The organism is Aquirufa sp., from assembly GCF_044342065.1.
Classification (GTDB): Bacteria; Bacteroidota; Bacteroidia; order Cytophagales; family Spirosomataceae; genus Aquirufa.
Window position 1 is genome coordinate 115,343 of the sequence record NZ_JBIIQN010000001.1, and the last position, 57,090, is coordinate 172,432.

58 protein-coding genes (1 of these 58 running past the window's edge) are annotated in these 57,090 nt (G+C 41.2%); 29 read left to right on the forward strand and 29 right to left on the reverse strand.

Annotation, left to right across the window (positions count from 1 at the left end; genetic code table 11):
- Positions 1–80: 80 nt before the first annotated feature.
- The 5 genes from ACIQZ2_RS00475 to accD are packed head-to-tail and all read left to right on the forward strand — an operon-like array spanning position 81 to position 5,400.
- The gene (locus ACIQZ2_RS00475; RefSeq protein ID WP_395766864.1) at positions 81–449 is read left to right on the forward strand and encodes a response regulator; all 369 of its coding nucleotides are present in this window, start codon (positions 81–83) and stop codon (positions 447–449) included.
- Between the two features lie 13 nt (positions 450–462).
- A complete protein-coding gene (locus ACIQZ2_RS00480) occupies positions 463–1,224 on the forward strand; it encodes an MBL fold metallo-hydrolase (RefSeq protein ID WP_395766964.1) in 762 nt (253 codons plus the stop codon).
- A 3-nt stretch (positions 1,225–1,227) separates the two neighbouring features.
- On the forward strand, positions 1,228–1,878 hold the full coding sequence (locus tag ACIQZ2_RS00485) for an HAD family hydrolase (RefSeq protein WP_395766865.1): 651 nt from the start codon (positions 1,228–1,230) through the stop codon (positions 1,876–1,878).
- Between the two features lie 16 nt (positions 1,879–1,894).
- Positions 1,895–4,504 (forward strand): T9SS type A sorting domain-containing protein, encoded by a 2,610-nt coding sequence (locus tag ACIQZ2_RS00490; protein ID WP_395766866.1) that lies wholly within the window; start codon positions 1,895–1,897, stop codon positions 4,502–4,504.
- Between the two features lie 50 nt (positions 4,505–4,554).
- The gene (gene accD, locus ACIQZ2_RS00495; RefSeq protein ID WP_395766867.1) at positions 4,555–5,400 is read left to right on the forward strand and encodes an acetyl-CoA carboxylase, carboxyltransferase subunit beta; all 846 of its coding nucleotides are present in this window, start codon (positions 4,555–4,557) and stop codon (positions 5,398–5,400) included.
- 117 nt (positions 5,401–5,517) lie between these two features.
- Here accD and ACIQZ2_RS00500 read toward each other — a convergent pair whose 3' ends face one another.
- Together ACIQZ2_RS00500 and ACIQZ2_RS00505 are read right to left on the reverse strand one after the other, a co-directional pair.
- Positions 5,518–6,339, reverse strand: a complete 822-nt coding sequence (locus ACIQZ2_RS00500; RefSeq protein WP_395766868.1) for a zinc ribbon domain-containing protein — start codon at positions 6,337–6,339, stop codon at positions 5,518–5,520.
- A 39-nt stretch (positions 6,340–6,378) separates the two neighbouring features.
- The gene (locus ACIQZ2_RS00505; protein WP_395766869.1) at positions 6,379–7,473 is read right to left on the reverse strand and encodes a Nif3-like dinuclear metal center hexameric protein; all 1,095 of its coding nucleotides are present in this window, start codon (positions 7,471–7,473) and stop codon (positions 6,379–6,381) included.
- A gap of 75 nt (positions 7,474–7,548) precedes the next feature.
- On the opposite strand from ACIQZ2_RS00505, the gene ACIQZ2_RS00510 reads away from it, so the two are divergent.
- On the forward strand, positions 7,549–7,989 hold the full coding sequence (locus ACIQZ2_RS00510; RefSeq protein WP_395766870.1) for an NUDIX domain-containing protein: 441 nt from the start codon (positions 7,549–7,551) through the stop codon (positions 7,987–7,989).
- Here the strand turns inward: ACIQZ2_RS00510 and ACIQZ2_RS00515 are convergent.
- Positions 7,964–9,352 (reverse strand): sodium:solute symporter family protein, encoded by a 1,389-nt coding sequence (locus ACIQZ2_RS00515; RefSeq protein ID WP_395766871.1) that lies wholly within the window; start codon positions 9,350–9,352, stop codon positions 7,964–7,966. The genes ACIQZ2_RS00510 and ACIQZ2_RS00515 overlap by 26 nt on opposite strands.
- Positions 9,353–9,398: 46 nt before the next feature.
- Between ACIQZ2_RS00515 and ACIQZ2_RS00520 the strand changes: the two genes are divergently transcribed.
- Entirely contained in the window at positions 9,399–10,652 is a 1,254-nt protein-coding gene (locus tag ACIQZ2_RS00520) for a D-alanyl-D-alanine carboxypeptidase (protein WP_395766872.1), read from the forward strand.
- On the opposite strand, the gene ACIQZ2_RS00525 is transcribed toward ACIQZ2_RS00520, so the two are convergent.
- The gene (locus ACIQZ2_RS00525) at positions 10,635–11,951 is read right to left on the reverse strand and encodes an APC family permease (RefSeq protein ID WP_395766873.1); all 1,317 of its coding nucleotides are present in this window, start codon (positions 11,949–11,951) and stop codon (positions 10,635–10,637) included. The genes ACIQZ2_RS00520 and ACIQZ2_RS00525 overlap by 18 nt on opposite strands.
- A 55-nt stretch (positions 11,952–12,006) precedes the next feature.
- Here ACIQZ2_RS00525 and ACIQZ2_RS00530 point away from each other — a divergent pair, with 55 nt between their 5' ends.
- Complete coding sequence (locus ACIQZ2_RS00530; protein WP_395766874.1) at positions 12,007–13,266, forward strand: aspartyl protease family protein; 1,260 nt, start codon at positions 12,007–12,009, stop codon at positions 13,264–13,266.
- Here ACIQZ2_RS00530 and ACIQZ2_RS00535 read toward each other — a convergent pair.
- Positions 13,258–14,370, reverse strand: coding sequence for an endonuclease/exonuclease/phosphatase family protein (locus ACIQZ2_RS00535; RefSeq protein WP_395766875.1), 1,113 nt, complete (start codon positions 14,368–14,370; stop codon positions 13,258–13,260). The genes ACIQZ2_RS00530 and ACIQZ2_RS00535 overlap by 9 nt on opposite strands.
- Before the next feature lie 136 nt (positions 14,371–14,506).
- On the opposite strand from ACIQZ2_RS00535, the gene rpmB reads away from it, so the two are divergent.
- Positions 14,507–14,746 (forward strand): 50S ribosomal protein L28, encoded by a 240-nt coding sequence (rpmB, locus tag ACIQZ2_RS00540; RefSeq protein WP_395766876.1) that lies wholly within the window; start codon positions 14,507–14,509, stop codon positions 14,744–14,746.
- Positions 14,747–14,809: 63 nt separating this feature from the next.
- Positions 14,810–15,883 (forward strand): ThiF family adenylyltransferase, encoded by a 1,074-nt coding sequence (locus tag ACIQZ2_RS00545; RefSeq protein WP_395766877.1) that lies wholly within the window; start codon positions 14,810–14,812, stop codon positions 15,881–15,883.
- Here the strand turns inward: ACIQZ2_RS00545 and rimO are convergent.
- Entirely contained in the window at positions 15,880–17,202 is a 1,323-nt protein-coding gene (gene rimO, locus ACIQZ2_RS00550; RefSeq protein WP_395766878.1) for a 30S ribosomal protein S12 methylthiotransferase RimO, read from the reverse strand. The genes ACIQZ2_RS00545 and rimO overlap by 4 nt on opposite strands.
- A gap of 124 nt (positions 17,203–17,326) precedes the next feature.
- Here rimO and ACIQZ2_RS00555 point away from each other — a divergent pair, with 124 nt between their 5' ends.
- Positions 17,327–18,034, forward strand: a complete 708-nt coding sequence (locus tag ACIQZ2_RS00555; protein ID WP_395766879.1) for a DUF1080 domain-containing protein — start codon at positions 17,327–17,329, stop codon at positions 18,032–18,034.
- A 21-nt stretch (positions 18,035–18,055) separates the two neighbouring features.
- On the opposite strand, the gene ACIQZ2_RS00560 is transcribed toward ACIQZ2_RS00555, so the two are convergent.
- Genes ACIQZ2_RS00560 through ACIQZ2_RS00570 form a run of 3 tightly spaced genes read right to left on the reverse strand, consistent with a single transcriptional unit; the run spans position 18,056 to position 21,350 of the window.
- The gene (locus ACIQZ2_RS00560) at positions 18,056–19,045 is read right to left on the reverse strand and encodes an SMP-30/gluconolactonase/LRE family protein (RefSeq protein WP_395766880.1); all 990 of its coding nucleotides are present in this window, start codon (positions 19,043–19,045) and stop codon (positions 18,056–18,058) included.
- 32 nt (positions 19,046–19,077) lie between these two features.
- On the reverse strand, positions 19,078–20,790 hold the full coding sequence (locus ACIQZ2_RS00565) for a GMC oxidoreductase (protein ID WP_395766881.1): 1,713 nt from the start codon (positions 20,788–20,790) through the stop codon (positions 19,078–19,080).
- Positions 20,787–21,350 carry a gluconate 2-dehydrogenase subunit 3 family protein gene (locus ACIQZ2_RS00570; RefSeq protein WP_395766882.1) on the reverse strand — a complete coding sequence of 188 codons (564 nt, stop codon included), beginning with the start codon at positions 21,348–21,350 and terminating at the stop codon, positions 20,787–20,789. The genes ACIQZ2_RS00565 and ACIQZ2_RS00570 overlap by 4 nt, the downstream gene beginning before the upstream one ends.
- Before the next feature lie 130 nt (positions 21,351–21,480).
- Between ACIQZ2_RS00570 and prmC the strand changes: the two genes are divergently transcribed.
- A complete protein-coding gene (gene prmC / locus ACIQZ2_RS00575) occupies positions 21,481–22,329 on the forward strand; it encodes a peptide chain release factor N(5)-glutamine methyltransferase (RefSeq protein WP_395766883.1) in 849 nt (282 codons plus the stop codon).
- Here the strand turns inward: prmC and ACIQZ2_RS00580 are convergent.
- Positions 22,304–24,364 carry a S9 family peptidase gene (locus ACIQZ2_RS00580; protein ID WP_395766884.1) on the reverse strand — a complete coding sequence of 687 codons (2,061 nt, stop codon included), beginning with the start codon at positions 24,362–24,364 and terminating at the stop codon, positions 22,304–22,306. The genes prmC and ACIQZ2_RS00580 overlap by 26 nt on opposite strands.
- Positions 24,365–24,500: 136 nt before the next feature.
- Here ACIQZ2_RS00580 and ACIQZ2_RS00585 point away from each other — a divergent pair, with 136 nt between their 5' ends.
- The 5 genes from ACIQZ2_RS00585 (at position 24,501) to ACIQZ2_RS00605 (ending at position 28,223) form a co-directional block, all read left to right on the forward strand.
- Positions 24,501–25,094: a LemA family protein gene (locus ACIQZ2_RS00585; protein ID WP_395766885.1), complete on the forward strand. Its 594-nt coding sequence runs from the start codon at positions 24,501–24,503 to the stop codon at positions 25,092–25,094.
- A gap of 1 nt (position 25,095) precedes the next feature.
- A complete protein-coding gene (locus ACIQZ2_RS00590) occupies positions 25,096–25,521 on the forward strand; it encodes a TPM domain-containing protein (protein WP_395766886.1) in 426 nt (141 codons plus the stop codon).
- Entirely contained in the window at positions 25,511–26,257 is a 747-nt protein-coding gene (locus ACIQZ2_RS00595; RefSeq protein ID WP_395766887.1) for a TPM domain-containing protein, read from the forward strand. Before ACIQZ2_RS00590 ends, ACIQZ2_RS00595 begins: the two co-directional genes overlap by 11 nt.
- Before the next feature lie 33 nt (positions 26,258–26,290).
- On the forward strand, positions 26,291–26,869 hold the full coding sequence (gene lpcA / locus ACIQZ2_RS00600) for a D-sedoheptulose 7-phosphate isomerase (RefSeq protein ID WP_395766888.1): 579 nt from the start codon (positions 26,291–26,293) through the stop codon (positions 26,867–26,869).
- 115 nt (positions 26,870–26,984) lie between these two features.
- Positions 26,985–28,223, forward strand: coding sequence for a DEAD/DEAH box helicase (locus tag ACIQZ2_RS00605; RefSeq protein WP_395766889.1), 1,239 nt, complete (start codon positions 26,985–26,987; stop codon positions 28,221–28,223).
- Positions 28,224–28,259: 36 nt separating this feature from the next.
- Here the strand turns inward: ACIQZ2_RS00605 and ftsA are convergent, their stop codons facing one another.
- The 17 genes from ftsA to ACIQZ2_RS00690 form a co-directional block, all read right to left on the reverse strand.
- Positions 28,260–29,576, reverse strand: coding sequence for a cell division protein FtsA (ftsA, locus tag ACIQZ2_RS00610; RefSeq protein WP_395766890.1), 1,317 nt, complete (start codon positions 29,574–29,576; stop codon positions 28,260–28,262).
- Between the two features lie 53 nt (positions 29,577–29,629).
- Positions 29,630–30,418 (reverse strand): cell division protein FtsQ/DivIB, encoded by a 789-nt coding sequence (locus ACIQZ2_RS00615; protein WP_395766891.1) that lies wholly within the window; start codon positions 30,416–30,418, stop codon positions 29,630–29,632.
- Between the two features lie 12 nt (positions 30,419–30,430).
- Positions 30,431–31,810, reverse strand: coding sequence for a UDP-N-acetylmuramate--L-alanine ligase (gene murC, locus ACIQZ2_RS00620; protein ID WP_395766892.1), 1,380 nt, complete (start codon positions 31,808–31,810; stop codon positions 30,431–30,433).
- Positions 31,801–32,907, reverse strand: a complete 1,107-nt coding sequence (murG, locus tag ACIQZ2_RS00625) for an undecaprenyldiphospho-muramoylpentapeptide beta-N-acetylglucosaminyltransferase (RefSeq protein WP_395766893.1) — start codon at positions 32,905–32,907, stop codon at positions 31,801–31,803. The genes murC and murG overlap by 10 nt, the downstream gene beginning before the upstream one ends.
- A gap of 6 nt (positions 32,908–32,913) precedes the next feature.
- Positions 32,914–34,083: an FtsW/RodA/SpoVE family cell cycle protein gene (locus tag ACIQZ2_RS00630; RefSeq protein WP_395766894.1), complete on the reverse strand. Its 1,170-nt coding sequence runs from the start codon at positions 34,081–34,083 to the stop codon at positions 32,914–32,916.
- The gene (murD, locus tag ACIQZ2_RS00635) at positions 34,073–35,404 is read right to left on the reverse strand and encodes a UDP-N-acetylmuramoyl-L-alanine--D-glutamate ligase (protein WP_395766895.1); all 1,332 of its coding nucleotides are present in this window, start codon (positions 35,402–35,404) and stop codon (positions 34,073–34,075) included. The genes ACIQZ2_RS00630 and murD overlap by 11 nt, the downstream gene beginning before the upstream one ends.
- A gap of 157 nt (positions 35,405–35,561) precedes the next feature.
- Positions 35,562–36,395, reverse strand: a complete 834-nt coding sequence (tsf, locus tag ACIQZ2_RS00640; protein WP_395766896.1) for a translation elongation factor Ts — start codon at positions 36,393–36,395, stop codon at positions 35,562–35,564.
- Positions 36,396–36,409: 14 nt separating this feature from the next.
- Positions 36,410–37,222 (reverse strand): 30S ribosomal protein S2, encoded by an 813-nt coding sequence (rpsB, locus tag ACIQZ2_RS00645; RefSeq protein ID WP_395766897.1) that lies wholly within the window; start codon positions 37,220–37,222, stop codon positions 36,410–36,412.
- Between the two features lie 78 nt (positions 37,223–37,300).
- Positions 37,301–37,690, reverse strand: coding sequence for a 30S ribosomal protein S9 (gene rpsI / locus ACIQZ2_RS00650; RefSeq protein ID WP_315577074.1), 390 nt, complete (start codon positions 37,688–37,690; stop codon positions 37,301–37,303).
- Between the two features lie 11 nt (positions 37,691–37,701).
- Positions 37,702–38,145 carry a 50S ribosomal protein L13 gene (gene rplM / locus ACIQZ2_RS00655; RefSeq protein ID WP_395766898.1) on the reverse strand — a complete coding sequence of 148 codons (444 nt, stop codon included), beginning with the start codon at positions 38,143–38,145 and terminating at the stop codon, positions 37,702–37,704.
- A gap of 218 nt (positions 38,146–38,363) precedes the next feature.
- Entirely contained in the window at positions 38,364–39,707 is a 1,344-nt protein-coding gene (gene accC / locus ACIQZ2_RS00660; protein ID WP_395766965.1) for an acetyl-CoA carboxylase biotin carboxylase subunit, read from the reverse strand.
- 59 nt (positions 39,708–39,766) lie between these two features.
- Positions 39,767–40,231 carry an acetyl-CoA carboxylase biotin carboxyl carrier protein gene (accB, locus tag ACIQZ2_RS00665; RefSeq protein WP_395766899.1) on the reverse strand — a complete coding sequence of 155 codons (465 nt, stop codon included), beginning with the start codon at positions 40,229–40,231 and terminating at the stop codon, positions 39,767–39,769.
- Positions 40,232–40,287: 56 nt separating this feature from the next.
- The gene (efp, locus tag ACIQZ2_RS00670; RefSeq protein ID WP_395766900.1) at positions 40,288–40,851 is read right to left on the reverse strand and encodes an elongation factor P; all 564 of its coding nucleotides are present in this window, start codon (positions 40,849–40,851) and stop codon (positions 40,288–40,290) included.
- A 13-nt stretch (positions 40,852–40,864) separates the two neighbouring features.
- The gene (locus ACIQZ2_RS00675) at positions 40,865–41,866 is read right to left on the reverse strand and encodes a beta-ketoacyl-ACP synthase III (protein ID WP_395766901.1); all 1,002 of its coding nucleotides are present in this window, start codon (positions 41,864–41,866) and stop codon (positions 40,865–40,867) included.
- Positions 41,867–41,873: 7 nt separating this feature from the next.
- Entirely contained in the window at positions 41,874–42,818 is a 945-nt protein-coding gene (gene plsX / locus ACIQZ2_RS00680; RefSeq protein ID WP_395766902.1) for a phosphate acyltransferase PlsX, read from the reverse strand.
- A gap of 127 nt (positions 42,819–42,945) precedes the next feature.
- Complete coding sequence (gene rpmF / locus ACIQZ2_RS00685; RefSeq protein WP_377976883.1) at positions 42,946–43,137, reverse strand: 50S ribosomal protein L32; 192 nt, start codon at positions 43,135–43,137, stop codon at positions 42,946–42,948.
- A gap of 18 nt (positions 43,138–43,155) precedes the next feature.
- A complete protein-coding gene (locus ACIQZ2_RS00690) occupies positions 43,156–43,698 on the reverse strand; it encodes a YceD family protein (RefSeq protein ID WP_395766903.1) in 543 nt (180 codons plus the stop codon).
- A 101-nt stretch (positions 43,699–43,799) separates the two neighbouring features.
- Between ACIQZ2_RS00690 and ACIQZ2_RS00695 the strand changes: the two genes are divergently transcribed.
- Together ACIQZ2_RS00695 and ACIQZ2_RS00700 are read left to right on the forward strand one after the other, a co-directional pair.
- Positions 43,800–44,414, forward strand: coding sequence for a phosphatase PAP2 family protein (locus tag ACIQZ2_RS00695; protein WP_395766904.1), 615 nt, complete (start codon positions 43,800–43,802; stop codon positions 44,412–44,414).
- A complete protein-coding gene (locus ACIQZ2_RS00700) occupies positions 44,395–46,038 on the forward strand; it encodes an ArnT family glycosyltransferase (protein ID WP_395766905.1) in 1,644 nt (547 codons plus the stop codon). The genes ACIQZ2_RS00695 and ACIQZ2_RS00700 overlap by 20 nt, the downstream gene beginning before the upstream one ends.
- Here the strand turns inward: ACIQZ2_RS00700 and ACIQZ2_RS00705 are convergent.
- Positions 46,035–46,448, reverse strand: coding sequence for a nucleoside-diphosphate kinase (locus ACIQZ2_RS00705; RefSeq protein ID WP_395766906.1), 414 nt, complete (start codon positions 46,446–46,448; stop codon positions 46,035–46,037). The two genes, ACIQZ2_RS00700 and ACIQZ2_RS00705, sit on opposite strands and share 4 nt — an antisense overlap.
- A 68-nt stretch (positions 46,449–46,516) precedes the next feature.
- Here ACIQZ2_RS00705 and ACIQZ2_RS00710 point away from each other — a divergent pair, with 68 nt between their 5' ends.
- The 10 genes from ACIQZ2_RS00710 (at position 46,517) to ACIQZ2_RS00755 (ending at position 56,840) form a co-directional block, all read left to right on the forward strand.
- Positions 46,517–47,545 (forward strand): bifunctional oligoribonuclease/PAP phosphatase NrnA, encoded by a 1,029-nt coding sequence (locus tag ACIQZ2_RS00710; protein ID WP_395766907.1) that lies wholly within the window; start codon positions 46,517–46,519, stop codon positions 47,543–47,545.
- 16 nt (positions 47,546–47,561) lie between these two features.
- On the forward strand, positions 47,562–48,431 hold the full coding sequence (locus tag ACIQZ2_RS00715) for an FKBP-type peptidyl-prolyl cis-trans isomerase (protein WP_395766908.1): 870 nt from the start codon (positions 47,562–47,564) through the stop codon (positions 48,429–48,431).
- 73 nt (positions 48,432–48,504) lie between these two features.
- Entirely contained in the window at positions 48,505–49,362 is an 858-nt protein-coding gene (locus ACIQZ2_RS00720) for an FKBP-type peptidyl-prolyl cis-trans isomerase (protein ID WP_395766909.1), read from the forward strand.
- 4 nt (positions 49,363–49,366) lie between these two features.
- Complete coding sequence (locus ACIQZ2_RS00725; protein WP_395766910.1) at positions 49,367–50,257, forward strand: FKBP-type peptidyl-prolyl cis-trans isomerase; 891 nt, start codon at positions 49,367–49,369, stop codon at positions 50,255–50,257.
- A gap of 7 nt (positions 50,258–50,264) precedes the next feature.
- Positions 50,265–50,864, forward strand: coding sequence for an RdgB/HAM1 family non-canonical purine NTP pyrophosphatase (rdgB, locus tag ACIQZ2_RS00730; protein WP_395766911.1), 600 nt, complete (start codon positions 50,265–50,267; stop codon positions 50,862–50,864).
- Between the two features lie 82 nt (positions 50,865–50,946).
- The gene (locus ACIQZ2_RS00735) at positions 50,947–53,427 is read left to right on the forward strand and encodes a DUF5686 family protein (RefSeq protein ID WP_395766912.1); all 2,481 of its coding nucleotides are present in this window, start codon (positions 50,947–50,949) and stop codon (positions 53,425–53,427) included.
- A 126-nt stretch (positions 53,428–53,553) separates the two neighbouring features.
- The gene (gene plsY, locus ACIQZ2_RS00740; RefSeq protein ID WP_395766913.1) at positions 53,554–54,192 is read left to right on the forward strand and encodes a glycerol-3-phosphate 1-O-acyltransferase PlsY; all 639 of its coding nucleotides are present in this window, start codon (positions 53,554–53,556) and stop codon (positions 54,190–54,192) included.
- Positions 54,193–54,252: 60 nt separating this feature from the next.
- A complete protein-coding gene (locus tag ACIQZ2_RS00745) occupies positions 54,253–55,623 on the forward strand; it encodes a dipeptidase (RefSeq protein ID WP_395766914.1) in 1,371 nt (456 codons plus the stop codon).
- 1 nt (position 55,624) lies between these two features.
- The gene (gene murQ / locus ACIQZ2_RS00750) at positions 55,625–56,449 is read left to right on the forward strand and encodes an N-acetylmuramic acid 6-phosphate etherase (RefSeq protein ID WP_395766915.1); all 825 of its coding nucleotides are present in this window, start codon (positions 55,625–55,627) and stop codon (positions 56,447–56,449) included.
- 67 nt (positions 56,450–56,516) lie between these two features.
- Positions 56,517–56,840: a c-type cytochrome gene (locus ACIQZ2_RS00755; protein WP_395766916.1), complete on the forward strand. Its 324-nt coding sequence runs from the start codon at positions 56,517–56,519 to the stop codon at positions 56,838–56,840.
- Between the two features lie 33 nt (positions 56,841–56,873).
- On the opposite strand, the gene ACIQZ2_RS00760 is transcribed toward ACIQZ2_RS00755, so the two are convergent.
- Positions 56,874–57,090, reverse strand: the 3' end of a protein-coding gene (locus ACIQZ2_RS00760; RefSeq protein ID WP_395766917.1) for a GNAT family N-acetyltransferase. Its footprint extends 272 nt past the window's final position; the window shows 217 of its 489 coding nt (coding positions 273–489); its start codon lies off the right edge, out of view — the gene reads right to left on this strand; it ends in the stop codon at positions 56,874–56,876.

A 57,090-nucleotide genomic window follows, 5' to 3' on the forward strand; every position in this document is an offset into this window, starting at 1 on the left:
TTTTTTATTGGTAAAGTTCATATGTTTACCTATTTTTACTTGTATGTGAGGTTTAATCTCTATAAATCAAATCGAAATTTATGAAAAAAGTATTAATCGCTGAGGACAGTTCTGTTATTCAAAATTTAGCGCGCAAGATTTTAGAATTTCAAAATTTTGAAATTCATGCGGTAAAAAATGGCCAACAAGTATTGGATGAATTAGCGAAGGCTGATTTTGATATTATTTTATTGGACATCAATATGCCTGTGATGGATGGTATGGATTGTGCAAAAGCGGTACGTGCATTGTCCGATACGAAAAAAGCATCTATCCCAATGATTGCCATTACAGGAAATGCTAGGAACTATACCATGGAAGATTTCAAAGCTGTGGGTTTTGATGATTTCTTAGCAAAGCCATTGAATTTTGATGCTTTGGTTTCTCAAGTGAAAGCCTTAACAGAATAAATGCATGTCCCCAATCCAGGTACGCTTTTTAGGGACTGGAACTTCACAGGGGATTCCCATGATCGCTTGTACCTGCGAGGTATGTTCATCTGAAGACGCGCGTGATCAGCGATTACGCGTATCGATACATGTGCAAGTGAATGGAAAAAGTTTCATCATTGATACAGGACCGGATTTTCGCCAACAAATTTTGCGTGCTGGGATTACGCGCGTAGATGCTGTGTTGTATACGCATGAGCACAAGGATCACACGGCAGGCCTTGATGATATTCGGGGCTTTAATTTTGTTCAGCAAGGGGCTATTCCATTGTATGCGCGAGCTCAGGTGATTGATCAATTGAAGCGGGAGTTTGCTTATGCTTTTGATGAAAATAAATATCCCGGTGTCCCCGAAATTGATGTATACGAAATTGATGGCAAGCCTTTTGTTGTCGAGGGTGTGGAGGTCATTCCCATTTTTGTCAAACATTATTTTTTGGATGTTTTAGGTTTTCGATTTGGTGATTTCACCTACATAACGGATGCCAATTTTATTGCCGATGAGGAGTTAGAGAAAATTAAAGGGACCAAAGTTCTCGTGATTAACGCATTGCGAAAGTCAACGCATATTTCGCATTTTAATCTGGATGAGGCACTTGCGGTCATTGAAAAGATAAAACCTGAGCAGGCCTACCTCACACACATTAGTCATATGATGGGACTACATGCTGCTGTCCAACAGGAATTACCCCCTCAAGTATTTTTGGCCTATGATGGCCTCAGCTTAAGTATATAATTCATGAAAGCGGTACTTTTTGATATGGATGGTGTTGTAGTAGATAACTTACCTTATCACGTGGACGCTTGGTTATTGTTTTGTGAACGACACCATATTCCACTAACCCGGGAGATTTTTTACAAAGAACTTAATGGTATGAACTCGAAAGATACTTTCGAGTGGTTTTATAAAAAAGAGATGTCACGCGATGAAGTTGAAATTCTCGAAGAAGAAAAGGAAATTTTATACCGTTCATTTTACAAAGCACACCTAAAGCCTGCAGTAGGATTGATGGACTTTTTGAAAACATTGCGAAAGCATGGGATAAAAACGGCATTAGCCACATCCGCAGGTCCAGGAAATATTGACTTTATCGTTGACGGTTTAGGAATCCGTGATCAATTTGATGCGATTATTGGTGGAGCGGAGGTTAGTAAAGGAAAGCCAGATCCCGAAATCTATTTAAAGGCCGCGGAATTAGTAGGTGTTTTGCCATCGGATTGTTGGGTCATTGAGGATTCATTACAAGGTATCGCTTCAGGCATAAATGCCGGAATGCGGGTAGTAGGAATTACAACTTCTCATACTGCCACAGAACTTGCACATACGGATTGGATTGCCAACGATTTTATTGATTTATTTGAAAATATTCAAGGAGTGAAGCCCTTATAACATTTATATTCGTGCTATGAAAAATTGTTTCTATTATATACTGTTAGTCTTACTAGGTTGCACGGGGAATCTATTTGGCCAAAAACTCAAGATGGAATTTCAACCTGGGCAAATCATTGAGGAATATACACCTGAGAAATCAGGTATTCATCGTGAACTTCCAGAAGGATATTCAAAACGGATGTTGGAAGAGATTCAAAATCGAAATTCCCGAACGCTTCAATCACAACAAGCAGTTCAAGCGGGTACTCGGGTCATTGTAACTTATGAGGATGTGCCGCCAGTTGATGTTAAAACGATTTTTGAGCGTGCAGCAAATCTATGGGCTAGTACGTTGAATTCAGATGTTACGATTAATATTTATGTTCGGTGGCGTTCGTTGGCAACGGGGGTTTTGGGTAGTGCTGGAGCATCGACCAACGTTCGAAATTTTGTAGGTTGCGATCGATTAAATACGTGGTATCCAGTAGCATTAGCTGAAAAGATGGCACATAAAAATTTGAATGGTAATAGTCCAGATATCGTTGCAACTTTCAATTCGGATTTTTTGGATTGGTACAAGGGGACGGAGGGGGTTCCTCAAGTAAATCAAATTGACCTTTACTCGGTTGTTTTGCATGAATTTGGACATGGATTGGGTTTTGTTGGACAAATGGGTTTGTCATCAAGCGATAATACCATTGCGGGCTATGGATTTCCAGGGATATTTGATCAGTATATTTTTAATGGGAGTGATGTGGCATTAACTGATACTTCAAAAATAGATAATCAATCAACAGCCTTGAAGGCAGAATTAACTTCTGGGGCTTTATTTTTGAATAGTCCCAGCATCGTACGCTTAAATGGGAAGAAGGGTAAATTGTATTCACCGAGTAATTTTTCTGAAGGTTCCAGTACCTATCACGTCGATCAGGCCACGTATAAGGTTGGTGACCCTAACGCTCTTATGACCCCTCAGATAGCTCGAGGCGAGTTAACGCGTGACATTGGCCCTATTGTATTAGGAGCTTTCAATGATTTTGGGTGGTATTCATCTAATATTATTGCTGACAATTATGATGATACGGAAGATGTCAGTAAAGATTTTGTTTTTTCAGCAAAAGTGTACTCTGATACCTTGATAAATGAATCTTCGGTCAAGTTGATGATGTCTATTGATAAAAGTATTTTGAACGCAACGTCGATGCCCTTGGTGAAGTCGGGTAATACCTATACCTATACGTTGCCTAAATCTTCAGCAACACGCAAAATCAGTTATTATTGGACAGCAAACGATGCTGGAGGTAAGAAGTTTACCACACCGGCACAGGCTCCTGTAATTGCTGGAACAAGATTTGGTTCATTTTTTGATTTCACCATTGGTGCTGATACCGTCAAGCCAGTAGTGATTTACCAAAATCCGATAAAATACATCTTTTTAAATCAGCCAACCATTACTTTGCCTACGCTATTGACATCTGATAATCTCGGTATTTCAGCTGTATACATGGAATATTCAATTAATGGTGCGGCATTTATTCGTAAAGATTTTACCAAAGTTGCGGGGGAATCATTTAGTTATACGAATACATTTAATTTTACTACAGGTCAATTAAAAGTTGGAGATGTTATCCGATATCGAGTTGTTGTAGTGGATGCAGCTAAAATTTCCAATGTTGTTTACAGTCCTTCCAGTGGTTATTATGACTTTAAAGTTTTAGCATTAGCTGACCCGGTAACGACCTATTTGCAGAATTTCGATTCCAATGCATCTGCAGATTTTTTACTTAAAGGCTTTAGTTTGATTCAAACAACTGGATTTTCTACTACAGCTTTGCATTCTGAACATCCCTATGCCGACGGCATTGAGGAGTCCTATGATGGGGCTGGAGGTTCAGATAAATTCACAAATAATGATGCGCTCTTATTGAAGCCCATTAAGATAACGGCTGATAATCCTAAAATTACTTTTGATGAAATTGTCTTGGTGGAACCTGGTGAACCGGGCGAACCTTTCTTGGAGTCTGATGGAACCGTTAATCGAAGCTTTTTTGATTACGTAATTGTTCAGGGTTCAAAAGATCAAGGAAAAACGTGGTTTAATTTTGAGAATGGGTGGGACTCCAGCTTAAATTCAGCTTGGTTGGCACGGTGGAAAAGTGCTGGTGATGCTGATGGAAATTCTACGGCTGTAGCATCCAGCTCGCTTGTAAAAAGTCATGAGATCGATATGCTGGCATCTGGAAAATTCAATATCAATGATCAGGTAATAATTCGATTCCGTTTGCATGCCGATGTAGGAGCGCACGGTTGGGGATGGGCCGTAGATAATTTAAAAATTCAGGGACCTAAAGTAGATCCCATTTTGGCTATTGAGCCAAGTTCATTGTCATCGGGCTTGCAAATCTCACCTAATCCAAGTGCTGGTCAGGTGCAAATTACTTATGAGCAACCGACAGCCTTACATGGAGTTCAGGTGCGTGTAATTGATTTGCAAGGAAGACCCGTATTCATGCAATCATATTCGACACAAGGTAATCGATTTAGCCAGCTAATTGACTTGACCTATTTGAGTGCAGGGACGTATTCTTTGCAATTTCAGGTGCAAAACCAACTCCTGACCAAACGATTTGTGTTAGTCAAATAAGGAAGCTAAGGCCTTTTTAATTATCTTTGCAAACATTTTAAATTAGTACTATGTCTTGGTTTACAAGAAAAGATAAAGGGATACAGACTCCCACAGAATTTAAGCGTGAAGCACCAGATGGTCTTTGGTATCAGTGTCCATCCTGTAAGAAGGCATTGCATACGCGGGAACACCGCTTGTTTGCCTTCACCTGTTCAAGTTGTAATTACCACGAAAAAATTGGCTCTCAAGAATATTTTGAGTTATTATTTGATCAATCTCGTTACACCGAGTTAGATCCTATGTTGAGTTCAGGTGATCCCCTGAATTTTACGGATACGAAAAAATATACGGATCGTGTAAAGGCTACGGAATATAAAACGGGCCTAAAAGATGCTGTTCGTGCTGCCTATGGCGATATGAATGGTATGGCAATCACCATTGCTGCTATGGACTTTAGTTTTATTGGCGGTTCTATGGGTTCTGTTGTGGGGGAGAAGATCGCCAGGGCAATAGATCATTCATTGAAGACAGGAACTCCTTTCTTAATGATTTCTCGTTCTGGTGGAGCTCGTATGATGGAGGCAGGTTTCTCCTTGATGCAAATGGCAAAAACATCCGCTCGTTTAGCTTTGTTAGCAGAAGCCAAGATTCCTTATATTTCACTTTTGACGGATCCTACTACCGGTGGGGTAACCGCATCTTTTGCCATGTTAGGAGATTTTAACATCGCGGAGCCTGGTGCATTAATTGGTTTTGCTGGTCCGCGCGTTATCAAAGAGACAATAGGGAAAGATTTACCGAAAGGTTTTCAAAGTGCCGACTTTGTGTTAGATCACGGTTTTCTCGATTTTATCGTTGACCGTAAGGACATGAAAGATAAGTTAAGTGCCCTCTTAGGGATGCTTAAGAAATAAGAATATCTCAAATCAAAAAAGCTCAGTCGAAAGGCTGAGCTTTTTTATGTTGGTGCGAAACCCAAAAAAAAGCCTAACACAAGGCTAGGCTTTTAATACTTATTTCCGAGTGGATACTTATTCAGCAGAAGCTGTAGCTGCTGCCGCCGCCGCTGCAATTGCAGCTTTTCCACGTGGTTTTTTCTCTTTTTCAGGAGCTGGAATCGGATCCTCAACACCTGCAAGAATACGTCCGCAATGTTCGCAAACGATTAATTTTTTCTTGTCCTTGATATCAGTTTGACGTTGCGGAGGTACAGAGCTGAAACATCCACCACAAGCCCCACGCTTTACCATCACAACCGCAAGGCCATTGATGGCATTATCGCGAAGTTTTGAATATGATTTCAATAAACGCTCTTCAACGCTTTTCAACGCTTTATCACGATCTTTTAAGAATTTTTGCTCATCCTCTTCGCTTTCGCCGATGATTACTTCTAATTCTTTTTGTTTGATTTCAAGATCTTTTTTACGCTCATGTAAATTAGATTCTACGCTAGCGACTTCATCATTTTTATTTAATACTTTGAAATCGATTTCCTTGATTCGTTTATCAGCAATTTCCATTTCTAAGCCTTGTAGTTCGATTTCTTTTGAAATTGCATCGAACTCACGGTTGTTACGGACATTCATTTGTTGCTCCTTGTATTTTACAATGAGCTTTTCAGAGTCCTTTTTCGAAATTTTGTAATTCGAGATTTGCTCTTCGAATGAACTGATTTCCGATTGGAATTTTGTTAAACGTGTTTCTAAACCAGCGATTTCATCCTCTAAATCACGAACCTCTTCAGGTAAATCACCTCGTACTTTTTTGATATTGTCTAAGGCTGAATCAATGGTTTGAAGCTTTAATAATGCTTCTAACTTTTGGGCAATTGTAGTTTCGGTAACTGTAGCCATTCTTCTTGTTGCGTTTGAATTATTAATTCGCTCTAATGATTAAGCATAACTCACAGGATTGCTGTTTGTCATACTTTTCAGAACGGCAAAAGTACTAAAATTATTTGATAAATAAGCATGGATAGCATCCTTTATCATTACTTCGGATTCATAATGGCCTATATCGCAAATAGTGCAATGATTTTCAGCGTCAAAGAATTCATGATATTTGAAATCTCCACTAATAAATACATCCGCACCTGCTCGAATGGCATCACTTAGTAAAAAACTACCTGCTCCTCCACACAAGGCAATACGCTTGATTTTATTGCCTAACCAGGCCGTATGTCTAAAGTGTTTCAATTCAAGTTTTTGCTTTATATATTGACTGAAGGTACGCGCATCCATTGCCTCAGGTAATTCAGCGATGTAGCCCGAACCAACTTCATCCCACGTATTATCTAATCCATTAAGGTAATATGCCACCTCTTCGTAAGGATGCGCTGTTTTTAATGCGTCCAAAATACTTATTTCAAGGTGTACCGGATAAATCATTTGAATTTGTTCCTCGTTGACTTGTTCAACTTGATTTGCTGTTCCAATCGTTGGATTTGCTGCTGTATTGGGAGTAAATCGTCCTATCCCTTCTTGGCTAAAACTGCAGCCGGTGTAATTACCTATATTACCCGCTCCAGCTTCATGTAGCGCCTTACGTGTTTTTTCAGCAGCTTCTGTCGGCACAAAATATGTCAATTGCTTTAAAGCTTGCTTAAATGGTCGTAAAACGCGACCATTTTGTAAGCCTAACTGTTGGGCTAATTGGTAACTTACCCCTTTTGGCGCATGGTCCAAATTGGTATGACTTGCGTAGATAGCTACATCATTTTTAATGGCTTTAATCATCGTCCGTTCCACATAATCTTTTCCTGTTAAGGATTTGAGTCCTTTGAAAACGATTGGATGATGGGCAACAATCAGATTGCAGCCCTTTTCAATAGCTTCTTGTACGATTTCTTCTGTGCAATCTAAGCTAATCATTACGCCAGATACCACTTGTTCTCTACTGCCACAGAGAAGTCCGGCATTGTCGTAGGATTCTTGCCAACTCAGTGGAGCCCATGTTTCCATGGAGTTGCAAACGTCTTGAACGGTCATTTAGCAGGTTTTAGTTTTGTAAAGGTAGGACAATTCGAAAAATAATGTTAATTTAATCATGTATTACCCTAATTTATGCGTTGCAGACCAGCCCTTGTAATCATTGAAAATAATCATTTACTCGTGATGAAATATCAGTACGGGGAGCAATTTATCTATAATCTTCCCGGTGGGAATCCTGATCCGGGGGAATTACTTAGCGAAACCATCGCTCGCGAATGTATGGAGGAATTGGGTATCGATGTGGAAGTTGGAACCATGTTACTGATGGGCCAAGTGAGCGGAAATGAACAACGAGATGCCGTATTACATATTCTTTTTGAAGGAGAAATTATTAGTGGTATTCCTGAACTACAAGTAGATGAAACCAGTGCGCAAGAGATTGTTTGGATGCCAATCGAAGAGGTAAACCACATAACCATGTATCCTAATATTGGCATCGAGTTGGTTGACCTATTAATTACCCAACAAAAAGGAAAATACGTTGGGGCTATTCAGCAGCCATGGTTTGCTTAGGAAATCCATAGGTGCCTACCAATAATCCCATTAAGCTCGCGGCTAAACCAAACCAGATGGCTGGGATTTCGGATGGATGAATAAAATTCACATAAGCCCATATAAATAATCCGAATAGCATACTTAAATGGCTACCCATCGGACTTGCTTTTTTCCACCACAATCCTGCATTCAACGGGATAAACAAGGATACTAGGCTAAAAGCTGACGCTTCTCCCACCAATTCAAAAATGTTTTGTCGGCTTACAGCCATCCAAATACAAGCCAGCGTTACCCATACTATCGAAAATCGGATGATGAGAAGTACTTTTTTGTCGGTGGGGTTTTTCAACAAGGGTTTCCATAAGTTTTCCCCCAATACCGATGCGGGGGCAATGATAGCACCACTGGTTGTACTCAACAAGGCTGAAAGTAATGCACCCAAGAATAATACTTGTATACTGTAGGGCATGAATTGCATGACCAATTGCGGTATTAATAAGGTGTCATGCGCCATTAAACTTGGGTAGAGACGAACACCGATTAAACCTATCAACAAAGGAAGTAAGGCTATCGTGATGTACATGGTGCCTGCGGCAATACTCGCTTTAGCTGCAACAGGTCCACTTTTTGCGGACATAACCCGTTGGAAAATATCTTGTTGGGGAATACTTCCTAATCCGATCACGATCCAAGCTCCTAGGTACTTTAGCCATTCCACCCACGTATTTTGGATAGGTGTAAAGCGAAAAAATCCCTTAGGCTGCTGGTCTATGAATTTGCCTAAATCGGGAATTTTTTCCAATAGTAAATAAGCTAGTGCAATCAAGCCAATAATTAAGATGATGTTATGAAGGAAATCAGTAATCGAGATGGACCACATTCCACCCATCAGCGTATAGGCCATTACGATTAAAGCTCCTATGACAATCCCTAACTCCGTGCTAATCGGTAATAGTAAATGTAGCGTAAGACCCAAGGCAACCAACTGCGCAGAAATCCAGCCAAAATAGGATGGGATCATCACCAGCGCAGATATTTTTTCTGAAACTGCGCCAAAGCGAATGCGGAAATAGTCACTAAAGGTAAGAACTGGGAGCGGGTATAATTTCCGAGCATAAATGGCGCCTACAATGAACAATCCTAAAGCCGCTCCAAAGGGTTCTTCAATCACAGCATACAGACCACCATGAACAAATTCGCGGGGGGAACCAAGTAGCGTTTCAGATCCGAACCATGTCGCAAACGTAACCATCGTTGCCAAACCCCAAGAAAGCGTTCGTCCCGCTAAAACAAAATCAGTTGATGTATGGACTTTGGTGCTAGCAAACCAGCCCACGACCAAGTTTAAAACAAAATAAAAAATGACAAAAGCTACCAGCATCCTAAAAAATAAGAACGAAAATACAGATTTTTTTTACCTTTAAGCTATGAACAAACTCGCATTACTTCTTTTGCTTGGCTTAATCGCCACATCTTGCACAAGTCATCGCGTAAAAAAAATAGTTAAGTCGAGTCATTTAGCTGAATATGCTTCTGGTATTTTAATACAAGAAGTTGAATCTAAAAAGGTGGTGTTTCAGTATCACGCCGACCACTATTTTATGCCTGCTTCGAATGCGAAGTTGGTGACATTTTTAGAGGCAAATCGCATTCTGAAAGATTCGATTCCTACCTACCGTTATCTTGAAACCCCAGATACGCTTTATTTTTGGGGCACTGGCGATCCGAGTTTAGGCCATCCGGATATTAAAGGAGATGCGTTATTTAAAAAGCTTGCTTCTTCTACCGATAAAGTATTGGTCTTAGCTGATTCGGATAAATATGTTCGCCCTTTAGGTTCGGGCTGGGCTTGGGATGATTACATGGATTCTTATTCAGCCGAGGTTTCGTTGCTTCCAATGTACAATAATCAGGTCCGCGTAACAATGAAGAATGGGAGTATTTCGGTTTTCCCCGAATACTTTACGTCCCAAGTTAATTACGGCCAATCAATTTTTCATAAAAGAGATCGAAATTCAAATCAATTTGAGGTGCCTTTACTAAGGGATGGAGAGAATTTATTTGTAATTCCTTTTTTGACCTCAACGAAACAAACAGCTGATTTATTGAATTACGAAATCAAGGTGCCCATCTTGACGCAGCCTAGACCATATGACAATCGTTCCAAATTAGTATATGCTGGGAAGGTGGATAGTCTTTTTGTTCCAATGTTGCAGGATAGCGATAACCAGATTGCGGAACAACTTTTGTATCTCATTGCGGCAAAAAGAAATTGGGAAGGTCCTACCCGAAAAATTATTGAGAAGTTAACCAAGGAGGATTCTTTACTGTTGCCCCTCAAGTGGGTTGATGGTTCGGGACTGTCCCGTTATAATTTGATGCGCCCCAAAGATTTGGTAGCTATTCTATTACAATTGAGAAAAGAGGTAGGCGAAGAACGTTTATTCAAGCTCTTGCCGGAATCAGGCAGAACAGGTACGATACGTAGAATGGTGCCTGATGAAAGCAGATCACGTTTTTATGCGAAATCAGGCTCCTTTGACAACACGTATAATTTATCGGGATTCTATCGAAATGCCAAGGGTAAAATGTATGTATTTTCGATTATGGGGAATTTGGCCAAAAAATCTACGGTTGGCATCCAAATGGACGCCCTGTGGATACTAAATGCGCTTAACTAGCCCAAATCGGTATATCAAAAAGCTGATCAGCATAAACGCAATCACAAAAGGGATGCTTGACATATTTTGGACCAAGGTACCCACTAAAAACAAACTGGAAATTACTACCAGGATTATGGGTAAATAGGGGTATGCCCATACCCGATAAGGCCGATTCAAATCCGGTTCTGTTTTTCGTAATCGAAGCAGAGAGGCAAATCCCGCCAGATAACTCGCCACAAAGAAGAACGTGGCTATGTCGGAAAGTCGGTCACTAATCGATTGGCTACTAATTAAAAAAAGACATGCAAGTCCAACAGTCATATGGGTCGCAACGGTTGGGCTTCCTTGCCCATTCACTTTCCCGGCCCCAGCAAAAAACAGTCCATCCCGACTCATCGAAAAAATAACCCGCGGGGCAAACATCACTTGTGTGTTGAGGATACCCAGAATACTCAACATCAAAAACGTAGTGACCCATCGGCCCGTTTCGGCGCCTAAAATCTTTTGCATGGCATCTGCTGCAGCTAATTTACTTTGACTTAATTCAGTCCAAGACAGGGTATATAAAATCCCGATGTTGATGAGTAGATAGATGACGGCAACAACAATGACCCCGATATACATTGATTTTGGCATACTCTTTAGTGGGTCTTTATTTTCTTCTGTGAAATATGCAGCGGTATGCCAACCGTCGAAAGCGTAAAAAATAGAAAGGAGCGCGGTAAGGATGCCCGACCAAAGCGGTAATCCTGTAGGTGTTGCTGGGCTAGACTGCCATGTCCCACCTTCACCTTGTGATAAACAGATATAAATGAAACCGATAAGGGCGAGTGCTTTAATGCCACTAAACCATTCTTGTGATTTACCGGCAGCGATGACACCTAATTGATGAAAAAACCACAGGATGAGTAATAGGCCAATGGCGCAATAAAGTTCATAATTATGCAAATCTGGAAATAGAATAGCCAGGTATTCGCTACAGGTAAATGATCCAAAACCCAAAGCAGTTACCGTCCCAAGCCATGAACTTAAACCAACTAAAAAACCAATATATCGGCCAAATGCACGCTCGGCATATCCGTACCACGCGCCGGCTTTAGGAATGGACAAACTTAATTCCAATACACAACTCACCCCAAGCAAGGCATAAATGGCAACGATTAACCATAGGAAAATAATCAAAGTTGGACTATGTAGCTGTTCCGCTATAGGTCCTGGCTTTCGAAGAATTCCCGTTCCAATCGTGCCCCCCAATGTTACCGCCACGCCAAAGCCTGTTCCTAGTACTTTCCACAGTTGATTACTTGATTTTTTCATAGCTGATAGCAAAAATAGATGATTTTTTGGTTTTCCCTGATTAGTTTTAACAATCATGAAATCGAGTTTCATTTTTCTATTTTGTATATTTTTACTTTTCTCAGCCAGGGGAGAGCTTGTTCAGCTTGATACCTTAAAAGATTATAGCCTAGGGTTCCATTGGAAAGGTAAAAAAAAGAGCATTGAGGTGCCATTTGAAATGTATGCAAACCTGGTTGTAGTTCCCCTTAAATTAAATGAATCGGATACGCTACGGTTTTTAATCGATACAGGATTAGGAACAACGCTTTTGACAGATAGTTTGGTCTATCGCCGATTGAAACTACAACCCACACGTCAAATAGAATTATTGGGTTTAGGTGACGAAAAGCCCATTAAGGCGCAGGTAATTATTGATTTGAAAATTCAAGTGGGGCAGGCAACGGCTGTCCATCAAAACCTTATTTATGTGTCCAATGATCAATTAAATTTATCAGATTATGTAGGGACTAAAATTGATGGCGTATTGGGGTATGAGTTATTTTCCAATGCCGTGGTAACCATTGATTATGCAAAACAGAGGCTTGTGTTAACACAAACAGCTGATTACCGATATAAAAAAAGGAAAGGGAAGCGATTTGAATTGGAAATTATTGATAATAAACCCTACATCAAGGACTTAATAATTACGAGTAAAAAAGGTAAACAGCTAAGTGAATTATTATTGGATTCGGGCGCAGGGCATGTTCTATTCTTAGATGAAAATGGAGTTGATTCGAGTATGTTCAGCTATTCAGACAAAAAGGTTTATTTGGGTAAAGGATTAAATGGGGCTATTATCGGATCGTTGGGTAAAGTTCCCAAAATTCAACTTGGGGCCTGGTCATGGAATCAAATACCTACGGCTTTTCCTCATGCAAAATATCAGGTAGGGGGCTTGGACATCAATCGAATACATGGGAGTATTGGGGGTGAGTTTTTACGTCGTTATGTGGTTACATTTAATTATTTAGGGCAATACGTTCAGTTTAAGCCCGTTTCTAGGCAGTGGAAACGTAGTTTTGATTTTGGAATGTCCGGCCTAACGCTGAAATCACAAGGAGAAAATTTTCGAAGATTTGTTGTGGAGACCGTTCAAGTGAATTCCCCCGGAGAGGAGGCAGGTATTTTGAAAGGAGACGAAATTTGGATGGTCAATGGTATTAAGGCATCCGAATATCAGTTGGGCGATATTTATCGAATATTGAAAAAAAAAGAAGGTAAAAAAGTTGATTTGGTGATACTTAGAGGGCAAAATTTTCAACTGATCCAATTGAAACTCAGGAAATTATTTTAATTCGTAATCCCCCGCAATTGGAAAGTGATCTGAATAGTTAATGTTACGTAGCGTGACAAATTGATTAATCTTAAATTCTTTCGAAAAAAATTGGTTATCAATCCGTACCAAATACGGACTTCTATTCAGTGTGTATCCAAATCCCCGTCCTGCCTCTTCGAAGGAATTTTTCAACCGCTCTCGTAAGGTACCATAGGCCCATCCGTAAGGGGTTTCGTTCAAATCCCCTACCAAAATCACCGGATATAGACTTTCTTGTATGAGTCGGTTAATTTGAGACATTTCATCTTTATGTTGTATAAATCCTTTTCTCAGGGAATTCATGATGCCCCGTCCTTCTTTTTTGGCATCTTCAAAATCTTGATCACGAATTTTTCCAGTCACGCGACCAACACGAATTCCCATGGACCATAATTGCACATTGATGATTCGGAAGGTATCTTTTTTCGCTACAATATCTGCATACAAATAGCCGTTGGCCGAATTACCAAATTGCTTACCTTTCTGGCTAATAATGGGGTATTTTGAAAAGATAGCTAAGCCCATTTTTTCCTTGGCCTCAAAAAAATCTTCCTTTAGCGGAATAAAGGCATAATGGGGGTAAGCATCTTTCATCATATTTATGCTACGATAGGGCTTCCGATCCGCGTGTGAATAAAATTCTTGAAAACACTTTATGTCGGCATCGTATTCAAGCATAAAACTTTTTAATGCTTTGACTTTTTCTTCATTCCCCACATAGTTATTCGAATACATGCCATAAACATTGTAACTCAACACGCGTACGTTCTTTTTTGTAGTCGGAGTAGCTGTATTCCAAGCAATACTTCGCATGATAAATCCGTAGCCCAATGCGAGTACAATTAGTGGCAAGAGTGCTCGTTTAGCGCGGCGAAAAATCCAATAAATGAGGGATACCAAACAGAGTAATTGTGCGTAGGGAAGCGTCATCATAATGAAACCCGCGAGCCAGTGATCTATGATGAGCGAATAGCTCAATAAATAAGTTAGTAAGGTATAAAGGCATAAAGGCAAGGTTCCTAACCAGATTAAGGAAGAGATGATTTTCTTGCTAACGGATTCTTCGGATTTTCGCTTTGCCATGCCTCAAAGATACACAATCCGAGGCATTTTATAAATTTTACAAAGAGCTTTGGGATTTCTCAAAATATTTCCTACTTTTGCAATCCCTTTGAGGGAATTAAATCAGAAGCGCATACAATTTTAAAAACGATATATTATGGCAAAGGTTTGTCAATTGACTGGAAAGAGAACTCGTGTAGGTAACAATGTATCTCACGCCAACAACAAGACAAAACGTAAGTTTTATCCTAATTTGCAGACAAAGAAGTTTTTCTTGGAGTCTGAGGGTGTTTGGGTTCGTATGAAAGTATCTGCGAAAGCAATTCGTACGATCAACAAGAACGGTTTCGAGAAAACATTAATCGCTTCTGCTCGCAAGGGTACGTTGAGCGTTTAGTTATATCAAAATTTTTATCGAAATTAGCCTCCTTGAATTCAAGGAGGCTTTTTTTATTTGCCCATGTTGACACCTGAAGAATACAATCGGTACCAGAAACAATTAGCTATACCTGAATGGGATGTAGCGAAACAGGAGACGCTTGCACGCGCACACGTACTCATTGTGGGTGCAGGTGGTTTAGGAGTAAGCGTTATACCGTATTTAGCTGCTGCTGGCGTGGGTAAGCTTACGGTGATTGATCATGATGTTGTGGAGTTGAGTAATCTCGGCCGACAAGTAATTTACCAGAGTGACCAAATTGGTCAGTTTAAAGTTCATTTAGCCAAAGCCTTTGTAGAGAAACTGAATCCCCAAGTACAAGTTGTCGCCATAGCCGATAAATTCTCAATTGGAAATCTTGCTCTCATCGAATCTGTAGATTTAGTGGTGGATTGTACGGATAATTTTGATACGCGTTACCTAATAAACGATGTCTGTGTTCGCTATGGAAAAGCCTTTGTATATGCAGCTATTCATACTTGGGAGGGTCAATTAGCTGTTTGTAATGCGTTTGGGACAGGGCCTACGTACCGCTGTTTGTTTCCCGACGAGCCTAGTGCAGGTGAAATACCGACCTGTAACGAAGCGGGTGTGCTTGGATTTTTACCGGGGATGCTTGGTTTAATGCAAGCTAAAGAAGCCATATTTTATTTAGTAGGCATGGATTCTCCAGCTCAAAATAATTTACTTCGCTGGGACTCACGTAGCATGCGGATGCATACATTTCGAATGGAACGATCGGCTGATGCGGCTGAACGGATTTTTCCAAATAAACCTGTTGAACTGATTGAAATTAGTGCCTCAGAAGCAGCCACGCGCTTGCAGTCTGGCGAAGTTAAGTTTGTCTTAGATGTCCGTGAACCGTTTGAATGGGAGTTAGCCAGTCTACCTGGCTCGATTCAAATGCCTATGAATTCCTTGCAAATAAATCTTATTCCCAAAGAAGCCCAAGGCATTGTCTTATGTCATCATGGTATGCGTTCCATGTATGTGTTGAAACATTTACAGGCGCAAGGATTTACGAATTTGGTGAATTTAGCTGGAGGTATCGATGCTTGGTCTCGGGATGTAGACAATTCGATTCCGCGCTACTAAGAAACGATATCGCCGTATAAGTCGAACTCCTCTGCCTTATTGATTTTCACCTGAACAAAATCTCCCTGACGAGCATATTGTTCTGCCGGAATTAAGACTTCATTATCCACTTCTGGGGAGTCATGTTCGGTACGGCCTACAAAGAATCCGCTTTCCTTTCGGTCAACCATCACTTTGTATGTTTTTCCAATTTTGGCTTGATTCAGTTCTTCTGAAATACCTTGCTGAAGCGCCATAATTTCATCCGAACGTTCCTGTTTCACTTCCTCTGGGACATTGTCCTCCACAAGATATGCGTGGGTATTTTCTTCGTGCGAATAATTGAAGATCCCTAGACGGTCAAAACGCATGCGCTCAACAAACGAATACGTTTCCTCGAAGTCGGCTTCAGTTTCTCCTGGGTAACCTGAAATTAACGTAGTACGTAAAGCAATACCAGGTACTTTCTCCCGGATGTCCGTAATCAATTGCTCCGTTTTTTCACGGGTGATTCCACGGCGCATGTGTTTCAACATCGCATCGGAGCCACTCTGCAACGGCATGTCTAGGTAGTTGCAAATGTTTTCGCGCTCTGCCATGGTTTGCAAAATTTCCATGGGGAATCCTGCCGGATAGGCATATTGTAAGCGAATCCATTCCACGCCTGGAACGTCGGAAAGGCGTTCCAATAACGCTTTTAACTGTCGGCCCGACTTCCCTTCACCCTTCAAATCCAAGCCATAAAAGGTCAAATCTTGGGCTATTAATATTAACTCTTTAGCCCCTTTCACAGCTAATGATGTAGCTTCTTTCACCAATTCATCCATGGGACGCGACACGTGTCCGCCGCGCATCAAGGGAATCGCGCAGAAACTGCATGGGCGGTCGCATCCTTCGGCAATCTTTAAATAGGCGTAATGAGCGGGGGTGGTTAATAGGCGTTCGCCTACTAGTTCGTGTTTGTAATCTGCTTTTAAAGCTTTTAATAGGCGGGGTAATTCATTCGTCCCGAAGAACGAGTCAACCATCGGAATTTCTTTTTCTAAATCATCTTTATATCGATGTGATAGACAGCCGGTTACGTATAGTTTGTCAATCTTACCTGCTTCTTTGGCATCTGCATACCGTAAAATGGTGTCGATGGATTCTTGTTTAGCGTTATCGATGAAGCCACATGTATTTACCACGACGATGTTAGCGGTGTCTTTCTTTGCTTCGTGGCTTACTTCCAAACCATTGCCTTTCAACTGGGTAAATAGCACTTCGGAATCGACTAAATTTTTCGAGCAACCGAGCGTAACGATGTTGATGGATGGCTTTGGACTTACTTTGGTTTTCATGCTTGCTTTGAATAAGCATGCAATTTACGAATTAATTTGCAGCTTCAGACGGATTTTCATTCCGACGGGATACAAGTATTGAATTCTTTTTTTAGTATTGTACTTATTAAACTTAATTATACTCATGAAAAAATTGATATTAATTTGCGCTTGCATGGCTTCAGGTATGATGGCATTCGGGCAGGGACTAAACACACTTTCCAAGCAAGAGAAGAAGGCAGGATTTAAGTTATTGTTTGATGGAAAAACATTTGCTGGTTGGCATACCTATGGCAAACCCGGTAAAGTAGGTGCTTCTTGGACCATCGAAGATGGGGTGATCGGATTTGATTTAGCGCGCAAAGATGGCGGCGATATCATTACCGATGCTGAATTTGAGAATTACGATTTTTCAGTTGATTGGAAAATCTCACCGAATGGAAACAGTGGAATCATCTTCAATGTCACGGAGGATCCCGTGAAATACCGCAGTACATATAATACCGGGCCCGAAATGCAAGTGCTTGACGATGCCGGTCACCCAGACGGTAAAATCAATAAGCACAATTCGGGTGATTTGTATGATTTAATTAAATCATCAGTTAATGTGACTAAGCCGGTAGGTGAGTGGAATACGGCACGTATTGTTAATAACCGTGGATTATTGCAATTGTATTTAAATGGGTCGAAAGTAGTCGAAACACGTACGGATGATGAAAATTGGAAGGCGATGGTAGCTGGTTCAAAATTCAAAACGATGCCAGGTTTTGGTGTGAATATGCGCGGGCGCATTGCTTTGCAAGATCACGGAAATCCAGTTTGGTACCGAAATATTAAGATTAAGGAATTATAAGAAATAGGGGGCGAAAGCCCCCTATTTTATTTTCACACGAAGTAAATTCATATCTGAGGTGATGAACAAGAATTTTCCGTCTGTTCCACCAAAAGCTACATTGGAATTCGCATTTCCCGTGGCGATTCTGCCGAGTAACTTTCCGGCTGAGTTGATGATTAAAACGCCCCCTGGCCCTGTGGTCCACACATTCCCTTTTGCATCTACTTTCATGCCATCGTAGCCACCTCGGATTCCTTGCTTAGCTAATTCTGCTGCGTCGAAAAACAGTTTGCCTGCTCCTAAATTTCCAGACTTGTCTACTGGGTATGCCGTGATGAGCGTTGGTCGCTCGGAGGTACCCACATACAAAATGGTTTCGTCGGGATTGAAAGCGAGACCGTTCGGTCTGCCTAAATCCTTAATCTGCAAACTGATTTCCCCTTTGGTATTAATGCGGTATACGCCTTGAAAGTCAAGCTCTTTGGCGGGCTCTGGTTTTCCCCGTCCGGGTAATCCGTACGGTGGATCTGTGAAATAATAGTCGCCTGATTTCTTTTGAACGAGGTCATTGGGACTGTTCAATTGTTTGCTTTCGAAGGTATGGGCTAGGGTTTTCTTTTGCTCAGGGTGATTGAGCGGCATTTCTGCGATGCGGCGATCGCCATGCTCGCAGGAAACAAGATTCCCCTTTTTATTAATGATTAACCCATTGGCTCCCGGTTCTTGCGAATAAACGCCCGTGCCTGTATATCCGGAAGGCTTCAAGAATACTTCAAGTCCTTTCGCTTCTGACCATTTGTGAATGGTGTTTTCAGGGACGTCTGTGAAGAGTAAATAGCCTCCTTTTTTAACCCAAACAGGACCTTCTGACCAGGTAAATCCCTGGGCAATAATTTCAATTTTTGCCGTCGTATCTAGTAATGCGTCCAATGCTGCATCATATTGGTGGATTTTCCCGATGGTGGGGTATTGCGCCATAGCTGTGAGTCCAAGTGTTAGAAGGCCGAGGGTTGTGAATATTTTTTTCATAAGGCAAAAAAAATGGGCCGAAGCCCATTTAATTAAAGGTTACGTTTTTTGATTTCTTTGACTGCGAAATCGGCTGCACGAGCCGTTAAGGCCATGTAGGTCAGCGATGGATTGACACATGAAGTTGATGTCATACAAGCTCCATCCGTGACAAATACATTCTTCACAGCGTGCATTTGGTTGTTGCCATTTAACACCGACGTTTTTGGATCGCGACCCATGCGTGCCGTACCCATCTCGTGGATGGCCATACCTGGATAAGAACCGTTGTCAAATGCACGAACGTTTTTCAAGCCTGCGCTTTCCAACATCTCTTTGGCATCTTCCATCATATCTTTCCGCATCTTTTTCTCATTCTCTTTGAATTCCGCGTCGAACACGACTAATGGTATTCCCCATTTATCCTTATCCGTAGGATCCAAATACATTTTATTCTCGTGATACGGAAGTGTTTCTCCGAAACCACCTAGATTCATCATCCAAGGACCTGGTTTCGTCATCGCATCTTTGTAGTCTGAACCAAAGCTCATATCATTTACGCCGCGATTCCAACTTTGACGTGATCCACCTCCTTGGTATCCAAATCCACGTACATAATCACGTTTGTCATTACCGATGTTCCGGTAACGCGGGATGTAAATTCCATTTGCCCGACGGCCAATGTAGTATTTATCTTCGTCACCTTCCCATATTCCTGAAGCACCCACTTTGAAGTGGTGATCCATTAGGTTATGGCCTAATTCACCTGAATCATTTCCTAATCCATTTTGGAAACGAGAAGATTTTGAGTTTAATAATAAGGCCGTTGACGCTACCGTAGAACCACATACGAAGATAATCTTAGCGAAATACTCACGCACGTCTTTGGTTACGGAATCAATTACACGAACACCCGTTGCTTTTTGCTTCGCATTATCAAACAAGATCTCAGAAACGATTGAATCGGGGCGAAGCGTTAACAAACCAGTCTTAGCCGCTGGAGGTAATGTACACGATTGTGTACTGAAATAAGCGCCATAAGGACATCCTAAGCGGCATTTATTTCGGTATTGGCACGCTGAACGGCCAATTTTCAATTGTGCTTCTTTAGCTTCTGATAAGTTGGCCACCCGACCAATCGTCATGTTACGGCCTGGGAAGTTCTTTTCGATGCGCTGACGCACTTCTTTTTCCACGCAGTACATGTCCATCGGCTTCAAGAATTCAGAATCCGGTAGTTGCGGTAATCCCAATGCTTCACCTGAGATCCCTACGTGTTTCTCTACGTATGAATACCAAGGGGCAATATCTTTGTAGCGAATTGGCCAATCGACAGCAATGCCATCTTTTAAATTTGCTTCAAAATCAATATCGGATAAGCGGTATGTTTGGCGACCCCACATGATTGATTTTCCCCCTACGATGTCTGGACGGAACCAGTCGAAGCGCTTAACTTCTTTGTATAGTGCGTCAGAGTCATTCATCCAATACTTCTCAGTCATCTCGTTGTACGGATAATCACGGGAAAGTTTTGGATGGGAAGCCTTTTGCTCGTTGGTCAATAAACCATTGTATTTAAAATCCCACGGATCTTTGTAGCTCGGCTCATAGGCAGTTACGTGGTCGAATTTCTTGCCTTTTTCAAGGACAAGTACCCGCATGCCTTTTTCAGTTAATTCTTTAGCGGCATAACCGCCGGAAACTCCAGATCCCACCACGATAGCGTCATAGGTCATGGATTTGATTGCGTCAATATTCAGATTCATAGTGCCCACGTTTTTTGAGTTGGAGATAATGGCATGCAGCCGTCAAATTTGCCTGGAATCGAAAGGTAATCCAATGCTTTGGTTGCCCCGATTTCAGATGTAAAATATCCAGTAGTTGTCAATTCCTTCATCATGAAGAAGAAGGTTGGCTGGCCCTTCGAACTTTTACGTGCGGCATCGGATTCCAACATACAAGTTGTCAATGCCTCTTTGCGTTGTGTTAAGGTTACTTCTACGAATCCTTTACCGAATCGCGCTTGGCAGTCGGCATCCAACTTCGCCAACCCTGCTGCAAATGTTTTTTGACTTGCTTCTGGGTAGCAATCTTGTACGACACGAAGAACGAATTTTTCAACACCAGCTGCTTTGGCTCCAGGTGTATCGGTTGTTGGAATGATTACATCAGCGATTTCAGCAACCAATGATTCTTGTGATGCTGAGAATTGCACAAAGGTGGGATGCGATTTTTGTCCCTGAATGCCTGCCATGGCTGGGGCGGAAATCATACCTCCCATGAGGATGGCTACCCGCTGGATGGCTTCTCTTCTATTTAAGTTCATAGTTAATTGGATTTTACGATTCAAATATAGGATATTTTTTTACTTTGCCAAACAGCTATGAGTTCCGTAGCTTTGCCAAACCTTACAGGATTGGCAAAGCTAAATCCCCTAGAGGAACGAAATAAATAACATGTTTCTTGTATCAGTAAACGCATTATCTCAGCAAATTCAGCAAGCCATTGCCTCTGTCTATTCAAAAAGGGAGGCTAAGGCCATTGCGCAAGCGTATTTGAACATGACATGTGGGGTAAACACCTTGGATATTTTGATGGAAAAAGCGGTTGAGGAACCGGTCGATTTTAAAACGGATTTGGCCCAACTCGCCGCCGGGGTACCCCTACAATACGTGACAGGGAAAGCCTATTTTTACGACCGATTATTTTCATTGAATGCTGCTACGTTAATCCCACGTCCCGAGACGGAGGAATTAGTGAGTCAGGTATTGAAAATAATAGGATCTGAGGCTAAGCACATACTGGATATAGGTACCGGCTCTGGATGCATCGCGATTTCACTTGCTTTAGAAGCACCTCAATCTCAGGTAAGCGCTTGGGATGTGGCTGCAGAAGCACTCACAAAAGCACAAGAAAATGCGAGTCATTTAGGGGCGCAAGTCACTTTCAAGCAGCAAAATGTTTTTGAATGGTCTACAGATCAAACCATGTGGGATATCATCGTCTCCAATCCACCCTACGTGCTAGATGCAGAAAAAGCCGAGATGGAAGCACATGTGTTAGACCATGAACCGCATATGGCCTTGTTTGTACCTGATGAAGATCCCTTGTTGTTTTACCGCGTGATAGGCGAAATGGCACAGGATCGATTGAAGCCTGGCGGATACCTTTGCTTTGAAATCAACCGTGCTTTTGGCACACAAAATGTTTCCCTTGCGGAAGCGCAGGGATTTGAAAACATTCAGCTACTAAAAGATTTCCATGGCAACGACCGCATGCTTATTGCGCAGCGATCGTCTCATTAATGCCAAGTAAAAAAGCGTAATCTTTGGCAATATCCTTGAAGCGCTTGTAACGTCCCGAGGCGCCACCGTGACCGGCCGACATATCACAGTCGAGCAATAAGATCTTGTCATCAGTTTTTAACTTACGCAGTTTGGCAACCCATTTGGCAGGTTCCCAATATTGAACTTGGGAATCATGTAAACCCGTCGTGACAAATAAATGCGGATAATCTTGTGCGACTACATTATCATAGGGTGAGTACGATTTCATGTAGTGGTAATGGTCTTCATTTTTCGGATTTCCCCATTCTTCCCACTCGCCTGTTGTTAATGGAATTGTTTCATCCAACATCGTTGTGACCACATCTACGAATGGTACTGCGGCAATAACCCCAGCGAACAATTCAGGAGCCTTGTTGATGATTCCACCCATCAGCATCCCTCCAGCAGATCCACCTTGAGCGAATAATCGATTCGCGTCCACTTGACCGATGGAAACTAAGTGTTTGCCACAATCAATGAAATCGGTAAACGTATTCATTTTACGCATCATTTTCCCATCCTCATACCAATGGCGCCCCATTTCCTGACCACCCCGAATGTGTGCAATCGCAAACGCAAATCCACGATTCAATAAGGACAAACGACTAGATGAAAAATAAGGATCCATACTGTACCCGTATGAACCATAGGCATACAGTAGAAGCGGGCCTTTTTGATAGCCTTTTTTATAAACCAAAGAAATAGGTACCTGCACACCATCGCGCGCGGTGGCCCACAAACGCTCTGACTGGTATTCGTTTTTATCAAAGCCACCGAGAACCCGATCTTCTTTTAATAAGGTGGATGTTTTTGTTGTGACATCATATTCCAAAACCGAGTTTGGACAAGTCAGCGAGGTATAGTTATAACGAAGGGTGTGACTTGAATAGTGTGCATTTATGCCAATGTTGACCTGAAAAACGTCCTCATCCATCCGAATGAATTCGTTAGTATCCCCTTGAATCAATTGAATTTGGGACAGTCCATTCGTTTTTACTTCCAAAGCAATCCATGCTGTCGTTGCATCAAAATCCTCTAGGAAAACATCGGGGCGATGGGCAACTACTGTTTGCCAATTTGACTTGTCCGTTTTGCCGTGTACTCCACAGGCCATCAACTGAAAATTCGTTGCATCCTGGAAATTGGTACGAATCAAAAATCGATCATTTTGGTGTTCAATGAAATACTCTAATCCACGTTCGCCTGGCTGAAATACTTCGAAAGACCCCGTCGGGTTGTCTGTCTTTAACATCCGATATTCCGAATAAACACCTTGCTGGCTCGATATACTAAATATATATTCCTTCGACTTGCTCCTACTCAATCCCATATAGCATTCCTCGTTTTTCTCCTCATAAACGAGCACGTCTAGCGAAGAATCTGTGCCTATTTCATGGCGGAGTACCTTGGAGGCCAATAAGGTTTGTGGGTCACGGAGTAGGTAGAAGAAGTATTTCGAATCTGCCGACCATGCATAGGATCCACCTTCGGTATTTTCAATCGTATCGGTGAGTAATTCTCCCGTCAACATGTTTTTAAAGTAAACCGTATAATTCCGTCGACTCACTGTATCGGTCGCAAAGGCAAGAATTTGTTCATTATCGGATAATGCCAAACCGCCAACGGCGAAATAGGCTTCGTCTTTGCCTAGTTGGTTTCCGTGCAAAAGTATTTCCTCTGGTGCATCGAGATTCCCTTTTTTTCGACAGTAGAGTGGATATTCTCCACCGGTTTCATAGCGGTGATAGAACCAATCTTTTCCATTGAAATACGGAACGGATTGCTCATCGGCCACCATCCGTCCTTTCATTTCTTCAAACAATTCGTTTTGTAGCGCTTCTGTAGGCTTGAGTACGCTTTCGGTATAGGCGTTCTCTTGCGCTAGGTAATCGATAACTGCTGGGTTTTCCGGATCATTTAGCCAGCAGTAGGGATCTTGTCGGACGTCACCATGTATCGTTAATGCCTTCGGAATTTCGGTTGCTTGCGGCGGATTGGGAATATTTTTTAACATGGGTACAAGATAAAAATAAAATAATTGGATGAAAAGGAACGTTTATCCTTGAAAAAGCATTTTGATGTAAAAAATGGCGAGGCATTATGTTTTATTTATACCTTTGCCAATCAACTAACCATAAATTTTTTATAAAATGAACAGAACAATTTGGATTGTATTAGGCGTTGTAGCCTTGGTGATTTTTTGGGGAATAGGTGCTCGTAACAGTATGGCAACGGGAGAGCAGGATGTTAAGGCCTCATGGGCGAATGTTGAAAGTGCTTATCAACGTCGTGCTGATTTGATTCCTAATTTGGTTAAGACGGTTCAGGGAGTAGCTAATTTTGAAAAATCAACGTTGACTGCTGTGATTGAGGCTCGTGCTTCAGCTACACAAATGAAGTTAGATGCAAAGGACCTAAGTCCTGAAAATATGCAGAAGTATCAAGCCGCTCAATCATCTTTAGGGGGGGCATTGTCTCGATTAATGGTGGTTGCTGAAAACTATCCGCAATTGAAAGCCACGGAAAACTTCTCGGAATTGCAATCACAGTTAGAAGGTACAGAAAATCGTATTAAAGAAGAGCGTGATCGTTTTAATGATACGGTGAAAGCGTATAATTCATCAATTGTAACGTTTCCTAATAACTTAATCGCATCATTCTCCGGTTTTGCTGTCAAAGGATTCTTCCAATCAAACGCAGGTTCAGATAAAGCACCTGATGTGAATTTTGAAGAGAAAAAATAAGATGCAATTAAGCGCAGCACACGAAGCGGAAATAATCCAAGCTATTCAGGAGGCCGAAAAAAAGACTTCTGGGGAGATACGTGTGCACGTAGAAAGTCATTGTGAAGGGCACCCGATCGAACGATCGAAGGTGCTCTTTTTTCAAATGGGCATGCACCAGACCGATTTGCAAAATGGGGTTTTGGTATATCTAGCAGTTAAGGACCGTAAGTTTTCGATCATCGGGGATAAGGGAATTGATGCCAATGTGCCATCCGAATTTTGGGAGACAATCCGAGATGAAATGCGCCCCTTATTAGCCCAAAACGAATATGGTGCTGGTTTAGCATTGGGTGTTCGTCGGATAGGTGAAGCCTTAGCGGTTTATTTTCCATACCATAGAGAAGATGTGAATGAATTATCGGATGAGTTGTCGTATGGGGAATAGGGTTAGATTACTTCTAGGGCTTTTATTTATTTCACTTTCTGTTTTGGGGCAAGAAATTCCTGCGAAGCCCAATGGTTATGTATTAGACCAAGCGGGATTGTTGCAAGCGAATGAAGCCCAACAATTGGAACAAAAATTACGCGGCTATGCGGATTCTACTTCCACGCAATTTGCGATTGTATTAGTGCCGAGCACAGGGAATTCAGATCCCTATGATTATGCCATGGCGATAGGTAAAACCTGGGGCGTTGGTCAAAAAGGAAAGAACAACGGCGTGGTCATCTTAGTATCCATGGACAATCGCAAGATTCGAATTGTTACGGGCCGTGGGATTGAGGATGTGTTGCCGGATGCAACCTGTAAACGAATCATAAATCGAATCCTTAAACCTTCTTTCAAAAGAGGGGATTATTATGGCGGTTTAGATCTAGCAACCAATGAAATGATGCAGCGAGCTAGCGGTCAATTTCAGTCGGAGGCTTCAGATGACTCTGAAGGGATGCCTGTTTTTGTCATTGTGGTCCTAATTTTTGTCATCATTACGTTAATTAGAGCCTTTATTAATCGAGGTGGTGGGTCTAATCCTGGTTCACGTGGCGGCGGGATGTTTTTTCCTCCAATCTTCTTGGGTGGCGGCGGATATGACCGCGGTGGTTCTTCTGGTGGAGGCGGTTTTGATTTTGGCGGATTTGGTGGAGGTGATTTTGGTGGAGGCGGAGCCGGTGGGGATTTTTAAATTATGCGTATCTTTACGCAAAATTAAATTCAATTGAGAGATATCATTCAAGCCAATCTTCAGGAGGCCCAACAGGTTTTAGATCAGTTTTTTAGCAATCCAGCTAAGATTGAATCCATTGAAAATGCTGCAAAATGTTTGGTGAGTGCGCTTCAGCAAGGTCGTAAAATCATTTCATGTGGAAATGGAGGAAGTCATTGTGACGCCATGCATTTTGCTGAAGAGCTGTCAGGTAGGTTCCGTGAAAACCGACCTGCCTTAGCAGCAATGGCTATTTCAGATCCATCACATATTTCCTGTGTAAGCAATGATTTCGGGTATAATTATGTTTTCTCACGTTTTATTGAAGGATTAGGGAATGCGGGGGATGTTTTGTTTGGGATATCTACGAGCGGTAATTCAGCCAATATCATCGAGGCAGTAAAAGTTGCAAAGACTAAAGGCATGGCGGTAGTATTATTGACGGGAAAGGATGGTGGGCAACTCGCGGCTTTCGATAATGTATTTGAAGTACGGGTTGATCATTTTGGCTATGCGGATCGTATACAAGAAATTCACATTAAGGTGATTCATATATTGATTCAATTGATTGAGAAGGAAATGGGTTATTAGACGTTGGACGCTAGACATCAGACGTTAGAAGTTTTAAATTTTAGTTAATTGATTTTACATGTTTCACTTGGTCTAACGTCCAGTGTCTAACGTCTAAAGTCTTAAAAAAAACATTTTGACATTTAAAGAACTAGGCTTAGCCGAAAGATTATTAGAGGGGATTGATTCCATGGGCTATAAGACGGCTACACCGGTGCAAGAACAGGTGATGAAGCCCATTTTAGCAGGACGCGATGTCTTAGCATCGGCACAAACTGGTACCGGAAAAACGGCGGCTTTCTTGTTGCCCATCATCCATAAATTATTGACGGAAGAACATTCTGAAAATCACATTAATGCGTTAATTATTGTTCCTACGCGTGAACTTGCTGTTCAAATCGCAGGCAATATGGAGGGTTTGGGTTATTTTACCAATGTAAGTTGCATGCCTGTTTATGGGGGTGGGGATGGTAATTCATTTACGACTGAAAAAAATGCGTTGACCTCGGGTGTCGAAATGGTTGTCTGTACGCCTGGTCGTATGATTGCCCATTTGAATATGGGGTATGTGGACTTGTCTCATGTTAAATATTTAGTGTTGGACGAGGCAGACCGTATGTTGGATATGGGTTTTCATGATGATTTAATGAAGATTACGGGCCATATTCCCAAAGAGCGGCAGAATTTACTTTTTTCAGCAACAATGCCACCCAAAATGCGGGACCTTGCTCGTAAATTGATGCAGGACCCTGTAGAAGTTACGATTGCAGTCTCAAAACCTCCTGAGGCAATAGTCCAAGAGGCTTTTGTGGTGTATGAGAAACAGAAGAGCGCGTTAGTAAAGCATTTATTGAAGCGTCAAGATTATACCCGGGTAATTGTGTTCTGTTCTCGGAAACAAAATGTAAAATCACTGACTTCTGATCTGAAACGCGCGCGTTTCTCGGTAGAAGAAATTCACTCTGATTTAGAGCAGGACGTGCGCGAACAAGTTTTGCAGGATTTTCGTAATAAGAAAACCAAGATTTTAGTGGCAACCGATATATTGAGTCGAGGAATTGATATCGACGAGATTGAATTAGTTATAAATTACGATGTCCCGAATGATGGAGAAGATTATATTCACCGCATAGGTCGTACGGCTCGCGCTCAAACGAAGGGGACGGCATATACCTTAATTACGGAGGCAGAACAACGGAAGTTTGCTGCCATCGAACGATTACTTGAAAAGGAGGTTACTAAGTCGCAAGTTCCTGAGGAGTTTGGAGAAACTCCAGCTTACAATCCGAGCGAAGCTAAGCCATATAGTAAGTCTGGTGGCGGTGGCTTTAAGGGCAAAAAGAAGGTGTGGAAAAAAAGACCACCTCAAGCATAAAAAAAGGCGCTATGAAAAGCGCCTTTTTTATTTTGATTAATATTTTCCACCATCGTCATCTTCGGTACCAACCAAAGAATCCACGAGCCTACTAAAGACGTCTTTTATTCCCGGAGGTTTTGGTTTATCGGGAACCGTGGGAATTGTCCCACTAGACGTTAATGTGTCTTGTTCTTCCGAGCTTTCCACTTGGTCAAAAAATACTTGAACTAACCCTATGGAGGTAGCAAATGCAGGATCTTTGATGTCAGTGGTTAATCCAAAGGCAGGATTGGCATTGGGTAATCCTATGCGCGTTTCAATTCCGGTAATCTTTTGAAATAAATCATCTAAATCTGGCAATTGTGCACCACCCCCACACAAGACAATTCCGCCACGTAATAATTGAGGTTGAGTTGTTTTCTGAATTTCAGCCATTATAATTGCGGCTAACTCTTTCATACGCTCCTCAATGATTATGGCCACGTTTTTTACCGATATTGGCGTAGGTTTTCTGCCTGCAATGCCCGGGATTAATACTACCTCATTCAAGTCAATAACACGATGTAAAGCTGTTCCAAAACGTGTTTTTAAGGCCTCTGCATGTTCAATTGTAACATCTAAGCCAATCCGCAAATCTTCCGTTACGCGATCTCCTCCCCAATTTAATACCGTAGCATGTTTTAGCCGTTTATTTTGGTATAAACTAATTTCCGTTGTACCGCTCCCTATGTCCACCAAAACAACCCCTTGTTGTTTCTCGTCATCATTTAAAACAGTACTTGAACTTGCTAGTGGACTGAAATACAAGTTTCCACCTTTGATGTGTTCAGATTCGGCCGATTTCAACGTTCTTTTAAAAGAATCAAATTTTTCTAATTGAGCCGTAATGACCATGAAATTTCCTTGAATGGTGGCGCCAATTTGACCAATGGGTTCCAAGGTTTCTGGGAGATTACCGACTTTAAATCCGATTGGCAGTGTATGTAAAACGCAAGGGTTTTTCTCCGCTACATTCTTTTTTGCCTCCTCTGTGAGTTCGTATATATCTTTAACAGTAACTGGATCAGATGGATTTTTACGTGTTTTGGAAATCGTAAATGGCGTTACTCTAATGTGGTTTCCCGATAGGTTTGAAGAAAAGAAATATTCTTTCGATTTACCTGGAAGAGCTTGTGCGATTTGATTTATCGCATCAGCAATTGCAGCAGACGTCTTATCAATATTTACGATTTCCCCATGAATAATATATCCGGCCGTACTTGCAGTTCCAATAGCTACGATTTCTAATTGGCCATTTTCAGTTTGCTTCCCAGCAACCGCACGCACCGTTGAACTTCCAATATCAAGACCAATAATCAAATCGTTTCGCATATAATAAGAACTAAAGAATAAGTTGAATTGTACTAAAATATAAATTTAGTTAATTAATCACAAATTACCTGATTGTTATATTTCAAGTGTACCCATCGGTAGGTATTCCACCCTTTATTGGGGATAATTTTTTTATAAAACAGCGCTAGTTTTTTGAATTTAGTTTCAATGCGGGTTGGTAAACCAAAGTCTATATACGTCTTGCCGATTGCGGGAATTAATGTCACTCCGCCATCTGCTGCAACGATAACTTGTGTAATCTGTGCCCGCCAAAATTCATTGTTGTTTATGAATTCAAAAAGCGGAATAAGTGTTTTTCCACGTTCATCCAACAAGTTTTTACGGGTGCCTGAAAAGAAAGGACCTGATGCAATTAATACGCGAGGTGTGAAAAGTGAACTTGTACCAATAAACTTCCCCTCTTGGGTTACATATTGGTCTTTGTAATTCGACTCACCGGCAGTAAAATGTAATATTCGAGCGATAGGGCTATATTCCTTTACTGCTACAACAATTTTACCACTGAAATCGTGATGGGCTTCACAGGATTTGACCAACGGGATTTTTTTTACTCGCTCCTCAATATTGTGCAAGGAGATTTCATTTAATGGTTTATCAAGAAAATAGCGGGTACCTTGGTCGGTAACCATGACATTAATGTCCTCTTTACTTAATAGGGGTCTTTCGTTTTCTGAGTCTAATTTGATGACAATCCCTGTGCATTTGATTTCACGATAATTGAATTCGGCGAAAATGATTGCGCCAACAGTCAATCCTGCTAATAACACCAAGGTTAAAAGCTTTTTGACACGTGCAAAATCAATTCGAATTTTTTGACTCATGATTAAATAATCCTACGAAGTTACGGCCAATTTTAATTCATTCAAAAGCAAGTCGATATCTCCTGCGCCCATGGTAACTAAGAGTTTAGGTTTATCATGTTTCATTCGTTCAATAAACGCTGTTTTGCTGATTACTTGCTTGTTTTGGCTTGGAATTTTTTCTAATAATAAATAGGAATCAATACCGGGAATCTGGAGTTCCCTAGCTGGATAAATATCCAACAGGTATATTTCATCTGCCAATGCTAAGCTATCACCAAACTCCACTAAAAAATCGCGCGTACGGGAAAACAAATGAGGCTGAAAAATTGCGACCAATTTTTCGTTCGGATACAGGGCCTTAACCGATTTCAAACAAGCTGTAATTTCGGTAGGGTGATGCGCGTAATCGTCTATCAGCACATGCTCTTCTGTCTCAACGTGGTATTCAAAGCGGCGCTTTACGCCCTTAAAACTGGCAATGCCATTCTTAACTTCTTCAGGTGTTAATCCATGATACATAGCCAATGCTGCAGCCGCTAACGCATTTTCAATGTTATGAAATCCAGGTATACGCATGGGGATATCGCTAATCAATCCACCTGGGTACAACATATCAAATACCATGCGGTGATTTTCAATGCGGATATTTTGAGCTTGATAATCACCTTTTTCGATACCAAAGGTTTTGGAACCAAATGGGGCATCGAGTTCTAAACCAGCTTTCTGAATAAAAAAACCGCCGGGTTTAAGTTGGTTAACAAAGAGTTGGAAGGATTCTAAAACTTGTTCCGCCGCACCGTAAATATCTAAGTGATCTGCATCTGTCGAAGTTACTACCGCCGCTTGAGGATGCAAAGTCAGAAATGATCGATCATACTCATCGGCTTCTACGACACTGACCAGATTTTCTTGTCCTTTATTTGGGATGAAATTGGTCCCATAATTCTGGGTAATTCCACCTAAGAAAGCCGTGACATTTTTGCTTGCCTGTACCAGTAAATGTGTCAATAAAGATGATGTGGTCGTTTTTCCGTGCGTTCCAGCAACGGCAAGTGTCGGAATTTGTTCGGTCATCCAGCCCAAAATTTGGGACCTTTTCCACAAGGTGATGCCAGCGCTAATTAAAAAGTTTTTCTCTATATGATCTACCGGAATCGCCGGGGTATAGATAAATAAGCATTCTGATGGTTTTTCTAGGCATAGCTTTGGAATCAAGTCTACATCATCAGTATAGTGAATATTCATTCCCTCGGCTACCAGCTGCTGGGTCAATGGACTTTCAGTTTTATCATAACCAGCCACGGGATATCCATTTTGAAGAAACCAACGAGCAATGGCTGACATACCAATTCCGCCAATTCCTAAAAAGTAAACCTGTTTCAGTTCAGCTAGTTTGATATCTATACGCATGTTGAATTTTTTAGGATGGTCTCAGCGATTTGTTGAGCTGCTTTTGGTTTACCCATACCAAAACTATTTTCGGCTAAACGAGCGAGTAAGTCTTTATCGTTTAATGTTCTTAATGCCGTAGGTACCATATTTTCTTTTGCTTGTGAATCTGCCACGATGATAGCTGCATTTTCTTGAACAAGGCTTTTTGCATTGGCTGTTTGGTGATCTTCAGCAGCGTTGGGGAATGGCACTAATATACTGGGTTTCCCGGCTAAGCAGATTTCAGATACGGAAAGAGCGCCTGCGCGTGAAATGACTAAATCAGCCATCGCGTAGGCTAAGTCCATTTCATATATGAATGCTGATACGTAGGCTGAAAGTTTTGGATATTTTTCGCAAGCTGCTTTGGCTTCAGATTCAAAGCTAATGCCCGTTTGCCAAACAATTTGAACAGGCGTATCGGATAATGTTGCCAATCCATGTAAAATGGCATGATTTATACTTCTTGCTCCTTGGCTACCACCTATGATTAAGATGGTAGGTTTCTCTAGAGAAAGCCCAAAAAACTTCGAAGCGGCGGATTTCTTACCTGAAATATCAATCAAATCTTTCCGAACAGGATTTCCCGATAGGATTAATTTGGACGGACTAAAAAACTTCTCCATGCCGGGGTAGGCGACAAAAATCTGCTTGGCTTTTGAGCTAAGGGCTTTGTTGGTAATTCCAGCATAGGAATTTTGTTCTTGAATATAAAAGGGGATACCTTTTACCCAAGCGGCTAATAACATTGGTCCGGAGGCATAACCTCCAACCCCAATCGCTACGTCTGGTTTAAAGTCCGCTAAGATTTGAAATGCTTTGATAAGGCTTTTGGCCAACTTCACCGGAAATAGTATATTTTTCAGTAGATGCGCTCGGTTGATGCCTACGATGGGTAGTCCGATAATTTTGAAGCCAGCTTTGGGGACTTTTTCCATTTCCATTTTCCCTACTGCACCTACAAACAAGAATTCAATCGTTGGATCAATTTCTTTTAATGCTGATGCGATAGCAATGGCTGGGTAGATGTGTCCACCGGTTCCTCCTCCTGAAATAATGACGCGTTTAATACTCAAGGTAAATTATATTTTAGTTTCCATTTCCTTGTCGCGGCTGATGGATAAGATAAGTCCAATACTGATGGCGGTAAACAAGAGTGAAGTACCTCCGGCTGATACCATGGGGAGAGGTTGACCTGTTACTGGTCCTGCACCTACTGCCACGAGCATATTAATAAATGCTTGAATGACGATTGAAAATGTTAATCCCGCAGAAAGTAGGCCACCCAGTGGTTTTCCACTATATCGAATGGCCGAGGAACCTCGCCACATAAACCAAAGGAAAAAGAGCGGAATTAGGATACCCATAAATATACCATATTCTTCCAAGATGATGGCATAAATAAAATCCGATTCTGCTTGAGATAAAAGCCATCGATATTGACTATTTCCAGGTCCTCTTGGGATCAAAGCGCCCGTTGAAATAGCATATTTACTCAGGTTAATTTGATAATTGTCATCACTTTTATTCAGTTCCTTCAGCTTCTCTTTGTCTTGTTCAAAAGCATGTTCTTTATAGGTTTCGATCCGTTTTTTTACGGTTTTAGCTCGTTCGCCAATTTCAAAATACACGACTAAGAAAGCCATAAGTGCTACGATGCCTACGATACCACTGATGTATTTAAAAGGGACTCGACCAAAAAACATCAAGACGATACTCGTTAAAAATATCAAGACGCTTGTTGAGAAATTGGATAACATGATAAGAAAACACGTGACTCCGATTAAAATTAAGATTACAATCGCCGTAATGATATTGTATTGGCTTTGATCCGCCTGACGTGAGGAGAAAATTTTTGCTAAACTAGCAGTCAAACATAATTTAGCCATGTCGGAGGGCATGAAAGAAACAAAACCTAGATTAATCCATCGGCTCGCTCCACCTTTACTTTCACCGAAAAAAAAGGCAAACAGGATGAGTCCCCAGGATAAGAAAAGTAAGATGTTACTTAAGCGCGTAACCTTGATATAGTTTTGCCTAGAAACCCATGACATGAGGTAGAATGAACCTATCAAAATGAATATGGTCTTCAGGATTGAGGTGATCGGTTCAAATGGACCGCTGATGGTCATTTTACTTTTAGCCGAAAATTGAATAAGTAAACCAAAAACATTTAGCAGAATAACGATGAACCAGATTTGGTAATCACCCACTAAATGTTCTTTAATGTATTTTGTAATTTTAGCTTCCATGAGTTAGTTTTTTAACGGCTGCCTTAAATCGGTCACCGCGGTCTTCATAATTCTTAAATAGGTCAAAACTTGCACATGCTGGAGAAAGCATGATAATATCACCTTCATTTGCCCACCCCATCGCTTCTTTAATAGCCTCCTCAAGTTGGTCAGTTTGTATGAATTTCTCTACCCTACCTCCGAAATGTTCTTCTAGTTTGGTATTGTCGGTACCGAGACAAACCATACCTTTTACCCGATTTTTAACTAATTCATCTAGTACGCTGTAGTCATTTCCTTTGTCCACACCTCCGATAATGAGGATGATGGGTTTAGTAAAACTATTTAGTGCGTAATAAACGGCATCTACATTGGTTGCTTTTGAGTCATTGATGAATTGAACTCCCTGCCATTCTCCACAAGGTTCTAGGCGATGCGGGGCATTTTGAAAGGTAGGTAAATTTTGTTGAATGGATTTCCAGCTTACCCCGGCTTCTGTTGCCGCGAGTATTGCAGCTGCCATATTCATGGCATTATGCGGGCCTTGAATCGGTGCGCTTGCACGAATGATACTGCCAGCCTCGAACACAATTTCGTCATCTGTGATGGTTGCACTGCCTGAAATAGGCGCAAAGTGGATTTCTTTTAGCTGCGTACCGGAAGGAATTAAGGATTTATATTGGTTGATTACTGCATCATCCCCCCACAAGATGCAGGTGCTAGCTGCAGATGCATTTTGAAAGATGCGGAATTTGGAATGTATGTAGTTTTCGAATGTATATTCATATCGATCGAGATGATCGGGTGTTATGTTGACCAAAACTGCGATATCAGGCGTAAAATCAAAACAGCGATCGAGTTGGAAGCTTGAGATTTCTAACACATACCAATCAAAGGATTGCGTTAAAACTTGTTTGGCAAAACTTTGACCAATGTTACCAGCTAGGCCAACATTGAATCCTGCTTCTTTGAGCAGGTGGTAGGTGAGGAGGGTGGTGGTTGTTTTCCCGTTACTACCAGTAATCGCTATAATTTTTGCATTGGTATAGCGCGCTGCATATTCAATTTCCGAAACGAGTGAAATAGCTTGTTTCTTGATTGCTTGTACAATGGGAGATTTTTCAGGAATACCTGGACTAATTATGATTTCATCTGCTTGTAAAATTCGTTCAAGGGTATGTTGGCCCGACTCAAAAGGTATCTGATGTTGGCTTAACTCAGATTGATAGACGTCTTTTAATTGACCTTGGTCAGAGAGAAAGACTTGATGTCCTTGGGCTTGCGCTAATAAGGCAGCGCCTACTCCACTTTCACCTCCACCTAATATCACAATCTGGGCCATTGAAGCGTATTTTATTCGAAAATGTTAAATTTGAAATTTACCCCAATTTAGAAAATAGTCCCGATTAATTCAAGCGGGCAATGGGTGTGAAACAAGAAAATAAGCGACAAAAAAAGGCCAGCTGTTGGGCTGGCCTTTTCAATTACCTACGTAAAGATTAGACTAAAGCAATACGCTTGAATGAAGCGATTGTTAATCCTTTCTGTGCTGACTCGACATATTGACGAATCGTGATTGAAGAATCCTTAACGAACTGTTGGTTCAATAAAGTTTGCTCTTTGTAGAACTTCTCTAATTTACCTACAGCGATTTTTTCTAACATAGCTTCTGGCTTGCCTTCTTGACGAGCTTGGTCTTTTCCAATCTCGATTTCACGCTCGATTGTTTCAGCATCTACACCGTCTTTGTCCAAAGCGACAGGTTTCATGGCTGTGATTTGCATCGCGATATCCTTACCTACTTCAGCTACATCAAATCCTTGTACATTTTCGAATGCCACTAAAACACCAATTTTGTTGTTTGAGTGAATGTACGAAACGACTTTCTCTGCTGAGATATTTTCGTAAGCTGCTAATGTGATTTTCTCACCAATTTTACCAGTAAGATCGATGATGTGTCCTTCTATTGAACGACCATCAGCTAATGGCTCAGCTAATAAATCATGTGCAGATGGTGCGTGAGATTTCACGGCAGCATCCAGGATGTTTTTCGCTAAATCGTTGAAAGCATCAACTTTAGAAACGGGCTCAGTTTCACAAGCAAGGGCAATTAATTTACCGTTTGAGTGATCTGCGTTCATAGCGATTAACACGACACCTTCGTTGGTCTCGTTATCAGCGCGTTTTGCTGCTACTTTTTGACCTGCTTTGCGAAGGATATCGACTGCAGCTTCGAAGTCACCATTGGCTTCAGTCAAAGCTTTTTTGCAATCCATCATCCCAGCGCCTGTCATTTGGCGTAATTTATTAACGTCTGCGGCTGTAATTGACATAATATGAATATTGTTTATTCTTGTTCTGCTTCTTTTTCGTACTTAGCGGCTACTTTAGCTGCTTCTTGAGCATCTGCTGCGTCTACCGCACGTTTTGCTTCTTCTTCCTCAGCGATACGCGCATCGTCCTTATCTTGCTTACGCTCTGATAAACCTTCTTCGATGGCTTTGCTGATTGCTTTTACAATGATGGAGATTGATTTGTATGCATCATCATTTGCTGGAATTGGGTAGTCTACTAATTCCGGATTCGAGTTTGTATCACACATCGCGAAAACGGGGATACCCAATTTCTTAGCTTCTGATACGGCAATGTGCTCACGCTTCACGTCAATTACGAACAAAGCCGCTGGTAGACGTGTCAAGTCGGTGATACCACCCAACACACGCTTTAATTTCTCCTCCTCACGTGTCATCATTAAACGCTCACGTTTTGCAAGCGTTTTAACAATTACTTCGTCTTTCAACATCTTGTCGATGCTAGACATTTTCTTGATCGACTTACGTACGGTCGCGAAGTTTGTCAACATACCACCTAACCAACGGTCAGTTACGTATGGCATCTTTAATTTATCTGCTTCAGCAGTTACTACTTCTTGCGCTTGTTTCTTTGTCGCAACGAACATGATCTTACGACCAGAACGAACGATAGCACGCATGGCTGCAGATGCTTCTTCAAGGCTAGAAATTGTTTTGTTAAGATCAATGATGTGGATACCATTTTTCTCCATAAAGATGTATGGAGCCATTTTTGGATCCCACTTACGCGTCAAGTGACCGAAGTGAACGCCTGCGTCAAGCAAGTCGTTGTAGCTTAATTGTGCCATTTTGGTTGTTTAAGAATGTGAAAAATAAAAATGTGGAAAAGGCATCGGCAACAGACAAGCCTTTTCCACGAACCCTTTTTAACGCTTCGAGAACTGGAATCTCTTACGAGCTTTCGCACGTCCTGGTTTCTTACGCTCAACCATACGAGGGTCACGCGTTAAGAATCCTTCTTTTTTCAAAGGAGAACGTAATTCTGCATCTTGCGTTTGAAGTGCACGTGAAATTGCTAAACGAAGCGCTTCAGCTTGTCCTTTGATACCACCGCCATCTACGTTAGCTGTTACATCAAATGAACCTACTGTGTTCGTTAAAGCGAATGGCTGATTCACTACAATCTGAAGAATTTCAGATGGGAAGTAATCAGTCAATGTACGGCCATTAATTTTAATTTGGCCTTTACCTGGAGTCATAGAAATACGCGCAATAGCTGTCTTTCTTCTTCCAATTTTACTTGTTATTTCTGCCATTGTAATGTCCGTTAAAACTTGATTTCTTTAGGTTGTTGTGCTGCATGTGGATGCTCTGATCCTGCATATACAAATAAGTTGTTGAATAAAGCACGTCCTAAACGATTTTTAGGCAACATACCTTTTACGGCTGCTTCGACAACACCTCTTGGGTTTTTAACTAAAACCTCACGTGGTGTAGCAAAACGCTGACCACCTGGATACCCCGTGTGACGGATGTAAACCTTGTCAGTCATTTTCTTACCTGTCAAACGAATTTTCTCCGCATTGATGACGATTACTTGATCTCCACAATCTACGTGCGGTGTGTATGAAGCCTTGTGCTTACCACGAATGATTTTCGCGATTTCAGAGCAAAGACGACCTAAAATTTGGTTTTCTGCATCTACTACCACCCAGTCCTTTTGAACTGTAGCTTTGTTGGCAGAGATCGTTTTGTAACTTAAAGTATCCACTAGTATTAATGTTTAACTGTTGAATCAATTCCACCAAGACCACGGAATTTGTCTCAAGGATTTGATTATGACCTATTTTATCTTTCAAACGGGCATTCAATCGAAAAATGGGAGTGCAAATTTAGAAAATCAAGAACTAATATGCAAATGCTAGTTGAAATTATTTGGCAATAAAAAAGGAGGCCTAAGCCTCCTTCCTTCAAAAGCACTTTTTGGTCTTAAATTCCACTCATATCGAAGCTCTCCATGAACGCTGTGGTGAACTTACCTGATTGAAAACCAGGGTCATCCATCAATTTAATGTGGAATGGAATGGTTGTTTTGATGCCTTCGATCACAAATTCTTGTAAGGCACGCTTCATACGGCGCAATACTTCTTCCCGACTTTGACCACTCACGATTACTTTAGCAATCATCGAGTCATAATTGGGGGGAATGGTATAGCCTGAATAGACGTGTGAGTCAATCCGAACACCGTGTCCGCCCGGTAAATGTAAATTCGTGATTTTACCTGGTGATGGGCGGAACCCATTCGCTGGATCTTCCGCATTAATGCGGCATTCCAAGGCATATAATTTAGGGAAGTAATTTTGGCCCGAAATCGGGATGCCAGCAGCTACCTTAATTTGCTCCTTAATTAAATCGAAATCAGTCACTTCTTCTGTAATCGGGTGTTCCACCTGAATACGCGTATTCATTTCCATGAAATAGAAATCACCGTTTTTGTCTACCAAAAATTCAATGGTTCCTGCTCCTTCATAGCCGATAGCACTTGCTCCGGCAATGGCTGCATTTCCCATTTTAGTACGTAATTCATCCGTAAGGGCAGGGGATGGCGTCTCTTCACAAAGCTTTTGGTGACGTCGTTGGATCGAACAATCACGCTCAGAAAGGTGACATACTTTCCCGAATTTATCTCCCACTACCTGAATCTCAATGTGACGGGGCTCTTCCACGAATTTCTCCATGTACATGCCATCATTGCCAAATGCTGCAGCGGCTTCCATTTTGGCATCATCCCATAATTTGCGGAATTCTGATTCTTCACGAATGATGCGCATACCACGTCCACCACCTCCGGCAGTTGCCTTGATGATCACAGGGTATACGATTGTTTTGGCTAATTCGATGGCTTCTTCCACGGTGTCCAACAATCCATCTGATCCAGGAATAACAGGAACTCCTGCTTTTTTCATGGTGTCTTTGGCGGTTGCTTTATCACCCATTTGGTTGATCATCTCAGCAGAGGCACCGATGAATTTGATGCTATGTTCTGAACAGATGCGTGAGAATTCTGCATTTTCAGATAGGAAACCGTAGCCTGGGTGGATGGCATCTGCGCCGGTAACCTCAGCAGCTGAAATTAAAGCAGGAATGCTCAAATATGAATCACGGCTTGGCGGAGGTCCGATACATACGGCCTCATCCGCAAAACGAACGTGTAAACTCTCCCGGTCGGCTGTTGAATAAACAGCAACCGTTTTTATTCCCATTTCCTTGCAAGTACGGATAATGCGCAAGGCGATTTCTCCACGATTTGCAATTAGTATTTTTTTAAACATAGTAATTGATTTGTCTAATCGCATACTTAAACCTAAGGTGGTATGCGCTAGGCTCATAATTAAGCTTTTTCTACTAAGAATAATGGTTGGTCAAACTCCACAGGGCTTGCATTATCCACCAATATTTTAACAATTTTACCTGAAATCTCAGCATCAATATCGTTAAACAATTTCATTGCCTCAATCATGCAAAGTGTTTTCCCTGGTTCAATTTCGGATCCTACCTCGACAAAGTTTTCCTTATCCGGACCCGCCGCTCGGTAGAATGTACCGATCATCGGTGATTTAACTGTGTATAGATTGTCAGCTACTGGCGCTGCCGCTGGTGCTACTGCTGGAGCCGCTGCAGGTGCAGCCACTGGAGCTGCTGCTACGGGAGCCGGTGCTGCAGCTACCGTTACCGTAGGTGCAACAGCACTATTTTTTTTCACTGAAACTTTTAATCCTTCTGTTTCAATGCTCACTTCCGCAAGTGGTGATTTTGCGATGTAATCGAGTAATCGCTGTATTTCTTTCGTATCCATTTCGCTTATGTAATAAAGGTTGACCGTTTACTAAGTAATGACAAATGTAGTGGAAATTACTTAACGCGTTCAGCGTAAGCGTAAGTTCTTGTATCTACTTTGATTAATTCATCTTGTTCAATGAAAATAGGTACCGTGATGGTTGCTCCTGTTTCCACCGTTGCTGGTTTTTTAGGTGAGTTTGCCGTATCCCCACGAACACCTGGTTCTGTGTAGGTAACTTTTAATTCCACGAATGGCGGCAATTCACATGATAATGCTGAATCGTCTTCGGTATTTATCAAGATTTCTACTTCTTGGCCCTCTTTCATCAAATCCGCCATTACACATAGGTTTTCACCTAATAAGATCTGCTCGAATGATTCGTTATCCATGAAGTTGAAGCCAAATTCATCCTTGTAAATAAATTGAAATTTTCTACGTTCTACACGTACCGGGTAGATAGCCACACCTGAGTTGAAGGTATTATCTATTACCTTTCCTGATGTTAATGAACGTAATTTTGTCCGTACAAACGCCGGACCTTTTCCGGGTTTTACGTGAAGAAATTCAATGATCGAATATAAATCGTCATTGTATTTAATCACCATCCCATTTTTAATATCTGCTGTAGTTGCCATTGTGTTTTGTTAATTATTTGGGATCGTATGCCCACGTTAGGTAAGCGGATCCCCAAGTAAAGCCACCACCAAAGGCGGCTAATATTAATTTATCTCCTTTTTTCAATTGGTTTTCATAATCCCATAAACATAAGGGAATGGTCGCTGCCGTTGTATTCCCATACTTTTGAATATTCAACATGACTTTGTCTTCGCTCACACCCATCCGGTTCGCCGTTGCATCGATGATTCGTTTATTTGCCTGGTGTGGCACCAGGAAACGGATGTCATCTCCCACTAAGTGATTGCGCTCCATGATCTCCGCCGAAACATTTGCCATACGCGTTACAGCAAATTTATAGACAGCTTGCCCTTCTTGACGAATGTAATGTAATTTTTGCTCTACCGTTTCGTGCGTAGGTGGGTATGCACTACCACCACCTTTTTGCATTAAACTTTCACATCCTTCCCCATCTGATTTCAGGATGAAATCCTGAACTCCGTATCCTTCTGTATTGGGCTCCAACATCACGGCTGCTGCTCCATCACCAAAAAGAATACACGTTGTACGATCGGTATAATCAACAATCGCAGACATTTTATCTGCGCCTACAACTATGACTTTTTTGTAACGGCCAGCCTCGATAAAGGCTGAGCCCACTGCCAAGGCGTTCAAGAAGCCAGAACATGCTGCTGCTAAATCGAACGAGGCAGTTTCTCGGATACCTACTGCCTTGCAAATCAAGTTGGATGCCGAAGGGAATAAGTAATCTGGGGTTACGGTAGCACAAATCAATAAATCAATTTGCTCAGGTGTCGTATTTGTTTTACGCAGTAAGTCCTCTACGGCTCTCGCCCCCATGACGGAAGTCCCTTGGCCTTCTCCTTTTAATATGCGTCGCTCTTTGATTCCTGTACGGGTGGTGATCCACTCGTCATTTGTATCAACTAGTTTTTCTAGCTCTTCATTTGTGAGCACATAATCCGGGACATATCCTGCCACACCGGTTATGGCTGCGCTTATTTTATTTGACATCGTATCGTTAGTTGTTTTCGATGGCTGCCTTAATTTTTTGGCAAACATTCGATTTTACTATGTTTTGGCATAAATAAATCATGTTCATAATGGCGGTAGGGCTAGACGCGCCATGGGCAATGATGACATTTCCGTTTATGCCAATAATCGGGCTTCCGCCATAATTCTCGTAGTTGGTCCGGTCCACAAACTCATTAACCATCCCTTGTTCCTTCATGATGTTGTAAATGGATTCACCCATCTTCAGGACAATATTTCCTGTAAAACCATCCGTGACAATCACGTCTGCCTTTCCGCGGAAAACATCTTTTCCTTCTAGGTTCCCAACAAAATTCAGTTTATCGTTTGCTTTTAGCAACGCATGTGTTGCTTGTGTCAGGATCGATCCTTTTTGTTCTTCTTCTCCAATGTTCAGTAAACCTACGCGTGGCCGTTCAATTCCACGCGTTGCCGAAGCATACACAGAACCCAATACCGCCCATTGATCGAGCATCTCCGGCTTGCAGTCGGCATTCGCTCCTATATCCAGCATCACGGCATGTGTGCCATCGGTCTGTGGGATAAAGCCTGCAATGGCAGGACGCTGAATACCTTCGATTGTTTTGACTGAGAATAACGAGCCGACCATCATGGCTCCCGTATTTCCGGCAGATGCGAAAATGTCGGCTTTACCTTCCTTTAAAAGCGCAAACCCAATTCCGATGCTGGAATTGGGTTTTTGCGATAATGCTCGGGTGGGATGTTCTCCCATTTCAATTACTTCTTCCGCATGAATCACGCGAATTTGACTACCCGTATATCCTCGTTCAGTCAGTAAAGTATTAATTGTATCTGCTGGACCTACTGCCAGTATAATTTCTTCCGGTGCTAAGTTTGAAATCGCTAAAAGAATCCCATCAACTACTGCTTCTGGGGCATAATCCCCGCCCATCACGTCGATTGCTATGTTCATTCACTAGGTGTTTAAATACTAGAACTGAGGACAAAAATAGTATTAATTTTAGTCAAAAAATAGTATTTTAACGGGATATTTTAAGCAAAACTCAAAAAAAACTAAATAGTAGGCCTGCTAAGTAAAATTAACGCGTAGAATAGCCTTCTACAATCATTTTACCTTTGTAATATAAGTTTCCCTCATGCACGTGTGCACGGTGAAATAAATGTGTTTCGCCTGTTTGACTATCTACTGCCAATTGCTTTGGTGTTCCGAAATCATGTGCTCTACGAGTATCACGACGTGTTGTAGAATGTCTTCGTTTAGGATGTGCCATGGTATTTGTTAATTAATTTTATTTTAAATCTTTTAATTTTTGAAGTGCTGCCCAGCGTGGATCTATCACCTCTTCAGTTGTTGATGCAGGTTTTTCATCTGCCCGCTCCGTGGTGTAGATAAAAACATCTACTGCATTCGGATCTTCTTCGGCCGCGAAACGTGGATGCAACTTTTTCATCGGTACTTCTAAGGCGATGAAATCGAAAATATCCTGCGACAAATTAAGTTTAGGCTCTTTTCTGTCTAATAAAAACAAATTATCGCCTAAGTCCTCTGAATGATCTGAGTACTTAAAAATAAGCTTCTCGTTTACATCTAAAGGATGGTCAAATGCTTCTAAGGAACGATCGCATATTAATTCAATCGAACCAGAGATTTTCATCTGAACTTGTATCATCAAAGCCGACTTCGTTAAGTCTACTTCTACTTCAAAATGGCCTTTTTCAACCCAATCCTGCTCAAAAGCAGCGAAAAATGCATCATCACCTTCAAAGGTATATTGATACGATTTGTCTTCTAAGGCTATAATAGGTATCTGAAATGCTTCTAATACTTTCATGTTGACCTTGCTTGAAAAAAGGAATGCAAAATTAGGTAATTTTTTGGAAACAACAAGTTATGCGTTTACCTTTTTCATAAAATCTTCCGACCTTTGAGCATATGAAACGTATGAGTAGGGCTTTGGTAGCCTATTGGATTGTTTTTCTATTGTTTGAATTGGTTTTAATCATGTATATAGCTGTATTCGGTCGGTTTGATCAAATGCGGATTGTGAATAATTGGCATGCCTACCAATTAGACAACTTGTTTCAGTTGCTTACTTTTGCAGGTGAGTTACTTATCCCCATACTCCTTCTGGTTTTATTTTTTGTGAAAAAACGTACTTGGGTGAAGCCGTTTCTGATTTCCTATGCAAGCTCTACTTTAGTTGTTCAGGGCTTAAAGCATCTAGTTTTTCCATTGGAACTACGCCCTTATGCATTTTTTAAATCCATGGGCTTCAACTGGTATTTAGTACCCGGAGTTGAGATGAATGAATACTTCAGCTTTCCTTCGGGGCATACGGCAGCTGCCTGGTTCTGCTTTGTGTGGATTGCCTTGTATGTGAATAAGCGCTGGTCTGGGGTTTTGATGGCAATTTTAGCTTGTGGTGTCGGTATTTCTCGGGTATATTTATTTCAGCATTTTCCCGTTGATGTAGCTGCTGGGGCATTTATTGGTATTGCTTGTTCGTCAATCATTTATTACGTCTATCATGAAGATATTACAGCATAGGCCCTATCTTTTTTGGGTGTTGGTAGGTTGTATGGTTTATATTCCATTTTTGGGGTCTTCTCAATTATTTGATTGGGATGAAATTAATTTCGCTGAGTCAGCTCGTGAGATGCTTGTCACCGGTGATTATTTATCTGTACAAATAAATTTTCAGCCATTTTGGGAGAAACCTCCCGTTTTTATGTGGTTGCAGGTTCTGAGTTTTACGCTTTTCGGTACCTTCACAGATCAAGCTTGGACTTCTATGGAGTTTGCTGCTCGTTTTCCGAATGCTCTTGTTGGCATTGCCACGCTCCTTATATTGTTTCGTCTAGGTAAGAAACATGTTTCAGCGAATTTCGGTCATTTGTGGGCGTTTTCATATTTGGCTGCGATGACTCCACATGTTTATGCGAGTTCCGGGATTATTGATCCCTTGTTCAACTTATTTATCTTCTTTGGAATTTATGGCTATTCCCAATTTTATGAACAGCCTCGTTCTTTACGATGGATTTTGTGGTCGGGCATAAGTATTGGATTGGGGATGTTGACAAAAGGACCGGTGGCACTTTTGCTTTGGGGAGCTTCTCTTTTGGTTTTAGGGCTTTGGCAAATGGTTTGGAAAAAGAAGCCCCTTGGACGTTTGTTGGCAGGCGCTACGATTTCCGGTTTGATTTCTGTTTTCATTTTTGCCGCTTGGTACGGCTTGATAATTTTGAAATTCGGTTGGGGGATATGGGATGATTTTGTTGCTTATCAAATTCGTTTGATGACGACCGGGGATGCGGGGCATGGCCAACCGGTATATTACCATGTTATTGTTTTGTTACTGGGTTGTTTACCTATTTCGATATGGGCAGGGGCGCGTTTGCTTCGAAGGAAATCGGCAGATAATCCGATAGATTTAACGCGCTGGATGCAGGTATTATTTTGGGTTGTTTTGGTGATTTTCAGTTTAGTCAAAACGAAAATCATACATTACTCATCCATGTGTTGGATACCTATGAGCTATTTTTCAGCTCAGGTTTTATTTGAATTTCAGTCAGGCACTTGGTCTTGGAAGCGTTCCTATTCCGTGGTTTTAGGGATTTTCGGTGTGCTTTTTGGAATCATACTTACTTTGGTGCCGCTTATCGGGATGTATGCTGATGAGGCATCTGTATATATTCAAGATGTTTTTGTGCGAGGAAATTTGCAAGCGCCGGTATATTGGTCGGGATGGGAATGGGGGATAGGCGTATCTTTTATTGTTTTAGTCCTCTGGACAGTGCTTCGCAGCGAAGTAAATTACCGGGGAATTATTCGCTTGATGCTGGGCAGTGTTTTGGTGATGATGTGTTTTATGGGGCTAGTTTTGCCGAAAATAGCAGGTTACACGCAGGCTACGCCGATTGATTTTTATGTTTCACATGTAGGTCAAAAGGTGTACATTGAAACAGTGGGTTTCAAATCATTTGCTCATTTATTGTATTTTCAAAAGACAGGGCCAAGCCCAGATGCGGAGGCCTTATTGAAACAATCCTCGACAGACCGCCCCACGTATTTTGTGATGAAGTCAGATGCCGAGGATCGTTTTAAATATCATCCTCATTTGCGAAAAATCAAAGAGGAGAATGGTTTTCTATTTTATAAGCATGTAAACTAGTTTCCGTTTGGAAAGAAGAATGCACCTTCAATGGCTGCATTTTCATCTGAGTCGGAGCCGTGTATGGCATTCGATGCCAAAGAGCGAGCGAAGCGTTTACGAATGGTTCCTTCCGCTGCTTTAGCTGGATCGGTTGCGCCGATCAATTTACGAAAATCCTCTACCGCATTTTCTTTTTCCAAGATCATCGGAATGATTGAATTCGATGACATGTATTCACATAATTCGCCATAAAATGGACGTTCTTTGTGAACTTCATAGAATTTGCCAGCTTCCTCTGGTGTCAAATGTAATTTTTTGATTGCAACAATGCGGAATCCCGCCTCTTCAATTTGTTGGATGATTGGCCCTGTAAACCCGTCAGTGACTGCATCGGGCTTAATCATGGTAAATGTTCTATTTGTTGGCATTACGTTTTTTTTACAAATTTATCTCTAACTTTGCGAACGCCCAAATTTGGTGGGCTATATGTAAATTTATGTCTTCGATTTCCGCGCTTCACGCGCTCTTAATTCCTGGCCAATCTGTCGTTATTACGACCCACTTTAATCCTGATTCAGATGCTATAGGTTCGAGTTTAGCTTGGCAGCAGTATTTACTTAAGAAGGGTTTGCTGGTGGATGTTGTGGTACCTTCCGCGGTATCGCGAAATTTGACATGGATGAAAGGGGCAGATTCAGTATTGGATTTTGAAAATATTTTACAAAAGGTTACGATTGAGGAGAAACTTCAGTCGGCCGATTGGATTTTTTGCTTAGATTTTTCCGGCCTGCAGCGTTTACATGGTTTGGCCAATTTGGTGAAATCAGCTAGAGGTAAAAAAGTGGTCATTGATCATCATTTGGATCCGGAGGATTTTGCGGATTTTTATTATCACCGCACAATTGCCGCGTCAACGTGTGAGTTAATTTTTGATTTGATTACGGAATGGGGAGATGAAGCCTTGATAGATTCAGACATGGGATCTTGCTTATATTCAGGGATTATGACGGATACGGGTTCATTTCGACACCCGAATACGACAGCACATGTGCATGAGGTAGTTGCGGAATTGATCAAAAAAGGAGTCAATACCAACGCGGTTCATCGCAAGGTATTCGATTCGGCAAGTTTACATCGTTTGCGGTTTTTGGGTCATGTGTTAGCGAACCGGTTGGAATATTTAGCCGACTATCATTTGGCATTACTCTGGATTACGGACGAGGACCAAAAACAATTTAATTCGCAAGCAGGGGATACGGAGGGAATGGTGAATTATGGTTTACAATTAGCGGGAGCGGTATGGTCAATTTGTATGATTCAACGCCCAGATGGAGTGAAATTGTCATTTCGTTCGATAGAACCTTTCGCGGTTAATCAATTTGCAGCGACGTATTTTGAGGGTGGAGGGCATAAAAATGCTTCGGGAGGAAGATTTTCTGCAGGTGGAATCGAAGAAGCGAAGGAAAAATTAAAGGAAGTGTTACCTTTGTATCTTTCTGAAATAAAACGAGTTAAAAATTTATAAAAATAAACTTAATATCATGCGTAAATCGATTGGATTACTGGCTGTAGCTGCTGCGATAGTAGTGGGATGTAGCAAAGACAAAGTAGAAGTTATTGATGGAGTGAAAATTCAATTTCACACACATGATAGCAAGTCACAAAAGTTAAAAGATGGGGATATCATTACTTTTGATTTGGTGATTAAAAATGGGGCAGATTCTGTTTTACAGGATTCTCGCAAAGAACCACAGCCAGGAAAAGGCATGGTTCAACCTCCAAATAATGCACCTGGGGCATTCAAAGGTACTTTTGAAAATGGATTACGCTTGTTGTCAGTGGGTGATTCCGCAACTATTTTGGTGCCAATTGATAGTTTGATTAAATCGGTTCAGGCGCCATTGCCTCCATTCTTGAAGCCCGGAACAGATTTAAAGTATACGGTTAAAATCTTGAAGGTTCAATCAAAAGCTGAATTTGAAAAAGAAATGGAAGCGCAGGCTGCTGCTGCTAAGAAAGACGCTGCTAAGCGATTGGCTCAAGAACCTGCTTTGATTGCTGCTTTTATCGCTAAATCAGGCAAAAAATATGAAAAAACAGCTTCTGGACTTAACTATTTTATCGAAAAACCGGGATCGGGTCCTTCGCCTAAAAATGGAGAAACGTGGGTAGTGAATTACCGCGGGACTTTCTTGGATGGCAAGGAATTTGATAAAGGAGATAAGGCTGAAATGCCCTTGGGACAAATGATCCCAGGGTTTAATGAAGCATTAACTTTAATGAAAGCAGGTTGTAAGGCTCGTTTTGTTATTCCTTCTGGAATCGCTTATGGAGAGCAAGTACAACCAGGTGGACCTATTCCTCCCAATGCCGTGCTTGTATTCGAATTAGAGGTTATTTCTAAGAAATAATTTTTTAATTTTATTGGTTTTTATACGAAATGCTAACCTCAATCGTTAGCATTTCGTTAGTTAATTGGGTTTCATGTTAAATCAAAACGGTTTGAAAAAAGTAATTTTCGCATTCGGAATAATCCTAGGGTTGACATCTTGTTTATCTGATGTTGAATTAGCAGATGAGGCTAAGGCGAAGGAGAGTAATGCTCAAATTTTATCGTATTACGCAAAGTTGAATCAAAATCCGATTGCGATGGATAATGGGGCCTATTACTTTGTAACCAAACCTAATTCTTTGGGTGAAACGGCTTCTAGGGGAGATACGATTAAATTGCGTTATGTATTGTCTAATTTACTTACGGGTGAAATATTGGATAGTTCAAAAACCCCTATGGTATATCAATACGGATTTTATAACCCCGTTTTCGCGAAATTAATGGCTTATTTGAAGGAGAACGAGGAAGCGGTTATGGCAATACCAGGAACATCACAAAGTTTTCCAGGACTACCTGCATATTCTCCTTTGAAAGTTCTTATTAAAGATTATGTAGTGCGAAGTCAGAATGATCAAATTGAGGATTTCATCGCAAAAAAACAATTGACTGTTACCGAGAAATTAGCGAATGGGCTTCGATTCATTCGATTGAATCCGGGTACAGGGGAAATTCCTGCTTCAGGGAAAGTCGTTAAGTTGAAATATACCGGGCGCTTTTTGAATGGATTTGCATTCGATGGAAATATGGCTCGTCCAGATAGTTTTTCAGTAACCATTGGTGGTAAATCAACGGTAGTTGGTTTTCAAGCCGGTGTAGAAAAAATGCGTTTGGGTGAACGGGCGATTCTCGTATTCCCTTCTAGTATTGGTTACGGAGAAAAGGGCTCGGGTTCTTCGATACCTGGTTTTTCTCCATTATCATTTGAAATTTATGTTGCTAAAATTCAATAAAGACATGAAATATAGTTTTGGGATATTGTTTCTTTTTGCAGCCTTTTTAAGTAGCTGTAATTTAGAATCCGGTGATGATCCAATAGCCAAGAATGAGCTTGATATTCAAAACTTTATTAAGCAGCGAAATCTGACGATGCAGAAATCTGCCGAAGGATTATACTATCAATTGAATACATCCGGTAGTACAGGAAAGTTGAAAAATTTAGGGGACTTGGTCACCTTTCATTATAAATTGACTTTGTTGGACGGTACGCTTGTGGACTCTACTTCTCGGTCTAGAAATATTAATCGGTCTACCGTTTGGGGTTTATCAGAGACGGTGTTTACGCTGCCACTTTCCTTGTTAAAGGAAGGAGAAAGTGGTTTATTTTTATTGCCTTCTGCCTTGGCTTTTGGAGGTAGTTCAATTAACAATATCCCGCCTTATTCCGTTATTATAATGGAGTTAGCATTAGATGCGGTTCGTAACGAATCTGAACAGATTGATTTGATTCAAAAGACGTATGGAATTGTTAATCCTGAGAAAACCAGTACGGGTCTTTTGTTTAAAAAAATAGTTGATAATCCAAGTGGTGCTTTAGTATCAGCAGATACGCCTGTGCTGGTAAATTACACCGGTCGTTTGGCATTTAGTTATCTAAAAAAAGATGCAACCGGTGCCTTCGTGTATAATCCGATTTTCGATTCAGGTACGCTTGGTACGCCGACAATACCATTTATATTAAGTCAAAGAAGTTTGATTCCTGGATTTACGGAGGCCTTGAAGAAAATGCGCGTAGGTGAAAAAGCGGCGGTAATTATTCCGTATAGTTTGGGGTATGGAACAGCAGGCCTAAACGCTATTCCAGGTTATTCACCTTTATATTTTGAAATTACGGTTATTGCACCATAATGAATTTATGAAGCCTGTTATTTATTTAGCCACTCAAAATCTGCATAAAATTGAAGAAATAAAAGATCTCCTCGGGGATCTTTTTGACATTCATACGGTTTTTGAATTAAACCTTCTGGTAGAAATTCCAGAAACAGGAAACACACTGGAGGAGAATTCAAGACAAAAGGCTGAATTTATTGCCAATCATTTTCATGTTTCCTGCTTGTCAGATGATTCTGGTTTGGAAGTAAATGCCTTGGGTGGAAAGCCAGGTGTTTTTTCTGCTCGTTATGCAGGAGAGTCTAAAGATGATTCTGCCAATATGCAAAAACTATTAGGGGAGTTATACGGCATTGCCGATCGATCTGCACGTTTTGTGACGGTGCTGACCTATCATCATCAGGGCGATTTTTACACCTTTGAAGGGGAGATTCTTGGCCAAATTGTGGATACACCTCGTGGGGAACATGGATTTGGATATGATCCTATTTTTCAGCCACATGGCTATGAAAAAACCTTTGCCGAAATGACACTTGCCGAAAAAAATCAGCTAGCGCATCGTGCCCGCGCTATGCAAAAGTTTAAACAATTCATACAAACAGCTGGGGTTTTACATGGTAATTAGTGGAACTCCTACGGCATTTAGTATCTCAGACAGAAAGATCCCCTTTTTTACCTGGAGGTGTTTTTGGCTTCTTTTTTCTTTTTTGTTCATTTTACACAATGCCTCTTCGCAAGTTCTTATCACGGGGCATGTTACTGATGCAACGAATGGCGCCCCCATTCCTTTTGCTTCCGTTGGCGTTTTAAAGGGGACTGTTGGGACGACGACCAACTTTCAAGGCGAATTTACCTTATCAGTTAAATCACACAGCGATTCGCTTTTTGCGTCAGTCATGGGATACAAAAAACGCATTAAGTGGGTAAATAATGCGTTAAAAGTGGTTGAAATTGATTTTCAGATGGAGCCCACAAGTAAAGATTTGTCTGAGGTCAAGGTTTATTCAGGCGAAAATCCTGCCTTTACTATTCTTCGTGATGTAGTAAAGAATCGATCTATGAATGATCGTAGTAAACTTGAAGCATACGAATTTTCATCCTACTCTAAGATGGAACTTGATGTAAATCGCATTGCCGACGATTTTAAGGATCGACGCGTAATGCGGGATATTTCGAGTGCCATTAAGAAGCTCGAAAGTGCAGCCGGTGAGGATGGACAGTTGATTATCCCCACCTATATTTCGGAGTCAATAAGTAAGTTTTATTATTTAGAATCACCCAAAAGGAAGCGTGAACATATATTAAAAACCAACATAAAAGGGATTGGTGTAAAAGAGGGGAGTGTAATTTCACAGTTGGTCGGAGGGAATTTCGTTGCGAATTATAATTTTTATCAGACCTATGTTTCCTTCTTTGGCAAGGATTTTGCGAGTCCCATCGGAGATAATTGGGAGGGGAATTACAAGTATTATTTGGGGGACACCGTTCAGGTAGATGACCATGTTTGTTATCAGATTGATTTTGATCCTAAGAATCAAGCTGACCTCTTATTTACAGGTCAAATGTGGATTGATACCACCTCGTTTGCTATGGTGCAAATTGAGGCTTCGGTAGGTAAATTAGCCAATTTGAATTTTATCGATCAAGTTAAAATTTCACAAGAGTTGGAGCGGGTGGGTTCTGGTGCTTGGTTACCCGCAAGAACGCGTTTCATTCTTGATGTTTCAAGAATATCGCAGAATTCTGCGGGGATGCTGTTGAAGATGTATATTTCAAACAAGGATTTTGTGGTGAACAATCCTCACCCCGTATCCTTTTATGATAAGGCATCCGAGATCGCTGAAAATGCGAATGTACCTGATCCAAATTTCTGGCGGCAAGAACGGCATGACCCACTGACTAGGCAAGAAGTTTTAGCTTATTCGTTGATTGATTCCGTAAAAAATGTTCCTGTAGTTCGAACTTATTTTGAGATTGCCGAGCTTCTGTTTAGTGGTTATAAACGTTACCCCAAAATAGAATTTGGGCCTTATATTTCGAGTGTAGCCATTAATCGGATTGAGGGAGCGCGTTTTCGATTAGGTTTTCGCACGAATGCTAATTTTGATAAGCATTGGATTTTACGAGGTAATGTGGGCTTTGGAACAAAAGACTTAACGCTCAAATACGCGGGTGAACTAAACTATTTGTTTTCTGAAATGAAATGGACGATGGCGGGTATCCGACATAGTTATGACATTGAGCGCGTTGGATTAACGCCTGAGTTAATTGGTGAAAATAAATTGTTTTATGCTTTTACGCGGTGGGGTAATTTTTCAGGCGCTTTCTTTCGGCGGGAAAGTGAAGGCTTTTTTACCTCAGAGCCTATAAAGGGGTTAAGTTTTAGGACTTCTTTGGTTTCACGTTCTTTTGATCCTTTGTTTCGTTTTCAGTATCGTTTAAATCCCGAGTTAGGCAGCTCCTCTCTTGCGCAAGATCATTATCAAGAGTCATTTTTTACGCTTGAGGCACGTTTTGCATGGAATGAAACATTCCTTATGAATGGGAATGAAAAAGTGACATTGTCAACCAGGCGCATTCCCGTAATAACCTTGAAATACCAACGAGGAATTAAGGGATTATTAGGTGGTGATTTTGATTATGAACGATTTACCTTGAAGGCTTTTCAAACTTTTCGAGTAGGTAAAATAGGGCGTTCTGATTATACCTTGCATGCGGGTTATACCCCATCGAATTTACCGGCACCACTTTTATTTCCCCATTTGGGCAATGAGACATCACTCTTTGTGCGAAGCGCTTTTTCAACGATGAATTTTTTTGAATTTGTCAGTGACCGATATGCTTCATTACAGTTTAATCACAATTTCGAAGGATTATTTTTCAACAGATTGCCCATGATAAAGCAATTCAAATGGCGCTTTATTGTGAGTTCTAATGTTTTAATGGGGAGCCAGCGGAATGCGAATAGAAATATCATGAAGGAGGTAGATAATCCGTTGCAGTCCAATTATGCCGATCAGTATGCTTTTGATTCGCTTGATCCCAATAAGCCTTTCGTGGAGGTTGGCTATGGCATCGATAATATTTTTAATTTATTTAGAGTTCAAGCTTTCCACCGTTTGACCTATTTAGATCATGGTAATCCGGAGCGCTTTCGGTTATTGGCTTCCTTTAATTTCCATTTCTAGTTGGCATTTTGGTATATTATGAAGACTAAAATTTAAACATTTCAAGAACTTTTTTAAACTTCTTGATTTTAGACATGAAGGCACTTATATTTGGCTGTTGACGTTTAAGCAGTTGGCGAAGTATAAATGGTTTTAATAATTGTAGGACTTTCTGTTTTGAGTTATTTGTTGGGTTCTATCCCAACAGCACTCTGGTACGGTACAACCTATCACGGTGTTGATATTCGGACAAAGGGAAGCGGTAATGCAGGAGCGACGAACACTTTTCGTGTTCTTGGTAAAAAAGCCGGAAGTATTGTTTTGTTTGTTGATGCATTAAAAGGTTTTTTTGCTACCAGTTTGTCGGCGGTCTTATTTTATTTTCACCTAATCGACTGGCAGACTTGTGTGACCTTGAAGATATTCTTTGGTTTTTTAGCGATCATAGGTCACTTACTGCCTATTTTTTGTGGATTCAAAGGGGGTAAAGGGGTGGCCACGACCTTGGGTATGGTTTTAGCTTTGCACCCCATGGCGGCATTAGTAAGTATAGCCGTATTTTTAGTCGTTTTTGCTATTTCCCACTATGTTTCCTTAGGATCCATGGTAGCGTCCATCGTTTTTCCATTGTTACTTCAATTCGGAGTATTTGGGGAAGAGATACCAACCCTCATTTATTTCGGCTATTTTATCGCTTTCCTTGTGTTGTTTACCCATCGTATGAACATTGTTCGGATCTTTCAAGGAACCGAAAATCGCATGTATCTGATTCCTTCAAAGAAGTAAAGCCTCAGTTTATTTTTTTATATTTGTTCGAGGAATTGTAATCCATTCCGCCTTCTGAATATGACACAAACACAACATTATATTGAAGCTAATCGCGATCGTTTTTTAGCTGAACTTCTTGACTTTTTACGCATTCCTTCTATTTCTGCGGATCCTGCTTATGCGGCTTCTGTTCGCCAAACAGCTGAATGGGTCGCTACTAATTTGCGTCAAGCTGGAGCTGATCATGTACGTTTAGAAGAGACCGCAGGTTTCCCTATTGTTTATGGTGAAAAAATGATTGATCCTGCAGCGCCGACGGTTTTGGTATATGGTCACTATGACGTACAGCCAGCCGATCCATTGGATTTGTGGGATAATCCACCATTTGAGCCTATCATAAAAGATGGTTTGATTTTTGCTCGTGGTGCTTGCGATGATAAAGGGCAGGTATTTATGCATGTCAAAGCTTTTGAGGCGATGTTGGCAAGTGGTGAATTAGCCTGCAATGTGAAATTTATGATTGAAGGTGAAGAGGAGGTTGGTTCTGATAATTTGGGTGTATTTGTGGAATCACACAAAGATTTACTCAAATCAGATGTCATCTTGATTTCTGATACGGCAATCATTGCCAATGATATTCCCTCGATTGATGTAGGTTTACGTGGCTTAAGTTACATGGAAGTTGCAGTTCAAGGGCCAAATCGTGATTTACACTCGGGTGTTTATGGGGGTGCCGTCGCAAATCCAATCAATATATTGTGTCAAATGATTGCTTCATTGCATGATGAATTCAATCACATTACCATACCGGGTTTTTATGATAGGGTTATGGATCTGAGTGCTTCTGATCGCGCTGCCATGGCACAAACTCCATTTGATTTAGAAGCTTACCAAAAGGATTTAGGAATTCAGTCCGTACATGGAGAGAAAGGATATTCAACCATAGAAAGAGCATCTATTCGCCCAACCTTGGATGTTAATGGTATTTGGGGAGGTTATACGGGTGAGGGCGCTAAAACGGTTTTGCCTTCCATGGCTTATGCAAAAATATCCATGCGTTTAGTGCCTAATCAAAGTTCAGCTGAAATTACACGTTTGTTCACAGAGCACTTTACATCGATTGCGCCGAAGGGCGTAAAGGTAAGTGTGAAGGCTCATCATGGAGGGGAAGCCTATTTAATGCCAACGGATAGCATAGCTTTCCAAGCGGCTTCGGATGCTTTGGCCACAACGTTTGGAAAAGAGCCAGTGCCTACCCGTGGTGGAGGAAGTATTCCAATTGTGGCATTGTTCGAAAAAGAATTAGGGGTTAAATCTATTTTGATGGGTTTTGGTTTGGATACGGATGCCATTCACTCTCCGAACGAACACTATGGATTATTTAACTTTTATAAAGGCATCGAAACCATTCCACATTTCTTTGCAAACTATAAAGCATTATCCGAATAAGATGGCAGAAGATTTAACATTGTTGGCTACTGAGTCAACGTCCAAATACGAAGATTTAGACAAGCAATCAGTTGATACTTTATTGCGTCAAATCAATGCGGAAGATAAAACAGTGCCTTTGGCTGTAGAGAAGGTTATACCTCACATTGAGGTTTTGGTGCATCAAATTGTCCCACGCATGGAGCAAGGGGGACGTTTGTTTTATATCGGAGCAGGAACTTCAGGACGTTTGGGTGTGGTAGATGCTTCGGAATGTCCGCCAACTTACGGGGTGCCTTTTGATATGGTGATTGGGATTATTGCAGGAGGGGATGGTGCGATTCGGAAGGCCGTTGAAAATGCAGAAGATGATCCGAATCAGGCATGGAAGGATATGGAAGCCTACGATATTGGGCCTTTGGATACGGTGATTGGTATTGCTGCATCTGGTAGAACGCCTTATGTGATTGGAGGGTTGAAGGAAGCAAATGCGCGCGAGATTCTGACAGGATGTATCGTGTGTAATGGAGGAAGTCCCATTGCAAAAGAAGCGAAATATCCAGTTGAGGTGCTAGTAGGTCCTGAATATGTGACAGGAAGTACGCGCATGAAGTCGGGAACGGCTCAAAAATTAGTACTGAATATGATTTCTACTGCAGTTATGATTCGCTTAGGGCGAGTTCGAGGGAACAAGATGGTAGACATGCAATTAAGTAACCATAAGTTGGTCTTACGAGCTATACGCATGGTTTGTGAAGCGACGGGCGTGAGTGAAGAAATTGCAGCTGAATTGCTCGAAAAACACGGAAGTGTAAGAAATGCGGTAGATTCTGCCAATAAGGGATAGCGTTTTTCCAAAAAAAGCTTTAATTTGCTCTTCAATACGACTATCCTCAAAAGATTATTTAAAACATATGAAAACTATCTCTAAATTTATTTTGTCTGCAGCTTTAGGTGTCGCTGCTTTTGGATTTGAGGCGAAAGCTGAAGATTTTCCGGCTGATATTAAGCCATTGATGCAAAAATACACTTGTTTTGCGTGCCATAAAATAGATGCACGTTTAGTAGGTCCTGCATACAAAGATGTAGCAAAGAAGAAATATTCGGTAGACAAGATTGTATCCTTAATCGCGAAACCTCAGCCATCTAACTGGCCTGGTTATCCTCCGATGGCACCTATGACAGTACCAAAAGATGATGCGGTGAAGTTGGCCAAATACATCAACTCATTGAAATAAAAAAAAGACCTTGATAAAAATCAAGGTCTTTTTTTATAAGGTTTTTAGCATCCAAATATCGCAACCATCGTGGCCGCTATTGCCCAGTGGTTTTCCAAGTTTCGTGAATCCTTGCATCTCATAAATGGAAATGGCTTTAGAAAGTTCGGGCATGGATTCAAGGTAAACTTGCGAGTATCCATTGTTTTTGGCCCATTCGAGTGATTGTTCCATGAGTTTTTTTCCGGTACCTGTTCCTCTTGCCGATTTA

What these genes read in the sequence shown, in the direction of transcription:
- ACIQZ2_RS00515 (WP_395766871.1), bottom strand. Translation starts at nt 9,352, where the DNA reads ATGCTGGTAGCTTTTGTCATTTTTTATTTTGTTTTAAACTTGGTCGTG.
- ACIQZ2_RS00475 (WP_395766864.1), top strand. Translation starts at nt 81, where the DNA reads ATGAAAAAAGTATTAATCGCTGAGGACAGTTCTGTTATTCAAAATTTA.
- ftsA (WP_395766890.1), bottom strand. Translation starts at nt 29,576, where the DNA reads ATGCGAAACGATTTGATTATTGGTCTTGATATTGGAAGTTCAACGGTG.
- ACIQZ2_RS00570 (WP_395766882.1), bottom strand. Translation starts at nt 21,350, where the DNA reads ATGAACTTAAATAGAAGAGAAGCCATCCAGCGGGTAGCCATCCTCATG.
- ACIQZ2_RS00595 (WP_395766887.1), top strand. Translation starts at nt 25,511, where the DNA reads ATGGGGAATAGGGTTAGATTACTTCTAGGGCTTTTATTTATTTCACTT.
- murQ (WP_395766915.1), top strand. Translation starts at nt 55,625, where the DNA reads ATGGCAGAAGATTTAACATTGTTGGCTACTGAGTCAACGTCCAAATAC.
- efp (WP_395766900.1), bottom strand. Translation starts at nt 40,851, where the DNA reads ATGGCAACTACAGCAGATATTAAAAATGGGATGGTGATTAAATACAAT.
- rpmF (WP_377976883.1), bottom strand. Translation starts at nt 43,137, where the DNA reads ATGGCACATCCTAAACGAAGACATTCTACAACACGTCGTGATACTCGT.
- ACIQZ2_RS00745 (WP_395766914.1), top strand. Translation starts at nt 54,253, where the DNA reads ATGACACAAACACAACATTATATTGAAGCTAATCGCGATCGTTTTTTA.
- ACIQZ2_RS00565 (WP_395766881.1), bottom strand. Translation starts at nt 20,790, where the DNA reads ATGAATCTGAATATTGACGCAATCAAATCCATGACCTATGACGCTATC.
- ACIQZ2_RS00530 (WP_395766874.1), top strand. Translation starts at nt 12,007, where the DNA reads ATGAAATCGAGTTTCATTTTTCTATTTTGTATATTTTTACTTTTCTCA.
- ACIQZ2_RS00485 (WP_395766865.1), top strand. Translation starts at nt 1,228, where the DNA reads ATGAAAGCGGTACTTTTTGATATGGATGGTGTTGTAGTAGATAACTTA.
- ACIQZ2_RS00490 (WP_395766866.1), top strand. Translation starts at nt 1,895, where the DNA reads ATGAAAAATTGTTTCTATTATATACTGTTAGTCTTACTAGGTTGCACG.
- tsf (WP_395766896.1), bottom strand. Translation starts at nt 36,395, where the DNA reads ATGTCAATTACAGCCGCAGACGTTAATAAATTACGCCAAATGACAGGC.
- accD (WP_395766867.1), top strand. Translation starts at nt 4,555, where the DNA reads ATGTCTTGGTTTACAAGAAAAGATAAAGGGATACAGACTCCCACAGAA.
- ACIQZ2_RS00755 (WP_395766916.1), top strand. Translation starts at nt 56,517, where the DNA reads ATGAAAACTATCTCTAAATTTATTTTGTCTGCAGCTTTAGGTGTCGCT.
- ACIQZ2_RS00555 (WP_395766879.1), top strand. Translation starts at nt 17,327, where the DNA reads ATGAAAAAATTGATATTAATTTGCGCTTGCATGGCTTCAGGTATGATG.
- accB (WP_395766899.1), bottom strand. Translation starts at nt 40,231, where the DNA reads ATGGATACGAAAGAAATACAGCGATTACTCGATTACATCGCAAAATCA.
- ACIQZ2_RS00615 (WP_395766891.1), bottom strand. Translation starts at nt 30,418, where the DNA reads ATGAGTCAAAAAATTCGAATTGATTTTGCACGTGTCAAAAAGCTTTTA.
- ACIQZ2_RS00500 (WP_395766868.1), bottom strand. Translation starts at nt 6,339, where the DNA reads ATGGCTACAGTTACCGAAACTACAATTGCCCAAAAGTTAGAAGCATTA.
- ACIQZ2_RS00560 (WP_395766880.1), bottom strand. Translation starts at nt 19,045, where the DNA reads ATGAAAAAAATATTCACAACCCTCGGCCTTCTAACACTTGGACTCACA.
- ACIQZ2_RS00675 (WP_395766901.1), bottom strand. Translation starts at nt 41,866, where the DNA reads ATGTCAAATAAAATAAGCGCAGCCATAACCGGTGTGGCAGGATATGTC.
- plsY (WP_395766913.1), top strand. Translation starts at nt 53,554, where the DNA reads ATGGTTTTAATAATTGTAGGACTTTCTGTTTTGAGTTATTTGTTGGGT.
- plsX (WP_395766902.1), bottom strand. Translation starts at nt 42,818, where the DNA reads ATGAACATAGCAATCGACGTGATGGGCGGGGATTATGCCCCAGAAGCA.
- ACIQZ2_RS00585 (WP_395766885.1), top strand. Translation starts at nt 24,501, where the DNA reads ATGAACAGAACAATTTGGATTGTATTAGGCGTTGTAGCCTTGGTGATT.
- ACIQZ2_RS00725 (WP_395766910.1), top strand. Translation starts at nt 49,367, where the DNA reads ATGAAATATAGTTTTGGGATATTGTTTCTTTTTGCAGCCTTTTTAAGT.
- ACIQZ2_RS00710 (WP_395766907.1), top strand. Translation starts at nt 46,517, where the DNA reads ATGTCTTCGATTTCCGCGCTTCACGCGCTCTTAATTCCTGGCCAATCT.
- rpsB (WP_395766897.1), bottom strand. Translation starts at nt 37,222, where the DNA reads ATGGCACAATTAAGCTACAACGACTTGCTTGACGCAGGCGTTCACTTC.
- ACIQZ2_RS00520 (WP_395766872.1), top strand. Translation starts at nt 9,399, where the DNA reads ATGAACAAACTCGCATTACTTCTTTTGCTTGGCTTAATCGCCACATCT.
- prmC (WP_395766883.1), top strand. Translation starts at nt 21,481, where the DNA reads ATGTTTCTTGTATCAGTAAACGCATTATCTCAGCAAATTCAGCAAGCC.
- rdgB (WP_395766911.1), top strand. Translation starts at nt 50,265, where the DNA reads ATGAAGCCTGTTATTTATTTAGCCACTCAAAATCTGCATAAAATTGAA.
- ACIQZ2_RS00510 (WP_395766870.1), top strand. Translation starts at nt 7,549, where the DNA reads ATGCGTTGCAGACCAGCCCTTGTAATCATTGAAAATAATCATTTACTC.
- rpsI (WP_315577074.1), bottom strand. Translation starts at nt 37,690, where the DNA reads ATGGCAGAAATAACAAGTAAAATTGGAAGAAGAAAGACAGCTATTGCG.
- ACIQZ2_RS00630 (WP_395766894.1), bottom strand. Translation starts at nt 34,083, where the DNA reads ATGGAAGCTAAAATTACAAAATACATTAAAGAACATTTAGTGGGTGAT.
- ACIQZ2_RS00535 (WP_395766875.1), bottom strand. Translation starts at nt 14,370, where the DNA reads ATGGCAAAGCGAAAATCCGAAGAATCCGTTAGCAAGAAAATCATCTCT.
- ACIQZ2_RS00705 (WP_395766906.1), bottom strand. Translation starts at nt 46,448, where the DNA reads ATGCCAACAAATAGAACATTTACCATGATTAAGCCCGATGCAGTCACT.
- ACIQZ2_RS00715 (WP_395766908.1), top strand. Translation starts at nt 47,562, where the DNA reads ATGCGTAAATCGATTGGATTACTGGCTGTAGCTGCTGCGATAGTAGTG.
- murD (WP_395766895.1), bottom strand. Translation starts at nt 35,404, where the DNA reads ATGGCCCAGATTGTGATATTAGGTGGAGGTGAAAGTGGAGTAGGCGCT.
- ACIQZ2_RS00590 (WP_395766886.1), top strand. Translation starts at nt 25,096, where the DNA reads ATGCAATTAAGCGCAGCACACGAAGCGGAAATAATCCAAGCTATTCAG.
- ACIQZ2_RS00525 (WP_395766873.1), bottom strand. Translation starts at nt 11,951, where the DNA reads ATGAAAAAATCAAGTAATCAACTGTGGAAAGTACTAGGAACAGGCTTT.
- accC (WP_395766965.1), bottom strand. Translation starts at nt 39,707, where the DNA reads ATGTTTAAAAAAATACTAATTGCAAATCGTGGAGAAATCGCCTTGCGC.
- murC (WP_395766892.1), bottom strand. Translation starts at nt 31,810, where the DNA reads ATGCGTATAGATATCAAACTAGCTGAACTGAAACAGGTTTACTTTTTA.
- ACIQZ2_RS00700 (WP_395766905.1), top strand. Translation starts at nt 44,395, where the DNA reads ATGAAGATATTACAGCATAGGCCCTATCTTTTTTGGGTGTTGGTAGGT.
- ACIQZ2_RS00690 (WP_395766903.1), bottom strand. Translation starts at nt 43,698, where the DNA reads ATGAAAGTATTAGAAGCATTTCAGATACCTATTATAGCCTTAGAAGAC.
- rpmB (WP_395766876.1), top strand. Translation starts at nt 14,507, where the DNA reads ATGGCAAAGGTTTGTCAATTGACTGGAAAGAGAACTCGTGTAGGTAAC.
- ACIQZ2_RS00580 (WP_395766884.1), bottom strand. Translation starts at nt 24,364, where the DNA reads ATGTTAAAAAATATTCCCAATCCGCCGCAAGCAACCGAAATTCCGAAG.
- ACIQZ2_RS00720 (WP_395766909.1), top strand. Translation starts at nt 48,505, where the DNA reads ATGTTAAATCAAAACGGTTTGAAAAAAGTAATTTTCGCATTCGGAATA.
- rimO (WP_395766878.1), bottom strand. Translation starts at nt 17,202, where the DNA reads ATGAAAACCAAAGTAAGTCCAAAGCCATCCATCAACATCGTTACGCTC.
- ACIQZ2_RS00505 (WP_395766869.1), bottom strand. Translation starts at nt 7,473, where the DNA reads ATGACCGTTCAAGACGTTTGCAACTCCATGGAAACATGGGCTCCACTG.
- ACIQZ2_RS00695 (WP_395766904.1), top strand. Translation starts at nt 43,800, where the DNA reads ATGAAACGTATGAGTAGGGCTTTGGTAGCCTATTGGATTGTTTTTCTA.
- ACIQZ2_RS00545 (WP_395766877.1), top strand. Translation starts at nt 14,810, where the DNA reads ATGTTGACACCTGAAGAATACAATCGGTACCAGAAACAATTAGCTATA.